The 55,140-nt window shown below is 70.8% G+C and carries 50 protein-coding genes, 1 pseudogene and 1 riboswitch (1 of these 52 only partly in view); of the genes and pseudogenes, 31 read left to right on the top strand and 20 right to left on the bottom strand.

Annotated features, from left to right (window positions below; genetic code table 11):
- From NFT33_RS03190 to NFT33_RS03165, 6 genes are all read right to left on the bottom strand, one after another.
- Window positions 1-579, bottom strand: the beginning of a protein-coding gene (locus tag NFT33_RS03190; protein WP_149503225.1) for a 2-isopropylmalate synthase. The gene continues 963 nt to the left of window position 1, outside the view; only the first 579 of its 1,542 coding nucleotides appear in the window; its start codon is at window positions 577-579; the stop codon falls past the left edge of the window.
- Between the two features lie 225 nt (window positions 580-804).
- Complete coding sequence (gene pssA / locus NFT33_RS03185) at window positions 805-1,647, bottom strand: CDP-diacylglycerol--serine O-phosphatidyltransferase (protein ID WP_149503224.1); 843 nt, start codon at window positions 1,645-1,647, stop codon at window positions 805-807.
- Between the two features lie 48 nt (window positions 1,648-1,695).
- The gene (locus tag NFT33_RS03180) at window positions 1,696-2,475 is read right to left on the bottom strand and encodes a class I SAM-dependent methyltransferase (RefSeq protein ID WP_251673122.1); all 780 of its coding nucleotides are present in this window, start codon (window positions 2,473-2,475) and stop codon (window positions 1,696-1,698) included.
- Between the two features lie 221 nt (window positions 2,476-2,696).
- A complete protein-coding gene (ilvC, locus tag NFT33_RS03175; RefSeq protein WP_149503222.1) occupies window positions 2,697-3,713 on the bottom strand; it encodes a ketol-acid reductoisomerase in 1,017 nt (338 codons plus the stop codon).
- 42 nt (window positions 3,714-3,755) lie between these two features.
- Window positions 3,756-4,247, bottom strand: coding sequence for an acetolactate synthase small subunit (gene ilvN / locus NFT33_RS03170; RefSeq protein WP_149503221.1), 492 nt, complete (start codon window positions 4,245-4,247; stop codon window positions 3,756-3,758).
- 173 nt (window positions 4,248-4,420) lie between these two features.
- The gene (locus NFT33_RS03165) at window positions 4,421-6,214 is read right to left on the bottom strand and encodes an acetolactate synthase 3 catalytic subunit (RefSeq protein ID WP_251673120.1); all 1,794 of its coding nucleotides are present in this window, start codon (window positions 6,212-6,214) and stop codon (window positions 4,421-4,423) included.
- A gap of 300 nt (window positions 6,215-6,514) precedes the next feature.
- Between NFT33_RS03165 and NFT33_RS03160 the strand changes: the two genes are divergently transcribed.
- From NFT33_RS03160 to NFT33_RS03140, 5 genes are all read left to right on the top strand, one after another.
- Window positions 6,515-7,087, top strand: coding sequence for an RNA polymerase sigma factor (locus tag NFT33_RS03160; RefSeq protein WP_251673118.1), 573 nt, complete (start codon window positions 6,515-6,517; stop codon window positions 7,085-7,087).
- Window positions 7,084-7,671, top strand: a complete 588-nt coding sequence (locus NFT33_RS03155; protein WP_251673116.1) for a DUF3619 family protein — start codon at window positions 7,084-7,086, stop codon at window positions 7,669-7,671. Before NFT33_RS03160 ends, NFT33_RS03155 begins: the two co-directional genes overlap by 4 nt.
- Window positions 7,668-8,561, top strand: a complete 894-nt coding sequence (locus NFT33_RS03150; RefSeq protein ID WP_251673114.1) for a DUF3106 domain-containing protein — start codon at window positions 7,668-7,670, stop codon at window positions 8,559-8,561. The genes NFT33_RS03155 and NFT33_RS03150 overlap by 4 nt, the downstream gene beginning before the upstream one ends.
- A gap of 88 nt (window positions 8,562-8,649) precedes the next feature.
- Window positions 8,650-9,204, top strand: coding sequence for an RDD family protein (locus NFT33_RS03145; RefSeq protein ID WP_251673112.1), 555 nt, complete (start codon window positions 8,650-8,652; stop codon window positions 9,202-9,204).
- A gap of 36 nt (window positions 9,205-9,240) precedes the next feature.
- Window positions 9,241-9,624 carry a diacylglycerol kinase gene (locus tag NFT33_RS03140; RefSeq protein ID WP_251673110.1) on the top strand — a complete coding sequence of 128 codons (384 nt, stop codon included), beginning with the start codon at window positions 9,241-9,243 and terminating at the stop codon, window positions 9,622-9,624.
- Window positions 9,625-9,627: 3 nt separating this feature from the next.
- On the opposite strand, the gene NFT33_RS03135 is transcribed toward NFT33_RS03140, so the two are convergent.
- Both NFT33_RS03135 and ettA read right to left on the bottom strand, forming a co-directional pair.
- On the bottom strand, window positions 9,628-9,966 hold the full coding sequence (locus NFT33_RS03135) for a P-II family nitrogen regulator (RefSeq protein ID WP_149505191.1): 339 nt from the start codon (window positions 9,964-9,966) through the stop codon (window positions 9,628-9,630).
- A gap of 96 nt (window positions 9,967-10,062) precedes the next feature.
- Window positions 10,063-11,727 (bottom strand): energy-dependent translational throttle protein EttA, encoded by a 1,665-nt coding sequence (ettA, locus tag NFT33_RS03130; RefSeq protein ID WP_149503214.1) that lies wholly within the window; start codon window positions 11,725-11,727, stop codon window positions 10,063-10,065.
- A 223-nt stretch (window positions 11,728-11,950) separates the two neighbouring features.
- Here ettA and NFT33_RS03120 point away from each other — a divergent pair, with 223 nt between their 5' ends.
- Genes NFT33_RS03120 through NFT33_RS03090 form a run of 7 tightly spaced genes read left to right on the top strand, consistent with a single transcriptional unit; the run spans window position 11,951 to window position 19,701 of the window.
- Window positions 11,951-12,433 carry a type IV pilin protein gene (locus tag NFT33_RS03120; RefSeq protein ID WP_309296105.1) on the top strand — a complete coding sequence of 161 codons (483 nt, stop codon included), beginning with the start codon at window positions 11,951-11,953 and terminating at the stop codon, window positions 12,431-12,433.
- Window positions 12,427-13,104 carry a GspH/FimT family pseudopilin gene (locus tag NFT33_RS03115; RefSeq protein ID WP_251673108.1) on the top strand — a complete coding sequence of 226 codons (678 nt, stop codon included), beginning with the start codon at window positions 12,427-12,429 and terminating at the stop codon, window positions 13,102-13,104. Before NFT33_RS03120 ends, NFT33_RS03115 begins: the two co-directional genes overlap by 7 nt.
- A 20-nt stretch (window positions 13,105-13,124) precedes the next feature.
- Window positions 13,125-13,613, top strand: a complete 489-nt coding sequence (gene pilV, locus NFT33_RS03110) for a type IV pilus modification protein PilV (RefSeq protein ID WP_251673106.1) — start codon at window positions 13,125-13,127, stop codon at window positions 13,611-13,613.
- 11 nt (window positions 13,614-13,624) lie between these two features.
- The gene (locus NFT33_RS03105) at window positions 13,625-14,836 is read left to right on the top strand and encodes a PilW family protein (RefSeq protein ID WP_251673105.1); all 1,212 of its coding nucleotides are present in this window, start codon (window positions 13,625-13,627) and stop codon (window positions 14,834-14,836) included.
- A gap of 31 nt (window positions 14,837-14,867) precedes the next feature.
- A complete protein-coding gene (locus tag NFT33_RS03100; RefSeq protein WP_251673103.1) occupies window positions 14,868-15,545 on the top strand; it encodes a pilus assembly PilX family protein in 678 nt (225 codons plus the stop codon).
- Between the two features lie 26 nt (window positions 15,546-15,571).
- Window positions 15,572-19,012 (top strand): pilus assembly protein, encoded by a 3,441-nt coding sequence (locus NFT33_RS03095; RefSeq protein ID WP_251673100.1) that lies wholly within the window; start codon window positions 15,572-15,574, stop codon window positions 19,010-19,012.
- Window positions 18,994-19,701 (top strand): energy transducer TonB, encoded by a 708-nt coding sequence (locus NFT33_RS03090; RefSeq protein ID WP_251673098.1) that lies wholly within the window; start codon window positions 18,994-18,996, stop codon window positions 19,699-19,701. The genes NFT33_RS03095 and NFT33_RS03090 overlap by 19 nt, the downstream gene beginning before the upstream one ends.
- A gap of 16 nt (window positions 19,702-19,717) precedes the next feature.
- Here the strand turns inward: NFT33_RS03090 and NFT33_RS03085 are convergent, their stop codons facing one another.
- Window positions 19,718-20,656, bottom strand: coding sequence for a histone deacetylase family protein (locus NFT33_RS03085; protein ID WP_149503206.1), 939 nt, complete (start codon window positions 20,654-20,656; stop codon window positions 19,718-19,720).
- 90 nt (window positions 20,657-20,746) lie between these two features.
- Between NFT33_RS03085 and NFT33_RS03080 the strand changes: the two genes are divergently transcribed.
- Genes NFT33_RS03080 through NFT33_RS03060 form a run of 5 tightly spaced genes read left to right on the top strand, consistent with a single transcriptional unit; the run spans window position 20,747 to window position 29,578 of the window.
- Window positions 20,747-21,685 (top strand): AAA family ATPase, encoded by a 939-nt coding sequence (locus tag NFT33_RS03080; RefSeq protein ID WP_246607011.1) that lies wholly within the window; start codon window positions 20,747-20,749, stop codon window positions 21,683-21,685.
- 1 nt (window position 21,686) lies between these two features.
- Window positions 21,687-22,733, top strand: coding sequence for a DUF58 domain-containing protein (locus tag NFT33_RS03075; RefSeq protein WP_251673096.1), 1,047 nt, complete (start codon window positions 21,687-21,689; stop codon window positions 22,731-22,733).
- On the top strand, window positions 22,730-24,808 hold the full coding sequence (locus tag NFT33_RS03070; RefSeq protein ID WP_251673094.1) for a transglutaminase TgpA family protein: 2,079 nt from the start codon (window positions 22,730-22,732) through the stop codon (window positions 24,806-24,808). Before NFT33_RS03075 ends, NFT33_RS03070 begins: the two co-directional genes overlap by 4 nt.
- 16 nt (window positions 24,809-24,824) lie before the next feature.
- Window positions 24,825-25,223: a lactoylglutathione lyase gene (gene gloA / locus NFT33_RS03065; protein ID WP_149503202.1), complete on the top strand. Its 399-nt coding sequence runs from the start codon at window positions 24,825-24,827 to the stop codon at window positions 25,221-25,223.
- Window positions 25,224-25,270: 47 nt separating this feature from the next.
- Window positions 25,271-29,578, top strand: a complete 4,308-nt coding sequence (locus tag NFT33_RS03060) for a DEAD/DEAH box helicase (protein ID WP_251673092.1) — start codon at window positions 25,271-25,273, stop codon at window positions 29,576-29,578.
- Window positions 29,579-29,584: 6 nt separating this feature from the next.
- Here the strand turns inward: NFT33_RS03060 and NFT33_RS03055 are convergent, their stop codons facing one another.
- From NFT33_RS03055 to NFT33_RS03045, 3 genes are all read right to left on the bottom strand, one after another.
- Window positions 29,585-31,108, bottom strand: coding sequence for a chemotaxis protein CheW (locus tag NFT33_RS03055; protein ID WP_251673090.1), 1,524 nt, complete (start codon window positions 31,106-31,108; stop codon window positions 29,585-29,587).
- Complete coding sequence (locus tag NFT33_RS03050) at window positions 31,105-33,468, bottom strand: methyl-accepting chemotaxis protein (RefSeq protein ID WP_251673088.1); 2,364 nt, start codon at window positions 33,466-33,468, stop codon at window positions 31,105-31,107. The genes NFT33_RS03055 and NFT33_RS03050 overlap by 4 nt, the downstream gene beginning before the upstream one ends.
- Before the next feature lie 160 nt (window positions 33,469-33,628).
- Entirely contained in the window at window positions 33,629-34,948 is a 1,320-nt protein-coding gene (locus tag NFT33_RS03045; protein WP_149503197.1) for an acetyl-CoA hydrolase/transferase family protein, read from the bottom strand.
- A gap of 141 nt (window positions 34,949-35,089) precedes the next feature.
- Between NFT33_RS03045 and NFT33_RS03040 the strand changes: the two genes are divergently transcribed.
- A complete protein-coding gene (locus NFT33_RS03040) occupies window positions 35,090-35,947 on the top strand; it encodes a 23S rRNA (adenine(2030)-N(6))-methyltransferase RlmJ (RefSeq protein ID WP_220785245.1) in 858 nt (285 codons plus the stop codon).
- Between the two features lie 36 nt (window positions 35,948-35,983).
- Here NFT33_RS03040 and NFT33_RS03035 read toward each other — a convergent pair whose 3' ends face one another.
- Together NFT33_RS03035 and NFT33_RS03030 are read right to left on the bottom strand one after the other, a co-directional pair.
- Complete coding sequence (locus tag NFT33_RS03035; protein WP_246607001.1) at window positions 35,984-36,535, bottom strand: cytochrome b/b6 domain-containing protein; 552 nt, start codon at window positions 36,533-36,535, stop codon at window positions 35,984-35,986.
- A 7-nt stretch (window positions 36,536-36,542) separates the two neighbouring features.
- On the bottom strand, window positions 36,543-36,812 hold the full coding sequence (locus NFT33_RS03030) for a PepSY domain-containing protein (RefSeq protein ID WP_375139024.1): 270 nt from the start codon (window positions 36,810-36,812) through the stop codon (window positions 36,543-36,545).
- 280 nt (window positions 36,813-37,092) lie between these two features.
- Here NFT33_RS03030 and NFT33_RS03025 point away from each other — a divergent pair, with 280 nt between their 5' ends.
- Complete coding sequence (locus NFT33_RS03025; RefSeq protein WP_251673086.1) at window positions 37,093-37,392, top strand: hypothetical protein; 300 nt, start codon at window positions 37,093-37,095, stop codon at window positions 37,390-37,392.
- A 13-nt stretch (window positions 37,393-37,405) separates the two neighbouring features.
- Here the strand turns inward: NFT33_RS03025 and NFT33_RS03020 are convergent, their stop codons facing one another.
- The 4 genes from NFT33_RS03020 to NFT33_RS03005 all read right to left on the bottom strand — a co-directional run bounded on the left by NFT33_RS03020 (window position 37,406) and on the right by NFT33_RS03005 (window position 41,676).
- On the bottom strand, window positions 37,406-38,362 hold the full coding sequence (locus NFT33_RS03020; RefSeq protein WP_251673083.1) for a cation diffusion facilitator family transporter: 957 nt from the start codon (window positions 38,360-38,362) through the stop codon (window positions 37,406-37,408).
- 117 nt (window positions 38,363-38,479) lie between these two features.
- Window positions 38,480-39,103 carry a bifunctional 4-hydroxy-2-oxoglutarate aldolase/2-dehydro-3-deoxy-phosphogluconate aldolase gene (locus NFT33_RS03015; RefSeq protein WP_251673081.1) on the bottom strand — a complete coding sequence of 208 codons (624 nt, stop codon included), beginning with the start codon at window positions 39,101-39,103 and terminating at the stop codon, window positions 38,480-38,482.
- A 36-nt stretch (window positions 39,104-39,139) separates the two neighbouring features.
- Window positions 39,140-40,960, bottom strand: a complete 1,821-nt coding sequence (gene edd / locus NFT33_RS03010) for a phosphogluconate dehydratase (protein WP_251673079.1) — start codon at window positions 40,958-40,960, stop codon at window positions 39,140-39,142.
- Window positions 40,961-41,145: 185 nt separating this feature from the next.
- Window positions 41,146-41,676: an OmpA family protein gene (locus NFT33_RS03005; protein WP_251673077.1), complete on the bottom strand. Its 531-nt coding sequence runs from the start codon at window positions 41,674-41,676 to the stop codon at window positions 41,146-41,148.
- Window positions 41,677-41,690: 14 nt separating this feature from the next.
- Between NFT33_RS03005 and NFT33_RS03000 the strand changes: the two are divergent.
- A pseudogene (locus NFT33_RS03000) lies at window positions 41,691-42,290 on the top strand (gamma-glutamylcyclotransferase); the annotation flags it as partial.
- Between the two features lie 45 nt (window positions 42,291-42,335).
- Here the strand turns inward: NFT33_RS03000 and NFT33_RS02995 are convergent.
- Window positions 42,336-42,998, bottom strand: coding sequence for a nucleotidyltransferase family protein (locus NFT33_RS02995; RefSeq protein ID WP_251673075.1), 663 nt, complete (start codon window positions 42,996-42,998; stop codon window positions 42,336-42,338).
- A 161-nt stretch (window positions 42,999-43,159) separates the two neighbouring features.
- On the opposite strand from NFT33_RS02995, the gene pdxH reads away from it, so the two are divergent.
- A complete protein-coding gene (gene pdxH, locus NFT33_RS02990) occupies window positions 43,160-43,798 on the top strand; it encodes a pyridoxamine 5'-phosphate oxidase (RefSeq protein ID WP_251673074.1) in 639 nt (212 codons plus the stop codon).
- 163 nt (window positions 43,799-43,961) lie between these two features.
- Window positions 43,962-44,756 carry a YdcF family protein gene (locus tag NFT33_RS02985; protein ID WP_251673072.1) on the top strand — a complete coding sequence of 265 codons (795 nt, stop codon included), beginning with the start codon at window positions 43,962-43,964 and terminating at the stop codon, window positions 44,754-44,756.
- Here NFT33_RS02985 and NFT33_RS02980 read toward each other — a convergent pair.
- Window positions 44,753-46,348, bottom strand: coding sequence for a UbiD family decarboxylase domain-containing protein (locus NFT33_RS02980; protein WP_251673070.1), 1,596 nt, complete (start codon window positions 46,346-46,348; stop codon window positions 44,753-44,755). The two genes, NFT33_RS02985 and NFT33_RS02980, sit on opposite strands and share 4 nt — an antisense overlap.
- A 280-nt stretch (window positions 46,349-46,628) precedes the next feature.
- Between NFT33_RS02980 and NFT33_RS02975 the strand changes: the two genes are divergently transcribed.
- The 9 genes from NFT33_RS02975 to ribD all read left to right on the top strand — a co-directional run bounded on the left by NFT33_RS02975 (window position 46,629) and on the right by ribD (window position 55,061).
- Window positions 46,629-47,567: a lytic transglycosylase domain-containing protein gene (locus NFT33_RS02975; RefSeq protein WP_251673068.1), complete on the top strand. Its 939-nt coding sequence runs from the start codon at window positions 46,629-46,631 to the stop codon at window positions 47,565-47,567.
- Between the two features lie 49 nt (window positions 47,568-47,616).
- A riboswitch (ZMP/ZTP riboswitch) is annotated at window positions 47,617-47,739 on the top strand.
- Window positions 47,740-47,797: 58 nt separating this feature from the next.
- Window positions 47,798-49,051, top strand: coding sequence for a serine hydroxymethyltransferase (glyA, locus tag NFT33_RS02970; RefSeq protein ID WP_149503185.1), 1,254 nt, complete (start codon window positions 47,798-47,800; stop codon window positions 49,049-49,051).
- 23 nt (window positions 49,052-49,074) lie between these two features.
- Window positions 49,075-49,518, top strand: coding sequence for a transcriptional regulator NrdR (gene nrdR, locus NFT33_RS02965; RefSeq protein WP_037481268.1), 444 nt, complete (start codon window positions 49,075-49,077; stop codon window positions 49,516-49,518).
- Window positions 49,519-49,632: 114 nt separating this feature from the next.
- Window positions 49,633-50,178: a prepilin-type N-terminal cleavage/methylation domain-containing protein gene (locus tag NFT33_RS02960; protein WP_220785233.1), complete on the top strand. Its 546-nt coding sequence runs from the start codon at window positions 49,633-49,635 to the stop codon at window positions 50,176-50,178.
- Entirely contained in the window at window positions 50,172-50,645 is a 474-nt protein-coding gene (locus NFT33_RS02955) for a type IV pilin protein (protein WP_251673066.1), read from the top strand. Before NFT33_RS02960 ends, NFT33_RS02955 begins: the two co-directional genes overlap by 7 nt.
- Window positions 50,646-50,648: 3 nt before the next feature.
- Complete coding sequence (locus NFT33_RS02950) at window positions 50,649-51,356, top strand: hypothetical protein (protein WP_251673064.1); 708 nt, start codon at window positions 50,649-50,651, stop codon at window positions 51,354-51,356.
- Window positions 51,340-52,605, top strand: a complete 1,266-nt coding sequence (locus NFT33_RS02945; RefSeq protein ID WP_251673063.1) for a hypothetical protein — start codon at window positions 51,340-51,342, stop codon at window positions 52,603-52,605. The genes NFT33_RS02950 and NFT33_RS02945 overlap by 17 nt, the downstream gene beginning before the upstream one ends.
- Entirely contained in the window at window positions 52,602-53,822 is a 1,221-nt protein-coding gene (locus NFT33_RS02940; RefSeq protein WP_251673061.1) for a hypothetical protein, read from the top strand. The genes NFT33_RS02945 and NFT33_RS02940 overlap by 4 nt, the downstream gene beginning before the upstream one ends.
- A gap of 57 nt (window positions 53,823-53,879) precedes the next feature.
- A complete protein-coding gene (gene ribD, locus NFT33_RS02935) occupies window positions 53,880-55,061 on the top strand; it encodes a bifunctional diaminohydroxyphosphoribosylaminopyrimidine deaminase/5-amino-6-(5-phosphoribosylamino)uracil reductase RibD (protein ID WP_376744117.1) in 1,182 nt (393 codons plus the stop codon).
- Window positions 55,062-55,140: the final 79 nt, after the last annotated feature.

The following is a 55,140-nucleotide window of genomic DNA, read 5'->3' as shown; positions in this document are numbered from 1 at the left end:
GTTGGGAATCCGCTCGCGCAGCGTGCGGATGAAGTTGCCGTACAGCTCGGGGATCGCGTAGCCGACGGTGTCGGGAATGTTCAGCGTCGTGGCGCCCTCGTCGATTACCGCCTCGAGCACGCGGCACAGGAAGTCGACATCCGAGCGGTAGCCGTCCTCGGGCGAGAACTCGATGTCGGCGCACAGATTGCGCGCGAAGCGCACCGACTGCCGCGCCTGCTCGAGCACCTGCTCGGGCGTCATGCGCAGCTTCTTCTCCATGTGCAGCGCGCTGGTGGCGATGAAGGTGTGGATGCGGGCGCGGCTGGCACCGCGCAGCGCCTCGGCCGCACGCGAGATGTCGCGGTCGTTGGCGCGGGCCAGCGAGCAGACGGTGGAATCCTTGATCGCGTCGGCGATCGACTTGACCGCTTCGAAGTCGCCGTTCGACGACGCGGCGAAGCCGGCCTCGATGACATCGACCTTCAGGCGCTCGAGCTGGCGCGCGATGCGCAGCTTCTCGTCACGCGTCATCGAGGCGCCGGGCGACTGCTCGCCGTCGCGCAAGGTGGTGTCGAAAATGATCAGCTTGTCACTCATGGTCGTCTCCAAGGAAGGTGGGTGCACCGACGCTGCTCTGGGATCCCGGCGGAACAACCGGGCGACAAAAGAGAACGGCCCGCAGCGTGATGCCATGCGGGCCGTCGATCCAGAAAGGGGGTACAGGAATGTACAGGTGTGACTGGTCAGCGCGCCCGGGGCACTTCGATTAGAAGCAGCAGTAGGGTGTGAACGCCGAAAGTCATGCGCCGACTATAGCACGCCTCAGCGGTGCAGGCCCCGCTCGTCGGGCTCGTCGGTCGAGGTGGCGATCACGCTGACCGGGCGGCCGCGCGACTTGCGCACCCCGTACACCACATAGCCCGACAGGCCGTAGACGACGAAGACGCCGAACAGCACCAGCGGCGGGTGATAGGTGATCACCGCGATGCCCAGCGCGATCGCCACGATCACGATGAAGGGCACGGTGCGCTTGAAGTTGACATCCTTGAAGCTGTAGAAGGGCACGTTGGTGACCATCGTCAGCCCGGCGTAGAGCGTGGTGGCGAAGGCCAGCCAGGTCAGCCACTCGATGTCGCGCACCCCCTTGAAGCCCAGGTCGTCCATCACCCAGATCAGGCCAGTGACCAGCGCGGCCGCAGCCGGGCTCGGCAGACCCTGGAAATAGCGCTTGTCGACCACGCCGATGTTGGTGTTGAAGCGCGCCAGGCGCAGCGCAGCGCCCGAGCAGTAGACGAAGGCGGCAATCCAGCCGAGCTTGCCCATGCCCTTGAGCGCCCACTCGTACATGATCAGCGCCGGCGCCGCGCCGAAGGAGACCATGTCGGACAGGCTGTCCATCTGCTCACCGAAGGCGCTCTGGGTGTTGGTCATGCGGGCCACGCGACCATCCAGGCTGTCGAGCACCATGGCGCAGAGCACGCCGATCGCAGCCTGCTCGAAGCGGCCGTTCATCGCCATCACGATCGCATAGAAGCCGCCGAACAGCGCTGCCAGCGTGAACAGGTTCGGCAGGATGTAGATGCCCTTGCGGCGCGGGCGCTGCAGCACCGGCTCATCCGGCTCGTCGTCGGTTTCAGCCCGCTCGGGGGAGAGTTTTTGGTTCATGCCGCGATTATCGCCAAGCGCGACACCCCGCCTGTCCGGGCGTGGCGATCACTCCTCGCAGAGGAAGTAGATCCAAGGGTCGCCAGCCGCATCCAGCTCGGCGCCCGGCGCGATCACGCGGCCGTCGATGCCATGTGCGCGCACCTTCGACCAGCCCGCAGCCTGGCACTGGCGCAGCATTTCGGCCGGGCGCAGGTAGGTGGTCAGGCCGCCGCCGTAAGGGTCGACCAGCTCGACCTCCTGCAGGCGCATCGGCCAGCGCCGACGGTTGAGCCAGCGCATGCGGCTCCAGAACAGCTGCGTCTCCAGATAGTCGCGCCAGCCTTCCCAGCGCACATGGCGACGGCTGTCGAGCCAGTTCAGATTGTGGGAGGAGAAGATGAAGCGCCCGCCAGCGCGCAGCACGCGCCGGCACTCCCGCAGCGACTGGCGCCGCTGCTCGCCACCGCCGACCAGATCGAGCCCGTTGAAGCTGAACAGCACCAGATCGAAGCTGGCCTGCGCGAAGGGCAGCGCGCGTGCATCGGCCACCTCGAAGCTCACGTCGCCGCGCTGCATCAGGTCGGCGAAGCGCTGGCGGCAGGCCTCGACCATCGGCTCGGCGAAATCCGCACCGACATAGCCGGCGCAGCGCGAGGCCAGCGCCGGCGTGGTGCGCCCGCCGCCGACACCCAGATCCAGCACCCGGCTGCGCGCCAGGACCGCATCGCCCAGCTGCGCCAGGATGGCCTGCTCGGGCGGCTGCAGCACATGCCCGCGGCTGTAGCTGCGCACCACCTCGTCGGAGCAATAGAAAGAAGCCCAGTCGGGCGATCCCGATGTCGACATTCCGGCAGTTCCCTGTATCTGGAGGATGGAGACCGCCCGATTGTCTGACACAAATCATTACATTCAGCCGCCATCCGGCGCCTGCCGTCCACGCTTCAGGATGGACCAAGAAACGACAAGGGGGCTGCACCTGCGCACAGCCCCCTTGCGATCAACTTGGATCGGCCAGCCGTCTGCGCCACCGGTTCAGCGAACCGATCGCGCAGCAGCCATCCGATGCATCAGTTGCGGCTCTTGTCGACCAGCTTGTTGGCCTTGATCCAGGGCATCATCTCGCGCAGCTTGGCGCCGACGACCTCGATCTGGTGCTCTTCGGTCAGGCGACGGCGGCTGATCAGCGTCGGGGCGCCGGCCTTGTTCTCCAGGATGAAGGACTTGGCGTATTCGCCGGTCTGGATGTCCTTCAGGCACTGCTTCATGGCCTTCTTGGTCTCTTCGGTGACGACGCGCGGGCCGGTCACGTACTCGCCGTACTCGGCGTTGTTCGAGATCGAGTAGTTCATGTTCGCGATGCCGCCTTCGTAGATCAGGTCCACGATCAGCTTCAGCTCGTGCAGGCACTCGAAGTAGGCCATTTCCGGCGCGTAGCCGGCTTCCACCAGCGTCTCGAAGCCGGCCTTGATCAGCTCGACGGCACCGCCGCACAGCACGGCCTGCTCGCCGAACAGGTCGGTCTCGGTCTCTTCGCGGAAGTTGGTCTCGATGATGCCGGCCTTGCCGCCACCGTTGGCCGAGGCGTAGGACAGGGCCAGATCACGGGCACGGCCGGTCTTGTCCTGGTAGACGGCGATCAGGTGCGGCACGCCGCCGCCCTGCACGTAGGTGCCGCGCACGGTGTGGCCCGGGGCCTTCGGCGCGACCATCCACACGTCGACGTCGGCGCGCGGCACGACCTGGCCGTAGTGCACGTTGAAGCCGTGCGCGAACACCAGCGAAGCGCCTTCCTTCATGTTCGGAGCGACTTCGGCGTTGTAGACCGCAGCGATCTGCTCGTCCGGCAGCAGGATCATGACGACGTCGGCCTCACGCACCGCATCGGCGATCTCGGCGACCTTCAGGCCGGCCTTCTCGGCCTTGGCCCACGACGCACCGCCCTTGCGCAGGCCGACGGTGACCTTCACGCCCGAGTCGTTCAGGTTCTGGGCATGCGCGTGGCCTTGCGAGCCATAGCCGATGATGGTGACGTTCTTGCCCTTGATGAGGGACAGGTCGGCATCCTTGTCGTAGTAAACCTTCATGGAAATTTCCGTATTCCGTAGTTGAGTCTGTAGCGGGGAGGATCAAACACGCAGGATGCGCTCGCCGCGCCCGATCCCGCTGGTACCGGTGCGCACGGTCTCGAGGATGGCGGTGCGGTCCACCGCCTCGATGAAGGCATCGAGCTTGGACGAGTCGCCGGTCAGCTCGATGGTGTAGGTCTTGTCGGTCACGTCGATGATGCGGCCGCGGAAGATGTCGGCCATGCGCATCATCTCGTCGCGCTCCTTGCCGACCGCGCGCACCTTCACCAGCATCAGCTCGCGGGCGGTGAAGCTGCCCTCGGTCAGGTCGACGACCTTGACGACCTCGATCAGGCGGTTCAGGTGCTTGGTGATCTGCTCGATCACCTCGTCGGAGCCGGTGGTGACGATGGTCATGCGCGACAGCGACGGATCTTCCGTCGGCGCGACCGTCAGGCTCTCGATGTTGTAGCCGCGGGCCGAGAACAGGCCGACGACGCGCGACAGCGCGCCGGCCTCGTTCTCGAGCAGCAGGGCGATGATGTGCTTCATGTGAGGGTCTCCCGGCCTGCGGGCCACGGCGCGACGGCGTGTGGCCGTCGCCCGTCCCGCGGGCCTGTCAACGAAGGAATGGGGGAGTCAGCAGGGCGCGGACTGCACCGGTGCTTCCCGGCACCCTGCCCCGCCGGCGGTCACCCGCGGGGCCTGGCCGGGTCGCGGACCGGTCACAGGTCTTCCGAACCCAGCAGCATCTCGGTGATGCCCTTGCCCGCCTGGACCATCGGCCAGACGTTCTCGGTCGGATCGGTGCGCACGTCGAGGAAGACGGTGCGGTCCTTCAGGCGGATGATCTCCTTCAGGGCCGGCTCGACCTCGGACGGGCGCTCGATCTTGATGCCGACATGGCCATAGGACTCGGCCAGCTTGACGAAGTCGGGCAGCGCATCCATGTAGCTGTGCGCGTAGCGGCCTTCGTAGATCAGCTCCTGCCACTGCCGCACCATACCGAGGTAGCGGTTGTTCAGCGCGATGACCTTGACCGGCGTGCGGTACTGCTGGCAGGTCGAGAGCTCCTGGATATTCATCTGGATCGAGCCCTCGCCGGTGATGCAGAACACGTCCGCGTCCGGCTTGGCCAGCTTGATGCCCATCGCATACGGCAGGCCCACGCCCATCGTGCCCAGGCCGCCGGAGTTGATCCAGCGCCGCGGCTCGTCGAAGCGGTAGAACTGCGCCGCCCACATCTGGTGCTGGCCGACGTCGGAGGTCACATAGCTGTCGGTGCCGCGCGTCAGGTTCCACAGCGTCTCGACGACATGCTGCGGCTTGATCAGCTCGTCCGACAGCTTGTAGCTCAGGCAGTCGCGCTTGCGCCATTCGGCGATCTGCGACCACCAGGCGCCGAGCGCGTTGGCATCCGGTCGCTGCTGGGCCTCGCGGATCTGCGCGATCAGCTCCTGCAGCACGTCCTTGACATCGCCCACGATCGGGATGTCGACCTTGACGCGCTTGGAGATCGACGACGGATCGATGTCGACATGGATGATCTTGCGCTCGACCGAGGCGAAATGCTTCGGGTTGCCGATCACGCGGTCGTCGAAGCGCGCGCCCACCGCCAGCAGGACGTCGCAGTTCTGCATCGTCATGTTGGCTTCATAGGTGCCGTGCATCCCCAGCATGCCCAGGAAGCGCGGATCGGTGGCCGGCATCGCGCCCAGGCCCATCAGCGTGTTCGTGACCGGGTAGCCCAGCAGGTCGACCAGCTCGCGCAGCTCGGCCGAGGCATTGCCCAGCACCACGCCGCCGCCGGTGTAGATGTAGGGCCGCTTGGCCTGCAGCAGCAGCGACACCGCCTTGCGGATCTGGCCGCCGTGGCCCTTGCGCACCGGGTTGTACGAGCGCATCGAGATCGTCTCGGGATACTCGAAGGGCGCGGTGTTCAGCGACACGTCCTTCGGGATGTCGACGACGACCGGGCCCGGTCGGCCGGTGCGGGCGATGTGGAAGGCCTTCTTCAGCGTGACGGCCAGGTCGCGCACGTCCTTGACCAGGAAGTTGTGCTTGACGATCGGGCGGGTGATGCCGACGGTGTCGCATTCCTGGAAGGCATCGAGGCCGATCGCGGCGGTCGGCACCTGGCCGGTGATCACCACCATCGGGATCGAGTCCATGTAGGCGGTGGCGATGCCGGTGACCGCATTGGTCACGCCGGGGCCGGAGGTGACCAGGGCCACGCCGACATTGCCGGTGGCACGCGCATAGCCGTCGGCCGCATGGACCGCCGCCTGTTCGTGGCGGACCAGGACGTGCTGGATCGACTCCTGCTTGTACAGCGCGTCGTAGATGTACAGGACCGAGCCGCCGGGATAGCCCCAGATGAACTCGACGCCTTCGGCCTGAAGGCTGCGCACGAGGATTTCCGAGCCGTTGAGCACAGGCAGGGAAGCAGAGGAAGAAGAGGAATCGCGGGAGGCTTGTGCCGATGCGGCACGCTTCTGTTCCGCGGCAGACATGTCCATGTTGATGAACCTTTCGGGTTTTCTCTGACGAAAATCGATCGGTGCGCCTCCTCTCGCCCTCGTGAGGCGGAATTGGCGCCTGCGCGGTCATCGACGCAGGCGCCCGGGGTCGGGCGACCGGTTCAGACCAGGCACGCGTGGTGCGAATCCGGGATTATCGCACCAAGCTGGCGACATGTCGAAGAATTGCGCACCGCACCATGGTGCACACCCGGATCGAGGGCAGGCCGGCAGCGATGACATAATCCGCGCCGCCCCACTTTCCGGACCGACGCAGCCCCGACGGGCCCGGCCCCCTCCTTGGCCACCGAACAAGAGCTCTCCGACTTCCTGCAAGGCATCGAGAAGCGCGCCTTCAAGCGCACCGTCTACGCGGTGCGCGACGAGGACGCGGCGCTCGACATCGTGCAGGACGCGATGATCCGGCTCGCGCAGCGCTACGGTGACCGGCCCGCCGCCGAGCTGCCGCTGTTGTTCCAGCGCATCCTGGGCAACGCGACGATGGACTGGTTCCGTCACCAGAAGGTCAGGAACGCGGTGCTGCGCAACTTCTCGGAATTCGAGTCCGCCGGCGGCGGCGATGACGATTTCGACCTGCTCGAGCACCTGAGCAGCCAGAGTCCCAACGGCGACGCCGCCGAAGGCGCCGATGCCGGCGCCGCACGCGCACAGACCTTGCTTCTGATCGAGGAAGAGGTCGCCCGTCTGCCGGCGCGTCAACGTGAAGCCTTCCTTATGCGTTACTGGGAGGAAATGGATGTCGCCGAGACGGCAGCCGCCATGGGCTGCTCCGAAGGCAGCGTCAAGACTCACTGCTCGCGTGCCGTGCATGCACTGGCCAAGGCACTCCAAGCCAAGGGAATTTCACTGTGAAGACCGCCCCCACCTCCTCGCGCCCAGGGCGGCCGGCCAATGCCGAAGCCCTGGAAGCGCGCTTCGCACTGCGACTGACCGCCCGTCTGGAAGCCGGCGCGCAGCAGACGCCGCATGACATCGGCGAGCGGCTGCGCGTGGCGCGCCAGCAGGCGATCGCCCAGGCCCGCCGCCCGGCCGTGGCACGCCGCACCGAGCAGGCCGAGGCCAGCGCGGTGCTGCCGGTCAGCATCGGCGCCGGCGGCACCGCTGCGCTGCTGCAGTCAGGCCCGCCCGACGAGGACAGCTCGCTGTGGAGCCGCCTGGGCTGGCTGCTGCCGGCGCTGGTGCTGCTGCTGGGCCTGATCGGCATCGGCGAGTGGCGCGACCTGGAATCGATGGCCTCGATGGCCGAGCTCGATGCCGAGCTGCTGGGCGACGATCTGCCGCCCTCGGCCTACGCCGACGCCGGCTTCAGCGAATTCCTCAAGCGCCCGATCGAGATCGCCCTGCCCGCGACCGAGGCGGAGATCCAGGAGCCGTTGCCGCCGACGCAGGCGACGGAAGATCTGCCGGCCGCTCAGGACACCGCCCGCCAGCCATGAACCTGCCCCGCCGCGCACTGCCCCTTTCCGGTGCCGCCTGCGTGCTGGCACTGGCACTGGCGAGCGCCCTGCCTCCGCTGGCCCGTCCAGCGGTCGCACAGGCGACGCTCGGCTCTGCGCTCGGGGGAAGCGCGGGCTGGCAGCAGCTCACGCCGTCAGAACAGAAAATCCTGATGCCGCTGCGCGACCAGTGGGTCGACATCGAGCCGCTGCGTCGACAGAAGTGGCGCGACATCGCCGCGATCTATCCGAAACTGCCCGCCGAGCAGCAGGAGCGGCTGCGCTCGCGCATGGCCGAATGGGCAAAGATGACGCCGGCGCAGCGCAATGCCGCGCGGCTGCATTTCGGCGAGGTGCGCCAGGTGCCGGCCACCGAGCGCCAGGCCCGCTGGGAGGCCTGGCAGCAGCTGCCCGAGGAGCAGCGGCGCAGCATCGGCACCCAGGCGGCCAGCACGCCCGCGCCCGCCGGCACGGTGCCTGCTGCAGTGCGCAAGGCGCCTGCGGCCGCCCAGGCACCGCAGGTCAAGAGCAACATCGTCGCGACGCCGGTGCGCAGCACGCCACAGCCGGTCGCGCCCGGCACAGTCCAGGCCGGGCCGGGCGCCAGCACGCGGCCGATCAGCAAGGCTGCACCGACGCCGCCCCGCCACCAGCCGGTCGGTCTGCCCAAGATCGCCGCCACGCCCGGCTTCGTCGACCGCACCACGCTGCTGCCCTCGCGCGGTCCGCAGGGCGCAGCGGCGGCGGGGGCGGCCACGCCGGTCATCAGCCTGCCCGCGCCCGCACCGGCACCAGCCACCACGGCGCAGCCGACAGCAGCGACGGCTTCCGCGCCGATGGCAGTCATCGCCGCCTCCAGCCCGGCGGCAGCGAGCGAGAACAGCCCCTGAAGCCTGTCGCCTCGGCACGGCAGCCGCACAGGCGGCCGATGCCAGGCGGTTAACATGGCGGCCCCGAGAAGACCGCCACCCCTGACCGATGGCCGCCAAGCCCGCCCTGCCCTATACCCCGGACGATGCCGACCCGGCCGTCCAGCCGACCCCGCCGCTGCGACGCCGTCTCGCGGCAATGCTCTACGAGGGCGTGCTGCTGTTCGGCGTGCTGATGATCGGCAGCCTGCTGTTCGCGATCGTCACCGACCAGCGCCATGCGCTGAACGGCCGCATCGGCTTCCAGGTCTTCCTGTTCCTGCTGCTGGGCCTGTATTTCTGCTGGTGCTGGACCCGTGGCGGCCAGACGCTGGCGCTGAAGACCTGGCATGTGCGGCTTATCCGGCTGGATGGACGCTCGCCGGGCTGGCCGCAGGCGATCGCGCGCTATCTGCTGAGCTGGCTGTGGTTCGTGCCTGCGCTGCTGGCCGTGCAGCAGCTGGGGCTGCAGAGCAACAAGAGCCTGCTCGGGGCGGCACTGCTGATCGGCATGCTCGGCTATGCGCTGCTGGCGCTGCTGCTGCCGGACCGGCAGTTCCTGCATGACCGGCTGTGCCGGACCCGGCTGATCACCTGGCGCCTGGCACCGCGTCGGCGCGCCTGAAGCCCCCAGAGCACCCGAACGCAGGACAGACTCCCGATGGACAATCCGCACAAGGGCCGCACCGGCCTGGACCGCATCCGCCATGCCGCCGGCTACTCGCTGCAGGGCCTGATCGGCGCCTACCGGCACGAGAGCGCCTTCCGCCAGGAGTTCTGGCTGGCCGCACTGATGCTGCCGCTGGCCTTCTGGCTGGGCCGAACCTGGGTGGAGGTGGCGCTGCTGGCCGGCAGCGTGGTGATGGTGATGGTCGTCGAGCTGCTGAACTCGGCCGTCGAGGCGACCGTCGATCGCATCTCCTTCGATCTTCACGAACTGGCCAAGCGCGCCAAGGACTACGGCAGCGCCGCGGTCTTCCTGGCGCTGGCACTGTGCGGCGGCATCTGGGCCGCCGCGCTGTGGAGCCGCCTGACGGGCGGCTGAAGATCAGACCGCGTTCTCGTCGGTCTCGCCGGTGCGGATGCGGATGACCTGCTCGACCGGCGTCACGAAGATCTTGCCGTCGCCGATCTTGCCGGTGTGCGCGGCCTTGACGATGGCCTCGAGGCAGCGATCGACATCGGCGCCCTTCACGACGATCTCGACCTTGACCTTGGGCAGGAAGTCGACGACGTACTCGGCGCCGCGGTAGAGCTCGGTGTGGCCCTTCTGGCGGCCGAAGCCCTTGACCTCGGTGACGGTCAGGCCGGTGACGCCGACCTCGGCGAGGGCCTCGCGGACCTCCTCGAGCTTGAACGGCTTGATGATGGCGGTGATCTGTTTCATGGTCATGGGCGGTCTCCGGGATCGGTTCGCGATCGGTTCGAATTCAATGTAACACCGAGGCCGGAAGCCTGAAGCTCCCGGTCCCGGCTCACGTCATCACTTCAGGGCCTTGTAGCGGAAGCGCTTCGGGCGGGCGCCCTCTTCGCCCAGACGGCGCTTCTTGTCGGCCTCGTACTCCTGGTAGTTGCCGTCGAAGAAGAACCACTGCGAGTCGCCCTCCGCCGCCAGGATGTGGGTGCAGATGCGGTCGAGGAACCAGCGGTCGTGCGAGATGATCATCGCGCTGCCGGCGAACTCCAGCAGGGCTTCCTCCAGCGCACGCAGGGTCTCGACGTCGAGGTCGTTCGACGGTTCGTCCAGCATCAGCACGTTGCCGCCCTGGGCCAGGGTCTTGGCCAGATGCAGGCGGCCGCGCTCACCGCCCGAGAGGCTGCCCACCAGCTTCTGCTGGTCGTTGCCCTTGAAGTTGAAGCGGCCGATGTAGGCGCGGCTGGGCATGACGAACTTGCCCACCACGATGTTGTCCAGACCGCCCGAGACGTCTTCCCAGACGGTCTTGCTGTCGTCCAGGCTCTGGCGGCTCTGGTCGACGAAGGCCAGGCGGGCGGTCTTGCCGATGGCGACCTCGCCCGCGTCCGGCGCCTCGACGCCCTGGATCAGGCGGAACAGCGTCGACTTGCCGGCACCGTTCGGGCCGATGATGCCGACGATGGCGCCGGCCGGCACCTTGAACGACAGGTTCTCGATCAGGACGCGGTCCCCGAAGCTCTTGGAGACGTTCTTGAACTCGATGACCTCGTTGCCCAGGCGCTCGGCCACCGGGATGAAGATCTCGTTGGTCTCGTTGCGCTTCTGGTAGTCGACGTCGCTCAGCTCCTCGAAGCGGGCCAGACGCGCCTTGCTCTTGGCCTGGCGGCCCTTGGCGTTCTTGCGCACCCACTCCAGTTCCTGCTTCATGGCCTTGGCGCGGGCGTCCTCGGTCTTCTGCTCCTGCTCCAGGCGCTTTTCCTTGCCTTCCAGCCAGTCGGAGTAGTTGCCCTTGTACGGATAGCCCTGGCCGCGGTCGAGTTCCAGGATCCACTCGGCGGCGTTGTCGAGGAAGTAGCGATCGTGGGTGATGGCAACCACGGTGCCGGAGAAGCGCTGCAGGAAATGCTCCAGCCACTCGACCGATTCGGCGTCCAGGTGGTTGGTCGGCTCGTCCAGCAGCAGCATGTCGGGCTTGGACAGCAGCAGGCGGCACAGCGCGACGCGGCGCTTCTCGCCGCCCGACAGCGGGCCGATCAGCGCATCCCACGCTGGCAGGCGCAGCGCGTCGGCGGCGATCTCCAGCTGCAGGTCGGTGTTCTCGCTGCCGGCCGCCGCGATGATGGCCTCCAGCTCGGCCTGCTCGGCGGCGAGCTTGTCGAAGTCGGCGTTCTCGTCGGCGTACTCGGCGTAGACCTGCTCCAGGCGGGCCTTGGCCGCCATCACGCCGCCGATGCCCTGCTCGACCGCCTCGCGCACCGTCTGGCCCGGATCGAGCTGCGGCTCCTGCGGCAGGTATCCGATCTTCAGGCCCGGCATCGGCACGGCTTCGCCCTCGATGTCCTTGTCGAGGCCGGCCATGATCTTCAGCAGCGTCGACTTGCCCGAACCGTTCAGGCCCAGCACGCCGATCTTCGCGCCGGGGAAGAAGGACAGCGAGACGCCCTTGAGGATCTGCCGCTTCGGCGGAACGATCTTGCCGACGCGGTTCATCGTGAATACGTACTGGGCCATGGGTGTGCGGTTGCCTGTCTGTGGGGTTGCGAAGAATTCCGTATTGTCGCCGCAGTTGCCGAGTGCAGTCTCGCGGCCCCGAGCCTCGGGCCGGCAGCCGACGGACGGCCGATCGGGGCCGACCAGCGGCGTGCCGCACCGGTGACGGGGGCGCGGCCACGGCCTAGCATCGCGCATCCTTTCATTTTTGCGCGATCGCCGATCGAAGGCCTCGCGACCCGACATGCTCCGCCCGACCCCCGTTTCCATCCGCAGCCTCCGTCCGAGCCGGGGCTTCACGCTGATCGAGGTGATGGTGGTGGTGGCCATCATCGGCATCCTGGCCTCGGTGGCGCTGCCCTCCTACAACGACTACATGCGCCGCAGCACGCTGCCGGAGGCCTTCACCTTCCTGTCGAACGACCGGGTGGCGATGGAGCAGTACTACCAGGACAACCGCAACTACGGCAGCGGCGCCTGCGCGAGCAAGACCGGCGCGGTGCCCTCGGCCGGCAACCTGCCCGACAAGGGCGCGAGCCTGAAGTTCAGCTTCAGCTGCACGCTGGGCGACAACGGCCAGAGCTATGTGCTGCGCGCCACCGGCAGCGCCGGCCATGCCGTCGGCCATGTCTACGAGACCGACCAGGCCGGCAGCCAGCGCACCACGCTGTTCAAGGGCGGCAGCGTCACCAAGGCCTGCTGGCTCAAGCGGGGCAGCGAATGCTGAAGCCGACACCGCTGGCACTGGCGCGGTCGCCACGCACACGCCGCGACCGCGGCTTCACGCTGATCGAGCTGATGGTCGCGCTGGCGGTGGCCGGCCTGCTGCTGATGGGCGCCCTGCCGCTGGTGCGCGAATGGATGATGAACATGCAGGTCCGCAATGCCGCGATGTCGATCGCCGGCGGGCTGGAAAAGGCCCGCGCCGAGGCGGTGCGGCGCAACCGCGACGTGACCTTCTCGCTGGTGTGGAGCGGAAGCAGCAGCCCGGCCAGCCTGTCGAACGACTGCACGCTCTCGTCGCTCTCGGCCTCGTGGATCATCAGCCTGGAAGATCCCACCAGAGGCTGCGGTGGCACCCTGCTGACCGGCGACACCAGCGCGGCCGACAAGCCGAGGCTGCTGGCACGCCACGCCCAGGGCGACGGCTCGCCCGACGTGATCGTCGGCGTCTACGATGCCAGCTGCGCCAGCGCCACCGGCGAGACGCAGGTGGTCTTCAACAGCTTCGGCCGCGCCGCGACCAGCCCGGCGCCGATGCGCTGCATCGTGGTCCGCCATCCCGGCAGCGACACCACCCACACGCTGCGGGTGATGCTGGGCACCGGCGGCAGCGTGCGCACCTGCGACCCGGCCGTCACCGAGCGCGACGATCCGCGCACCTGCATCCCGACCTGACACGATCCGAGACTGTCGCCATGGCCCTGCCCGCCGCCCGCCTCCACCGGCCACGCCCGCGCCCGGGCCGCTGCGCCCGCGGCTTCGCGCTGATCGAGGCGCTGATCGCGCTGCTGATCTTCTCGCTGGCGGTGCTCGGCCTGGTCGGCCTGCAGGCGGCCATGACCCGCGCCAGCACCGGCGCCAAGTACCGCGCCGAGGCCACCTACCTCGCCACCGACCTGATCGGCCGGATGTGGAGCAACCGCGCGATGCTGAAGGACTTCAGCGACTGCCAGGCCAGCAGCGCCTGCAAGGCCTGGCTGAGCCGGGTCGAAGAAACCCTGCCGGCCGGCACCGCCACCGTGTCGGTGGTCGACCGCATCGACACCGCGCTCGACGACGCGCCCCGGGTGGCGCCCTACTCGGTCAGCGAGGTCACCGTGCGGGTGCGCTGGCAGCCGCCGGGCGAGAGCGCGGCGCACGAGTTCTCGACCACCACCGTCATCAGCGCCAACCCGACCTCGTGAACCCGGACGCCATGACACCCACCCTTCCTGTTCCGATCGCCCGCCTGCAGGCGCGGCAGCGCGGCATGACGCTGATCGAGCTGATGGTCGGCATGGTCATCGGCCTGCTCGCGGTGCTGGTGATCAGCCAGGTCGCGATCCTGTACGAGGGCCGCAAGCGCACCATCACCTCCGGCTCGGATGCGCAGGTCAGCGGCGCGCTGTCGCTGATGGCCATCCAGCGCGACCTGCAGGACAGCGGCTACGGCCTGGCCGAGGGCGGCGCGGTCGGCTGCCCGGTGCGCGCCCGCCACAGCAGCATGGCCGCCGGCCAGCTGCTGCGCTTCGTGCTGGCGCCGGCCGTCATCACCGACGGCAGCGACGGCGCGCCCGACCGCATCGCGGTGCTGCTGAGCCGGCCGGCCGACTTCGCGGTGCCGGTGCGGGTGGTCAGCGACCATCCGCGCGACGGCCAGGCCTTCGGCATCGGCACCGGCAGCGGCCTGGGGCTGCGCCAGGGCCACCTGATGCTGGCGGTGCCGACGACGGTGCCCGATCCCAGGCCGCTGGCCAGCGACGAGACCAGCTGGTGCAGCATCTTCAATCTGACCGCCACTCCGGATGCGGAGAGCACCTCGCTGGCCCATGCCGCCGACAGCAGCGGCCCGTGGAACCCGGATGCCGGCAGCACCCCGGTCTTCCCGGGCACCACCGGCGTCAGCGTGGCCTATCCCACCGGCAGCCTGCTGCTGAACCTGGGCACGCTGACCCGGCGCACCTACTGCATCAGCGGCCTGGGCGACGACTGCGACAGCGCCGGCCGCCCGCAGGTGCCGCTGAACCTGCGCCAGATCTCCTTCAGCAGCAGCACCGCCCGGGACAGCGTCGAGGACCTGCATCCCCAGGTGGTGCAGCTGCAGGCGGTCTACGGCATCGACAGCAGCGGCAACGACCGCATCGTCGACCAGTGGAGCGCCACCGCGCCGACCACCGCCGCCGGCTGGCGCCAGATCATCGCGCTGCGGGTCGCGGTGGTCACCCGCAGCGTGCAGGACGAGCGCCGGCCCGACCGCAGCGGCGACAAGGTGGTCACGCCCGACCTGCCGGTCTGGCATCCGGACGGCAGCACCGCCGAGGACCTGCGCGTCGACCGGGTCGTCGGCGACCCGTGGCGCAACTACCGCTACAAGGTCTACGAGACGGTGGTGCCGCTGCGCAACATGCTGTGGCAGGCCGCCTCGTGAGCGCCGCGCAGCGCAAGGACATGCGATGACGATGAAACGCCCTGCCTCCGGCCGACCCCGCCGCCGTGCCGCCCGCGGCGCCTCGCTGGTGTTCGCGATGATCACCGTGGTGGCGCTGTCGCTGGCGGCCGTCGCGCTGGTGCGCTCGGTCGACACCGGACTGAACATCCTGGGCAATCTCGGCTTCAAGCAGGACACCCTGCTGGCGGCCGACCGCGCCACCCAGACCGCCATCCGCTGGATGCAGCAGCAGATCAAGACCGACACCACCGGGCTGGATGCCAGCCTGGTCGACGCGGGCTATGTCGCCGCCTCGATCGCCGATCTCGACCCGGCCTCGACCCGCACCGATGCCGAGCGGGTGGCCGTCGACTGGAAGTTCGACAACTGCAGCTCCCAGCCCGGACGGACGCCCAAGGCCTGCGTCAAGCCACTGAAGGAAGCCATCACCGACGAGACCGCCGGGCTGAGCTCGCGCTACCTGATCGTGCGGCTGTGCTCGGCCGCCGGCAGCAGCACCGACGGCAAGGTGCGCTGCCCGCGCCCGCCCAATGCCAGCAGCACCGTCTCGGGCGAGCGCAACCAGCTCACCAGCTCCAGCAGCACCCGCCTGGGCAGCAGCACCGTGACCGAGTACTACCGCATCATCGTGCGCACCGAGGGCGTGCGCGACACCGTCAGCTTCACCGAGACGCTGGTGCATTTCTGACCCGACGCCGCCACGGAGCCGCCGCCATGACCCGCCCCCTCGCCTCTTCGCCCGCCGCCCTGACCGCCACCGCGCTGGCCGCGGCCCTGGCACTGGCCGCACCGCTGGCCCCGGCCCAGGTGATCGACGTCGCCCAGGGGCCGCTGAACGCCGCCGGCACCCAGGTCAAGCCGAACATCATGTTCATTCTCGACGACTCCGGCTCGATGGGTTTCGAGTTCATGCCGGACGACGTGGACGACAGAGGTTCGCCACAGGATGAATTCAAAGTGGGCTATTGGTCAGCGCAGTGCAATGGCGTGGCCTTCGATCCCTCGCTCGAGTACGCTCCGCCAGTCAACGCCGCAGGCGCACAGTACCCCAACGCAAGCTTCACCGTAGCGCCGGCCGATGGCTTTCGCACTGGCTCAGCGACGACCGATCTGAACAACAGATTCTATTACGTTTACGTGCCCTACACCGGCTCGCCAGCGGCGATGTCATGGACGTACAAGAGCTGGGGGGAAGTTGCTGCAGACACGACCTTTTACAGGGAGTGCATGCAGACAAGGGCAGCAGCAGAAGCTTCCGGGCGCTTCCGGAAAGTCACGCTGAACACCGCCGACACCAGCGCCGCCGCGGTGGCGCTGCGCCAGAAGTACGCCAACTGGTACACCTACTACCGCAGCCGCAAGCTGACGATGCGCAGCGCGGTGGGCCGCTCCTTCCGCAGCATCGGCGAGAACTACCGTGTCGGCATCACGCTGCTGAGCGATGACACCGTCACCAGCAGCAGCTTCCTGAATGTCGCCGACTTCGTCGACCGCAGCGGCGTGGGCAGCGGCCTGCAGCGCAGCGACTTCTACCGACTGCTCTACAGCGCCGAGACGGTCGACGGCTACACCCCGCTGCGCGGGGCGCTGTCCAAGGTCGGCCGCTACTTCGGCAAGACCTATCCGGGCCAGAACACCGACCCGGTGCAGCACTCCTGCCAGCGCAACTACGCGCTGCTGTCGACCGACGGCTACTGGAACGAAGGAAAAGTCGGTGAGCCCGGCTACGAGACCGGCAACTACCGCCCGTTCAAGTTCGACAACAGCGGCCTGGTCGGCCAGCAGGACGGCACGCTTGCGCGCCCCTACCGCGACAGCACCGGCAGCGATGGCGGCGGCGACAGCAATTCGCTGGCCGATGTCGCCTACCACTTCTGGAGCCAGGACCTGCGCCCGGACCTGAAGAACGACGTGCCGGCCACCGAGCGCGACAGCGCCACCCACCAGCACCTGACCACCTTCACCGTCGGCCTGGGCGTGCGCGGCACGCTGACCTACGACCGCAACTACCTGACGCAGACCAGCGGCGACTATGCCGACATCGTCGCCGGGCGCAAGCAGTGGCCGGTGCCCACCGGCACCAAGGACAGCAGCGCCTACGGCGACGCCACCCACATCGACGACCTGTGGCATGCGGCGGTCAACGGCCGCGGCCAGTACTTCTCGGCCAGCAATCCCGACTCGCTGGCCGACGCGATCAGCACCATGATCAGCGAGATCAGCAAGGACAGCGGCTCGGGCGCGGGCGCAGGCACCAGCACGCTGACCCCGGTGACCGGCGACGACTGGATCTTCCTGCCCAGCTTCAGCAGCTCGCCGAGCTGGTATGGCGACATCCGCGCCTTCCGCTTCGCCAGCGACCCGCTGACCGGCGCGCTGATCGCGCCCGACACCGCCGAGGGCAAGGAGATCTGGAGCGCACGCAGGAAGCTCGATGCACGCGCCGAGCCGCGCCGCATCCTGTTCGGCAAGCCCGACGGCACGCTGGCGGACTTCACCTACGCCAATCTGCAGGCCGCCAACCTGCAAGGCTCCTTCGACATCGCCTGCACCGCGACCAAGAGCAGCCTGTCGCAGTGCGCGATGCTCAGCGATGCGGCCAAGGCCAAGGTCAACGGCCCCAACCTGGTCAGCTACCTGCGCGGAGACACCTCGCTCTACATGAGCCAGAAGATCACCGAGAACCAGGTCTTCCGCACCCGCAGCTCGCTGCTGGGCGACTTCGTCAACAGCTCGCCGGTCTATCTGGCCAAGGCGCCGTTCAAGTACGCGGACGCCGGCTACAGCGCCTTCGCCACCGCGCAGGCCAGCCGGCTGAAGATGATCTATGCCGCGGCCAACGACGGCATGCTGCATGCCTTCCGCGTCGGCGAGAGCACCACCGACAGCACCGGCGGCGAGGAGGCCTGGGCCTTCGTGCCGCGCGGCGTGATCAACGGCGCGTCGATGTGGCGCCTGGCCGACACCACCTACGAGGCCAACCACCGCAACCTGCTCGACGCCACCCCGGTGATCGGCGATGTGTACGACAGCACCACGAAGCAGTGGCGCACGATCCTGGTCGGCGGCATGGGCGCGGGCGGGCGCTACTACTACGCGCTGGACATCACCTCGCCGCTGCAGCCGCAGCTGCTGTGGGAGTTCACCGACGGCAATCTCGGCCTGACCTTCGGCAATCCGGTCATCACCAAGAACGCGGCCGGACGCTGGGTGGTGGCCTTCACCTCCGGTCTCAACAATGTCGGCGACGGCATCGGGCGCCTCTTCGTGCTCGATGCGGTCGACGGCCGGCTGCTGCAGACGGTGGCCACCCCGGCCGGCAACGCCACCGCGCCGAACAATCTCGGCCGCCTGAATGCCTGGGTCGCCAGCGAGACCGACAACACCGCGCTGCGCTACTACGCCGGCGACATGCAGGGCAGCCTGTGGCGCTTCGATGCGGACGACCGGGTCGCACCCTCGGGCACCGAGGCGGTGCGGCTGGGCCGCGCGCTCGACGCCAATGGCACGCCCCAGCCGATCGTCGGCATGCCGCTGCTGACCGAGATCACCACCAACGGCGTGGCCACCGCGATCATCAGCTTCGGCACCGGCCGCCTGACCAACATCGGCGATCTCGCCAGCACCGGCGTGCAGAGCATCTACGCCATCAAGGACATGCTGCAGGACACCGGCATCGGCGGCAGCGGCGACACCCAGGTCGCGCTGCGCCACAGGGACGCGAACCTGGTGCAGCAGACGCTGGTCACCAGCGCCAGCACCCGCCGGGTCGATCCGGTCAATCCGGTCGACTGGTCGCTGCAGAACGGCTGGTACGTCGACCTGAGCCTGAGCAGCGGCGAGCGGGTGGTGCTCGACGGCGTGCCGCTGGGCTCGGGCGTGCTGGCCTATGCCTCGTCGATCCCGAACAGCGACCCGTGCAGCAGCGGCGGCAGCGCCTGGCTCTACCAGTTCGACATCGGCAAGGGCTCGGTGCTGGCGGCAACCAGCTATTCCTCGCTGCTGGTGGGCATCGGGCGAACCGTCGACAGCAAGGGCAACATCAGCGTGGTGGCCACTGCGCGCGACCAGAGCCTGTCGCTGGCCGCCTCCAGCGCCGGTGTCACCACCAAGTCCAACCGGGTGCGCCGCACCGCATGGCGGGAGCTGAACTGAGCCGGGCCGGCACCTGGCTGCCGGTCTCGCTGCTGCTGCATGCGGCGCTGCTGGCGGCCGCGCTCGCGCGTGGCGGCGAGCCGGCGACGTCAGGCGCTGCTGCGACGGCCCGGACGGCTGGCGGGCTGAGCGTGCGTCTCTCGGCCGCACCGACCGCCCCGACACCGGCACCCGCCACGACGCCGGCCCGATCCGAGCGCACTGCACGCGACAGGCCGCCTTCGATGCCGGAGCCAGCACCTGATGCGGCTCCTGAGGCGGCTCCTGATCCGCTTCCTGATCCGGTACCGCAGCCGCTGCCCCCGCCCGGGGCCGGCCAGCCTCAGGCGGCGGTCGAGCCCATGCCGTCGCCCGGCGCGACCGAACCGGACGACGACAGCACCTACCTCGCGCCCGATCAGCTCGACCGGCGCGCACAGGCGGTCGCAGCGATCGATCTGCCCTACCCGGATCTCGCCCCGCCGGGACATTTCCGCGCCGCGCTGACGCTGTTCATCGAGCACGACGGCCGGGTCAGCCGGGTGCGGCTGGAACCGGATCCGCACGCGCCAGGCGGCGGCGCGCTGCCGCCGGTGCTGGAGGACAGCGCCCGCCAGGCCTTCCTGGCCAGCCTGTTCGAGCCGGGCAAGCTTGGCGGCCGTGCGGTGCGCAGCCGGCTGCGGATCGAGGTGGAGTTCCGGGACGACTGAAGCCGGCCCGGGCCGCTCAGACTCCGGCCAGCACCCGCAGATGCGCCGCGACGCTGCGCGCCAGCGAACTCAGCACATAGCCGCCTTCCAGGCAGGAGACGATGCGCCCCTTGGCATGGCGTTCGGCCAGGTCGACCAGGCGCTGGGTGATCCAGGCGTAGTCGGCCTCGACCAGGCCGAGCTGGCCCAGATCGTCCTCGCGATGGGCGTCGAAGCCGGCGGAGATGAAGATCATCTGCGGCCGGAAGGCCTCCAGCCGCGGCATCCAGTGCAGGTCGATCAGCTCGCGCACCTCCATGCCGCGGGTGTAGGCCGGCACCGGCACGTTGACCATGTTGTCGCCCATCGGCACGCCGCCGCTGTAGGGGTAGATCTGGTCCTGGAAGAAGCTCGCCATCAGGATGCGATCGTCGCCGGCGACGATGTCCTCGGTGCCGTTGCCGTGGTGCACATCGAAGTCGATGATCGCCACCCGCTCCAGACCGCGCATGTCCAGCGCATGGCGCGCCGCGATCGCGATGTTGTTGTAGAAGCAGAAGCCCATCGCCTCCGAGCGGGTCGCATGGTGGCCGGGCGGGCGGATCGCGCAGAAGGCGTTGGCATAGGTGCCGTCGATGACCGCGTCGGTGGCGGCGATCGCCGCACCCACCGAACGCAGCATCGCCTGGCGGGTGGCCGGGCAGACGCTGGTGTCGGGATCGAGCGCGCGGTGCTCGCCGGTCTCGGCCGCCTGGCGCAGGAACTCGTCGAGCTCGACCAGATAGCGCTCGCTGTGCGCCAGCATCAGGTCTTCGTGGCGCGCCAGCGGCACCTCGTCGGGGCGGTGCAGCGCGATGTCCAGGCCGGTGGCCAGCAGATGGTCCTCGATCGCGTCGAGGCGCTGCGGGCATTCGGGGTGTCCCGGGCCCATGTCATGGCCGCGGCAGTCGGTATGCGTGTAGAAGGCGGTGCTCATGGTCTGTGTTCGCGTCAGTGCGACGGCTGTCCGCACTGCGTTGTCCCTCTTGCTTCAGGTATGGTGTTGATGATGACAAGCCCACATCACATGCAGCTGACACAGCCGGCCGTCCTGTCCCGGCTGCTCGAGCGCCTGCTCGGACAGATCGGATCGGTGGTGGTCGGCAAGCCGGTCCAGATCCTCGACAGTGTCGCCTGTCTTCTCGCCGGGGGCCACCTGCTGATCGAGGACGTGCCCGGTGTCGGCAAGACCACGCTGGCGCACGCCCTGGCCGCCGCGCTCGGACTGCGCTTCGCCCGGGTGCAGTTCACCGCCGACCTCACGCCCAGCGACCTGATCGGTGTCAGTGTCTACGAGCGAAACCGCGAGAGCTTTGTCTTCCATCAAGGCCCGGTCTTCACCCAGGTGCTGCTGGCCGACGAGATCAACCGGGCCGGGCCGCGCACCCAGAGCGCGCTGCTGGAGGCGATGGAGGAGCATCAGGTCAGCGTCGACGGCGAGACGCTGCGCCTGCCCGCGCCCTTCTTCGTCATCGCCACCCAGAATCCGGCCGAGCAGATCGGCACCCATGCGCTGCCGGAGAGCCAGCTCGACCGCTTCCTGATGTGCCTGACGCTGGGCTATCCCGATCCGGCCTCGGAGCGTGCGCTGCTCGAGGGCCACGACCGCCGCGCCGCGGTGCGCGAGCTCGCGGCGGTGATGGGTGCGGCCGAGCTGCAGGCCGCGCAGGCGGCGGTGCAGCAGGTGCATGCGGCACCGGCCTTGCTCGACTACCTGCAGGCGCTGATCGCCGCGACCCGCGACGGGCGCTGGTTCGTGCAGGGCCTGTCGCCGCGCGCGGCGCTGGGGCTGCTGCGCGCGGCGCGTGCACGCGCGCTGCTGGCCGGGCGCGACCATGTGATCCCGGAAGACCTGCAGGCGCTGGCGGTGCCGGTGCTGGCGCACCGGCTGCAGCCCCGGCCCGGCGCCGGGCGCAGCCGTGCCGCGCAGGTGCAGGCGATGATCGAGGCGGTCGGGCTGGTCTGACATGCGCCCTGGCCGCATCGGCGCGACGCTCCAGCGACGGGTGCACGACTGGCGCGAGGCCCGCCAGCCACGCACCGACCGGCTGGCGCTCACCCAGCGCAATCTCTACATCCTGCCGACCGCCTCGGGCTGGCTGTTCGCGCTGCTGCTGCTGGCGCTGCTGCTGGCCTCGATCAACTACCAGCTCAATCTCGGCCATCTGCTGACCTTCTCGCTGGCCAGCGCCGGGCTGGTCGCGCTGCATGCCACCCATGCGGCGCTGCGCGGGCTGGAGCTGGAGCTGGTGAGCGCCGAGCCGGTCTTCGCCGGCGAGCGCCTGGAGCTGCAGATCCGCCTGGACGACCGCCATCCCGCCCGCCGGCCATGGCGCTTCGGCCGCCACGGCATCCTGCTGCGCTGGCGCGAGCCGGCCGGCACCGAAACCGGCACCGACGCAGCAGCCCCGCGCAGCACCGGTGTGCCCGAGGGTGGCTCGGTCACCGTGCGGCTCGAACGCCCGACCCCGCGGCGCGGCGCGCAGACACTGCCGCCGCTGGAGATCGAAAGCCGCTTTCCGCTGGGCCTGTTCCGCGCCTGGGCGGTGTGGCGCATCGCGCGCGAGCCGCTGGTCTGGCCAGCGCCCGAGCCGGACGCGCCGCCGCTGCCCGAGCCGCTCGATCACGGCGATCCCGGTCCGCGCCGTCTGGCCCGGCCCGGCGCGGAGGACGGCGAGAGCGGCATGCGCGCCTGGCGACGCGGCGACCGGCCCTCGCAGGTGCTGTGGAAGCAGTCGGCGCGCAGCCTGGCCGGCGGCGGCACGCTGCTGGTGCGCGACCCGCCGCCGCGGCCCGAGCCGGGCCGCGAGCTGCGGCTGGAGGCGGCGCAGCTGGCCGGCCTCGACGACGAAGCCCGGCTGCGCCGGCTCTGCGCCTGGGTGCTGGAGGCCGAGCTGCAGCAGCGCCGCTGGGAGCTGGTGCTCGGCGCGCTGCACATCGGCGCGGGCAGCGGCGCGGCACAGCGGCGCGCCGCGCTCGACGCGCTGGCGCTCTGGCCGGGAACGGGGCGATGAACCTGCTGCCGCCCGCCCTGGCCGTCGCGATCGACAGCCGCCCGCGCGAGACCCGCGACACCCTGTTCCTGCTCGCGGTGCTGGCCTGGACCCTGCTGCCGCAGATCACCCAGGTGCCGGCCTGGTGCTCGGCCCTGGCCTATGCGGCGCTGGCCTGGCGGGCGCGGCTGGCCTGGCGTGGCGCGGCGCTGCCCTCGCGCTGGCTGCTGCTGCTGGCGCTGGTGGGTGCCTCGCTGGGCACGATGCTGAGCCATCAGACGCTGCTGGGCAAGTCGGCCGGACTGACGCTGCTGGTGGTGCTGGCGGCGCTGAAGACGCTGGAGCTGCGCGCCCGGCGCGATGCCACCGTCGTGTTCTTTCTCGGCTTCTTCCTGGTGCTGGCGAGCTTCCTGCACTCGCAGTCGCTGCTGACCGCGCTGGCGATGGGCATCTCGGTCTGGACCCTGCTGGCCGCCCTGGTGCTGGCGCACATGCCCGAGGACCGCCCGCCGCTGACGCTCGCGCTCGGCCTGGCCGCGCGGCTGCTGCTGACCGGGCTGCCGCTGATCGTGCTGCTCTTCCTGCTCTTCCCGCGGGTCGCGCCGCTGTGGAGCCTGCCTGCGGACGGCACCGGCCGCACCGGCCTGTCCGACCGGCTGCAGCTCGGCCAGGTGGCCGAGCTGGCGCAGGACGACAGCCCGGCGCTGCGGGTGCAGTTCGACGGCGAGCCGCCGCCGCCGGAGCTGCGCTATTTTCGCGGCCCGGTGCTGGCCGACCCCGACGGCAGCGGCTGGCGCATGCGGCCGGGCCTGACCGGCGAGCCGGCGCCGGCCCCGGCGCCAGGTGCACCGCTGCTGCGCTACCGCATGACGGTGGAGCCGCTGAACATCAGCACCCTGCCGCTGCTGGAGCGGGCGCGCTTCGCGCCTTTGCCTGCCGAAGGCCATCCCCGCTGGCTGCGCCACCGCGACGGCGCCTGGATGGCCGACCGACCGCTGGCCGGGCGGCTGCAGGTCCAGGCGCAGGCGGTGCTCGACATGCCGCTGCACCGCACACCGGCCGGTGCGGGCACAGGTACAGGCGCCGGCACGCCCGGGCCCGCCGAACCGCCCCCCGCGCTGCGCCAGGATCTGGCGCTGCCGGACGGCCGCCATCCGCGCACCCGGGCCTGGGCACAGGCGCAGCTCGATGCGGACGGCCGGGCCCGCCACGAGCCGGCCCGCGCCGCGCAGCAGCTGCTCGACCACATCCGCCGCCAGCCCTATGTCTACACGCTCGCCCCGGGCGAAAGCGGCCCCGAGCCAGTCGACGAGTTCTGGCTCGACCGGCGCAGCGGCTTCTGCGAGCACTACGCCAGCGCCTTCGTCATCGCGATGCGGGCTGTCGGCGTGCCGGCACGGCTGATCACCGGCTACCAGGGCGGCCGGATCAATCCGGTCAACGGCATGCTGGAGGTGCGCCAGAGCGATGCGCATGCCTGGGCCGAATACCACGACCCGCGCCGCGGCTGGGTGCGCATCGATCCGACCGCGGCGGTGGCGCCCGAGCGCATCCTGCAGCCGGCACGCGCCGGCGGCGGTGGCGGCGCGATCGCCGACACCTTCGCCGCGCTCGATCCGCTGCTGCTCGAGCGCATGCGCGCGCTGTGGAGCGCGGCCGACCACCGCTGGAACCAGTGGGTGCTGGGCTACGGCAGCCAGGGCCAGCGCGATCTGGCGCGCTCGCTGGGCTGGCAGATGCCCGACGCCACCACGCTGGCGCGGCTGCTGGCCGGACTGATCGGCGGCTTCGCGCTGGTCGGCGCGCTGATGCTGATCGGCCCGCTGCGCCGGCGCGATCCGGACCGGCTGTGGCGCCAGGGCCAGGCGCAGCTGCGCGAGGGCCTGCGCCGGCGCGGCCTGCCGGTGGCCGAGCATCACGGCCCCGACACCCTGGCGCAGCAGGTGCGCCAGCGCTGGGGCGCCGCCGGCGAGCCCTTGGCCACACGGCTGCAGGACCTGGGGCAATGGCGCTACGCTCGGCACGGCCAGCGTGGCGCCCTGCGTCCGCTGCTGCGACAGGCCCGCCAGGCCCTGCGCCGGCTGCCTCCCTCATGAACCCGGGTCTTTCACGATGAGAATCCTCCACACCATGCTGCGCGTCGGCGACCTGCAGCGCTCGATCGACTTCTACACCCAGGTGATGGGCATGACGCTGCTGCGCACCACGCACCGGCCGGAGCAGAAATACGACCTGGCCTTTCTCGGCTACGGCAGCAACCCCGAGCATGCCGAGCTGGAGCTGACCTACAACCACGGCGTCGACCGCTACGAGCTGGGCAGCGCCTACGGCCACATCGCCGTCGGCGTGGAAGATGCCGCCGCCACCTGCGCGGCGGTGCGCGAGCGCGCGCAGGCGCTGGGCGGTGCGGTCACCCGCGAGGCCGGTCCGGTCCAGGGCGGCAGCACCGTGATCGCCTTCATCACCGATCCGGACGGCTACAAGATCGAGCTGATCCAGCGCGGCACCTGAAGCCCCCGGCGCGACCGTCGCCACCACAGCGGCACAATCGGGCCCCGATGAATGCCGTGCCCCCCACCCCCGTTGCGCTTCCCGAGGATCTGACGCCGCTGCAGCGCGATGTGCTGCAGGCGCTGGCCGTGCTGACCGGCCACCGGCAGCGCGCCGTCATCCACAAGTTCCTGCAGGCCGCCAGCTGGCTCACCGACAAGGGCCGCCCCCCCACCGGCGACGCGGTGCGCCGCGCGGTCGACGAGCTGGCCGCACAGGGCCGGCTGGCCGCTCACCCGAGCCGCAGCGGCTACTGGGCGGTGCCGCCCGAGCTGCACACCGCCGCCTGGCTGAGCGGGCTGGCGCGCGACACGCCCGAGCGGCTGGCCCAGGCACTGGCCGAGGTCGACGGCCTGGGCGAGGTGTCCCTGCCCTTCGGTGGCCGGGTGCGCATCGTGCCCTTCGTCAACATGGATGCGGCCTGCGCCGCAGTGCGGCTGACGCTGTTCTGCGGCGCCCCGCCTGAGCAGCTCGAGCCGCTGCGGCTGCGCTGCGGCTGGGGGCTGGAATGGCAGGCCGTGCTCGAGCGTGCGCTGTTCGACCGCCTGGACACCACGCTGCTGATGCGGCTGCATCCGCTGATGCGCATGGAGGCGCTGCAGTCCTGCCTGGAGCTGCGCCTGCGCCGCTGGAGCTGTCCGGACGGGCTGCCGATGCGCGAGCTGGTCGACACGCTGCTGAGCGAGGCCGGCCGCGATCCGGCCCTGATGGCGCTGCTGTCGGGCCACTCGCTGCCGATGGCCATCGAGGAATGGCGGCTGCTGGCGCAGCTGCCCGACGACCCGCCGCTGCCCCCGGTCGAGCCGGTCGATCCAGCCACGGACCTGATGCCGGCGCTGCTCGAGGCCCATGCCGGCCTGCGGTCGATGGCGGCCGGCCGCTGGGCCGAGGCGACCCGGCACTACAGCACCGCGCTGGAGGGCCTGCGCCGCGTCACCGGCCTGCGCAAGGAGCTGCTGCCGGCCTGGCTCGCGCTCGGCCATGTGCTGGCGCTGATGGCGCAGGGCACACCCGCATCGCTGACGCAGGCGCAGAAGTTCTGCCTGACCGAGAGCGGCCGCCGCCAGGCCGGCACCGACAGCCTCTGGGGCCTGCTGGCGCTGGCGATCCGCATGCGCCAGGGCGAGGAGCGCCGCGATCCGCGTGCGCTGCCGATCCGCAGCCGGCCGCCGCACCTGCACACGGACGATCTGGCCAGCTGGATCGGCCGGGCCTGGCTGCATGATCCGGCCAGCGATCCCGCCCTCGCCCCGGCCGAGCGCACGATCGCGCTGGAGACGATCACCCGCCTGCACCAGTGCGGCCTGACGCTGCTGGCCGGGCTGATGGAGTCGGCGCTGGCGGTGCTGGAGGGACGCACGCCCGAGCGGCCCTTCATCACCGGCGCGTCGCTGCACCAGCCCGCCTGGCAGCGCGCGCTCGACGAGCTGGCCCGGCTCGGCCAGGACAGCGCGGCGCGCCCGGAAAGCGCCGGCCACGCCACGCGCCTGGTGTGGGTGCTGTCGGTCAACCCGCACGGCGCGCTGGAGGCCATCCAGCCGATGGAGCAGCGCCAGGGCCCGCGCGGCTGGGGCAAGCCGCGCGAGCTGCCGCTGTCCCGGCTGCTGCGCGACGACAGCCTGCCGCCGCAGGACCTGCGGCTGGTGCGCTGCATCCGCGCCAGCGTGCATGAGCGCGGCGGCCAGCGCCTCGATCTGGCCCAGGCCATCGTCGCGCTGGTCGGCCATCCGCTGATCGAGTTCGACGACACGCCCGGCGTGAACGTGAGCCTGACCGAGACACCGGCCGAGATCGACGTGACCGACCTGGGCGCGCGGCTGCGGGTCACGCTGCTGCCGCCGCCGCGCTGGTGCGACCCGCAGGCCGACCGCAGCGAGCCGCAGCTGCCGATCATCAACGCCGCCGACCAGCGCGAGGCCGAGCAGCTGCTGCTGACCACCGTGCTGCGCGACGGGCCGGACCGGGCGCGGGTGGTGCGCTTCAGCGCGGCGCAGAAGCGCGCCGCGCAGCTCATCGGCACCGGCCTGGAGGTGCCGCACGAGGCGATGGCGCAGCTCGACGAGGTGCTGCGTGGCCTGGGCGCGCATTTCCGCATCCAGAGCGACAGCGCCGGCGCGACCGGCCCGGACGGCGCGGCGCCCGCGCAGGCGCAGGAAGTCGAGGCCGAGACGCGGCTGCGTGCCGAGCTCACGCCCGAGGGCGACGGGCTGGCGCTGCGGCTCGCGGTGGCCCCGCTGGGCGCCGAGGGACCGCGGCTGGAACCCGGCCAGGGCCGGGTGCGGCTGATCGCCGCCTCCAGCGGCGGCACGCCGCGCGCGACGCGGCGCGATCTGGCGCGCGAGCGCGATCACCTGGAGCGGGTGCTGGAGGCCTGCCCGATGCTCGAGCCGCTGCCCGACGGGGCGCCGGCGCGCTGGTCGGTGGCCGAGCCCGAGCTGGCGCTGGCGCTGCTCGAGCGGCTGCACACGCTGCAGGCGGTCGAGGCGCTGGACTGGCCGCGCGGCCGCCCGATCCAGGTCGACGGCGCCGGACTGCAGCAGCTCAAGGTGCGGGTGCGCAGCGGTCAGGACTGGCTGGCGCTCGACGGCGGCGTCGAGATCGACGAGCAGCTGGTCTTCAGCCTCGGGCGGCTGCTCGACTGGAGCCGCACGCGGCGCAGCCGCTTCGTGCCGATGGGCGACGGCCGCTATCTGGCGCTGACCGAGGAGCTGCGCGGCCGGCTCGAGGAGATGGCCGGCGTGGCCGAGATCCGCCAGGACGCCGCACGGCTGACGCCGCTGGCCGCGCCGTGGCTGGAACAGACGCTCGAGGGCAGCCGGCTCGAGACCGATGCGCGCTTTCGCGAGCGCGTCGAGCGGCTGGCGCGGCTCGAGCGCCAGGTGCCGCGCCTGCCCGGCACGCTGCAGGCCGAGCTGCGGCCCTATCAGCAGGAAGGCTTCGAGTGGGCGATGCGCCGCGCCGGCGCCGGTCTGGGCGCGATCCTGGCCGACGACATGGGCCTGGGCAAGACGCTGCAGGCGCTGGCGGTGCTGCTGGCGCGCGGGCGCGGCGGCGCGGCGCTGGTGGTGGCGCCGACCTCGCTGATCGGCAACTGGCTGGCCGAGGCGCACCGCTTCGCGCCGGCGCTGCGCCTGAGCGACTTCGGCGCGACGCCGCCGGCCGAGCGCGAGGCGCTGCGCATGGCCGCCGGCCCGAACGAGGTGCTGCTGGTGTCGTACACGCTGCTGCAGCTCGACGCCGAGGGCTTTGCCGGCCGCGACTGGCACACGCTGGTGCTCGACGAGGCGCAGGCGGTCAAGAACGCCGCGGCACGGCGCAGCCAGGCGGTGCATGCGCTGCGCGCGGACTTCCGGCTGGCGCTGTCGGGCACGCCGATCGAGAACCGGCTGGCCGAGCTGTGGTCGATCATGCAGATCTGCAATCCGGGCCTGCTGGGCACGCAGGCGCAGTTCTCGGAGCGCTTCGCGGTGCCGATCGAGCGCGACCGCCACCGCGGCCGCCAGCGCACGCTGCGCCGGCTGGTCGGGCCCTTCATCCTGCGCCGCACCAAGTCGCAGGTGCTGGAAGACCTGCCGCCGCGCACCGAGCTGATCCTGCCGGTCGAGGCCGAGCCGGCCGAGCAGGCGCACTACGAGGCCCTGCGCCGCCAGGCGCTGAAGGAGGCCGAGGAGGCGCTGCAGGGCGATGCCGGCAGCGGCAGCGCCCAGCTCCACCTGCTGGCGCAGCTGACCCGGCTGCGCCGCGCCGCCTGCGATCCGCGCCTGGTCACGCCGGAGCTGTCGCTGGCCGGCGCCAAGGTGCGTGCCTTCGGCGACCTGGCGCGCGAGCTGGCCGCCAACGGCCACCGCACGCTGGTCTTCAGCCAGTTCGTCGACTTCCTGCAGCTGCTGCGCGCCACGCTCGACGAGGCCGGCCTGAGCCACCAGTACCTGGATGGCGCCACGCCTGCGGCCGAGCGAAGCCGCCGTGTCGCCGCCTTCCAGGACGGCGAGGGCGACTTCTTCCTGATCAGCCTGAAGGCCGGCGGCTTCGGCCTGAACCTGACCGCGGCCGACTATGTGGTGATCGCCGACCCGTGGTGGAACCCGGCCGCCGAGGACCAGGCCTCGGGCCGCGCGCACCGCATCGGCCAGCAGCGCCCGGTCACCGTCTACCGGCTGGTGCGCCAGGGCACGCTGGAGGAGCGCATCGTCGCGCTGCACCACGACAAGCGCGAGCTGGCCGCGCAGGTGCTCGACGGCGGCGACGGACCGGCCCAGGCCCCGCTGGCGCCGCAGGAGCTGCTGGCGCTGATGCGCGGCGACGATCCGCAGTGAGGCGGTTCAGGCCACGCGCTGCTGCAGCGCCCGGGCAATGCGCTGCAGATCGACCACCTGCAGCATGCGGCGTGAATCGCCTTGCCCGACCTGCACCAGCTGGCGCGAGTGGATCGCCTGCGTCAGCGGGTCGCGGCTGTCGCCCAGCGCCGGCAGCGCGGGCTCCCAGTCGGCGGGCTCGATGCTGCGCAGCATCGGCACCGCGAAGCCCAGCTGCTCGCCCGCATCGGCCTCGACCACCAGCACGCTGACCGCCGGACCGACCTCCGGTGGCGGCAGGCCATGCAGCCGGCTCAGGCACATCACCGGAATCGATCGGCCGCGGTGCGCGACCAGCCCGAGCATCGCGCCGCCCACCTCGAGCACCGCGATCTCGCAGCCGAAAGGCAGGATCTCGCGGATCTGGCCGATCGGGGTGGCCACCTCGCGGCCGAGCTGGTAGGTCACCATCGCGCGCTGGCCGGCGGCCTGCAGGGCGGCGGTGGCCGCGCCATCCATCGCCAGCGATGTATCGACCCCGCGCAGCGCCGCCACCGGCCGGCCGCTGGCGGCCAGCGCCTGCAGACCAGCATGGCCCTGCAGCCCCTGCGGGCTCAGCACCAGGAACTGCTGCACCGAAGATGGCAGCAGCGCGCGCACCTCGTCGGTCAGCGCCTGGATGACCAGCCCCCCCTCGAACAGCTCGCGCCGCGGCAGCGCGAACGCCGGCACCGGCAGCACCGCGTCGTCATCGACACGCACCACATCGAGCACCCGATCGATCAGGAAAGCCACCAGCCCCGCCTCGAGCCGCATCAGGAAGGCCTGCTGCAGCGCACCTGCCGGGCGCTCCAGCCGGCCGAGCCCGCACAGCGCCGGCAGATCGACCACCGGCACCTCCTCGCCCGCATGCTCGAGCACGCCGACGCAGGCACCGGATCCGGCCAGCACCGAGGCACACACCTGCGGCGAGGGCAGCGTCGCATGCACCGCCATCGCCGGCAGCGCCAGCGGCACGCGGCCGCACAGCAGCAGCAGCATCGGCAGGCCGGAGGCCAGCGGCTCGTCGCCGATGCTGCCGTCATGCACCCGCTGGCGCTGCGGCTCCGGATCCTCGACGCGCGGCAGCCCCGGCAGCGCCAGCAGCGCCGCCGGCGACAGCACGCTGAGCAGGCTGCCGTCATCGGCGCGGCGCAGGCTGCCGGCCATCAGCCCGTCCTGCGCCGCACGGTTCAGGCGCTGGCCCTCGCTGCGGAACACGCCCGTCACGCCCTCGCACAGCAGGCCCAGGATCAGGCCGTCATGGATCACCAGCACGACGCAGGGCCAGTCGAGCGGATCGGCGGCCAGCCCGATCAGCGGCCGCAGATCCAGCACCGGCACCAGCACGCCACGCAGGTCGATCGCGCCGAGCAGCCCCTCGGCCCGTGCCGGCAGACGCTCGAGCCGGCCGCAGGGCACGACCTCGCGCAGCGCGCTCATCGGCAGCGCCAGCTGCAGCCCGCCGATCCGCAGGCCGCCGAAGTCGCCGGCCGGATCGATGCCGCTCACGACTTGACCGATCCGGTCAGCGAGACGATCAGCCCGGAGACCTCGCCGGCCAGACGCCGCTGGCCCTCGGTGGCCTGCGCGATCTCGGACACGCTGGTGCGGGTGCGCCCGACGCTGCTCATGATGCCCTCGAAGCTGCGTGCAGCCTCCTTGCTGACCTCCGCGCCCAGGCCGACCTGCATCACCGACTCCTCGATCAGCTTGGCGATCTCGCGCGCGGCCACCGAGCTGCGCTCGGCGAGCTTGCGCACCTCGCCGGCCACCACCGAGAAGCCCACGCCGTGCTGGCCGGCGCGCGCCGCCTCGATCGCGGCATTGAAGGCCAGCAGATTGGTCTGGCTGGCGATCTCGCCGATGACACGCACGATCTCGGAGACCCGCACCGAGCTGGCCTGGATGCTGCCGATGGTCTCGATCGACTTCTGCAGCGCCGTGAAGCCGCCCTGGGCGGCACAGGCGGCATCGCCGGCCATCTCGGCGGCAACGCCGGAGTTGCGCGCGATCTCGGTGATGCTGGCGGCCAGGCTGGCCACGCTCTCGCTCATCTCGGCCGACTTGGCGGCGATGCGCTTTTCCAGCTGCACCTCCTTGGTCACGTCGAAGGCGTACTTGACGATCTTCACCACCCGGCCGTTGAGGTCGAGAATCGGGTTATAGGTCGCCTGGATCCAGACATCGCGGTTGTACTTGCCCACCCGGTGGAAGCGGCCGCTGAGGAACTGGCCCTCGCCCAGTTTCAGCCAGAAGTCGCGGTATTCCTCGCCCTGGGTGTATTCGGGCGTGCAGAACATGCTGTGGTGCATGCCCTGGATCTCGCGCAGCGTGTAGCCCATCGCGGCGAGGAAATTGCGGTTGGCGCTCAGCACCCGGCCGTCGAGATCGAACTCGATCACCGCCTGGCCCAGGTCGATGGCCTGGACCTTGGCGACGAACTCGGCATTGCGCAGCTTGGCCTCGGTCACGTCGCTGGCGAACTTGACCACCTTCACCGGATGGCCGCGCCGGTCGAGGATCGGGTTGTAGGTGGCCTGGATCCAGATCTCGCGCCCGTCCCGGCCGATGCGCTTGTACTCGTCGGCGAAATACTCGCCGCGCGACAGCCGCTCCCAGAAGATCTGGTACTCGCTCGAGCTGACCTCGGCCGGGGCCACGAACATGCGGTGATGGCGCCCGATGATGTCCTCGGCCTTGTAGCCGAACAGGCGCAGGAAGTTGTCGTTGGCCTGCAGCACATGGCCCTGCAGGTCGAACTCGATCACCGCCTGGGCACGATCGATCGCACCGAGCTTGCCCGCGGCATCGAGCCGCGAGAGCTGATCCTGGGTGATGTCCTGGGCCACGACCAGCACTTTCTGCAAGGTGCCGTCGATGCCGGTGACCGGGCTGCGCGTCGAGGAAAACCAGACCTCGCGCCCGCCCGCTGCGCGCCGGCGGAATGCGCCCTGCGCCATGCGTCCGGCCCGCAGGCCCTGCCACATCGCCTCGTAGTCGACGCTGCGGGCATCCTCCTCGAACAGGATGCAGCTTTCATGTCGTCCGACCAGATCCTCTGACGGGGTGGACAGGGCCCGGCTCATGCCCTCGTTGACCGACAGGATGATGCCCTCCCGGTCCAGCACCAGCACGCAGCTGGTGGCGGAAACCGCCGACATCATCACCTGGGTCTCGACCGCCTTGAGCTTGCTCTCGGTGATGTCGCTGCAGTACTTGATGACCTTGGCCGGCTGACCGTCCGGCGAGAGAATCGGGTTGTAGCTGGCCTGGATCCAGAGGCGACGGCCATTGCGCCCAAACCTCAGGTACTCGCCCGAAGCGGTCTCGCCCCGCCCCAGCCGCTGCCAGAACTGCCGGTACTCGGGCGAGCGCTGCTCCTCGCTGTCGACGAAGAGGCGGTGGTGCTGGCCCCGGATCTCGTCGAGCCGGTAGCCGGTCAGCTTCAGGAAGGTCTCGTTGGCATCCAGGATGTTGCCCGACAGATCGAACTCGATGATGCCGTGGGAGCGCGAGATCGCCTCGAGCTTGCACTGGTTCTCGACCGACTGGGTCTTGGCCTCGGTCACGTCGCGCGCCAGGATCAGCGCGTGGCTGGCGTGGCCGAGTGTGTCCTTCACCGGCAGCATCGACAGCGCCATCCAGGTGGTGCGGGCCTGGGGTCCGACATGCTCGAAGGTGCGCATCACCGGCTCGCCGGCGGCCAGCCGGGCCAGCACGCCGTCCACCCCGACCTCGTCGGCCCGGATGCTCGAGCAGAAATGCCGATAGGGCTGGCCCAGCACCTCCTCGCGGCGGCTCTCGAAATGCGCGAGAAAGCAGTCGTTGACGCTGCGGATCGTGCCGTCGAAGTCGATCTCGACCAGCATCAGGCTGGCATCGATCGCGGCAAAGCTGGCTTCAGTGAGGTGGGGGTGTTCATCGGCGGGGCGGACGGAGTCGTTCGAGGGCTCGAGGATTCTTCGCAGCCCTCGCCCCCCTCGATCGCTGGATCAGCCCCCGGTTTTTGCCGCTGTCAGGTCAGGGATGTCAAAACAGCGCCATGCGCCGCGCCGCCTCGCGCAGTTCGCTGCGGAAGTCCGGATGCGCGATGGCGATCAGCGCGGCGGCACGCTCGCGCAGCGAGCGCCCGCGCAGCTGCGCCACCCCATGCTCGGTGACGACATGGTTCACATCGTTCTTGCCGGTGGAGACGAAGCTGCCCGGCGAGAGCACCGGCACGATGCGCGAGACGGTGCCCGAGCGGGCGGTCGACGGCAGCACGATGATGCCGCGCCCGCCCTCCGAGCGATTGGCCGCGCGCATGAAGTCGCCCTGCCCGCCGGTGCCGGAAAACGGCGTCGGCCCGAAGCTCTCCGAGCAGCACTGCCCGGCCAGATCGATCTGCAGCGAAGCGTTGATCGCGACCAGGTTGTCGTTGCGCCCGGCGATCGCCGGATCGTTGGTGAAGTCGACCGGGTGCATTTCCAGCATCGGATTGCGGTGCATCGCGCGGTAGAGCCGCGCGGTGCCCATGCCGAAGGTGGCGACGATGCGCCCGGGCATGAAGTTCTTGCGCCGGCAGGTGACCGCGCCGCTCTCGACCAGCGACCACAGGCCGTCGCCCATCATCTCGGTGTGGATGCCCAGGTCGCGCTTGTCGTGCAGCTGGGTCACCACCGCGTCCGGGATGCTGCCGTAGCCCAGCTGCAGCGTGTCGCCGTCGCGCACCAGGCCGGCCACATGCGCGCCGATGGTGCGCTGCACCTCGTCGATCTGCGGCAGGCCGACCTCGCGCAGCGGCGCGCTGCTCTCGACGAGCGCGCTCACCTGCGAGATGTGCACATGGCAGGCCCCGAAGGCGAAGGGCACGTTCGGGTTGACCTCCAGCACCACCTCGCGGGCACGCTCGATCGCCGCCATCGTGAAGTCCGGGCTCAGGCTGATCGAGAAGAAGCCGTGCTCGTCCATCGGCGAGGCCAGCGTCATCACCACATCGCAGCGCTGCTCGCCACGGCGGATCAGTCGCGGAATCTCCGAGAAATGGCAGGGCACCTGATCGACCCAGCCGGCGGGAAAGCCGGCGCGGATCGCCGCGCTCAGGAACAGCGAGCGCGCCCGCAGCCGCGACGGATCGGGCTCCTGCATGTAGCCCTGCGGCGCCAGCGGCAGCAGCTGGCTGATCGTCACGTCGGAGAGCCGGTCACGCCGCGCCGACAGCGCGCGCAGCAGCTCGGGCGGCTCGCCGACGGCGGACGCCGCCAGCACGGTGTCGCCGTCGCGCACCCGCGCGGCGATCACCTCGTCGGCCCGGCCCAGCCGGTCCCGGTAGAGCGACTGGGGCGATGCAGGGGTGGGGACTCGGTTCATTCGCTGTTTCTCCTGGGCTCCGAGGCTGGGCCGTCCGGCCCATTCTAGGAAGCACCTGCCTGCAGCAGGGGGCCGGACAGTCACCCTTGCGTCACCGGTTACATCGGTGTTTCATGCGGCGATCCCGGCGACAATCGCGCCATGCTCGCCTATCGCCACGCCTTTCATGCCGGCAACCATGCCGACGTCCTCAAGCACCTCGTCCTGACCCAGGTGCTGCGCTACATGACGCAGAAGGACAAGCCCCTGACCCTGATCGACACCCACGCCGGCGCCGGCGGCTACGGCCTCGACAGCAACCATGCCCGCAAGCATGCCGAATACGACGACGGCATCGGCCGCCTCTGGGGCCGCAACGACCTGCCTGCCGGCCTGGCCGACTATGTGAGCCTGGTGAAGTCCTTCAACCCGGACCCGGCCCGGCTGATGCGCTATCCCGGCTCGCCGACGCTGGCGAAGATGCTGCTGCGCGCCGATGACCGCATGCGCCTGTACGAGCTGCACTCGACCGACTTCCCGCTGCTGCAGGAGACGATGGCCGAGCGGCGCGAGACCGCGGTGATGAACCGCGACGGCTTCGGCGCGCTCAAGGCCGACCTGCCGCCGCCCTCGCGCCGCGCGGTGGTGCTGATCGACCCGTCCTACGAGATCAAGACCGACTACGCCAAGGTGGTCACCGCGGTGCGCGAGGGCCTGGAGCGCTTCGCGGATGCGGTGATCCTGGTCTGGTACCCGCAGCTGCAACGGCTGGAGCCCCGGGAAATGGTCAGCCGGCTCAAGGCCGCGGCCAACCAGGGCGCTCGCCGCGGCTGGCTGCATGCCAGCCTGACGGTGGCCGCGCCGACCAGCGACGGCTTCGGCATGCTGGGCTCGGGCATGTTCGTGATCAACCCGCCCTTCGTGCTGCAGCAGACGCTGGCCGAGTCGCTGCCGCTGCTCAAGCGCGAGCTGGCCCAGCATGACGGCGCGAGCTTCGCGCTGGAGCACGGCGCGCGCTGAACGCGGCGTGGCACGGGCCGCCCGGGGGGCGGCCGCTCAGTGCGGTCGGCGCCGCTTGATGCCGCTGACCATCGCGGCGACCAGGTTGGTGCGCTCGACCATGCTCATCAGCAGCGCCGCGGCCACATGCACGCCGGCCAGGCCCAGCAGGGCCTCGGCCAGCTCCTCATGCAGCTCCTGCAGCCACTCCTCGCCCCAGAAGGCGTCGGTGGTCTGCAGCCAGCCGCTGGCGCCCAGCGCCAGCACCACCGCCAGCAGCGCCAGCATCATCAGCGCGCCCAGCGGGTTGTGCCCGACCTGCGCGCCGTGGCGGCCGGCCAGCAGATCGGCCAGATGGGCTCGCAGCCGCGCCGGCGTCGGCCAGAAGTCGGCGAAGCGCGCATGCCGCGTGCCGACGAAGCCCCAGACGATGCGCGCCAGCACCAGCGCGCTGGCCGCGTAGCCGATCCACTGATGGACCTGCTCGCCATCGTCGATGACGAACTCGTTGAGCGCGATGCAGGCCACCAGGCCCCAGTGGAAGATCCGCACGAACGGATCCCACACCCGGACCTCGTCGGGCTCCAGTTCGGACGGCAGCGTGCTCACCTTGACCTCACTTGGACTCGAGCACCGCGGCCGTGGCCGGGTCGAAGTAGATCTCGACCTTCTTGCCGGCCTTGTCGAAGCCGTAGATCTCGTAGCACTCGCCCTTGGTGACCTTGAAGTTCTTGATCTTGTAGCCCTCGGCCTCGAGCTTGGCGCGGAAGTCGGCCTCCTTCATCCAGGTCTCCTTGGGCACCTTGCAGGTCGGGCCGGCCACGGCAGCGGTGGAGGCAAAGGCGGCCAGCACGGCCAGCAGGGACAGGGAACGCAGCATCGTCATGGAATCGTCCTCGGAAGGAATGAGAGGGTTTCTGGAGCCCTCATTGCATTCGCCCGGGGTGAAGCGGAACTGAAGCTGTCGGAAGAAATGCGAAGCCCTGCCGACACCCCCACACAAGCACGCCGACGGCGCGACGACCCCCATGAACAGAGGGGCTCCCTTTGCTCTTTTTGACAGCCCTGACGCTGGATTCGGCAAATTTACACATTTATCATCAAAGCAACCATGAAATGCGGTTCGGTACCTTACCCGTCCGATCCACACCCCAGAGGAGCCTGTGATGAACCTCGTGCTTGGACCGATCGCCCTGCCCGCCGTGCGCCAGGCCATCTGGCTGCTCGTGCTGCTGCAGGGGGTGGCGATGATGCTGCTGACGCTGCTGATGATCCATCTGCCCGGCCTGAGCCCGGGCGTCGAGAAGTCGCTGTTCGGCGCGTGGGTGATGCTGGTGGGCGTGCCGATCGCCTTCACCCCGCTGCTGCACCCGCATCGGCAGGCCTCTCACCTGCTCGCCTTCGGCCTGGGGCTGCCGCTGCTGCAGGTGCTGGCCTCCTGGCTGGCGCAGATGATGCTGATCTGAGCCGCCGCGGACCTCAACGCCCGGACAGGGGGCCGGTGTCGTGATCGCGGTCGGGGCGCCGCCACGGATCGACATGGATCATCAGGCTCAGCACCGGATGGGCCTGCATGACACGGCGGCGCGCCTCGACGGCGATGTCGTGGCCCGCCTCGACGCTGAGGGTGGCCTCGACCTCCAGATGCACATCGGCCGCGATCAGGTCGCCCATGCGGCGGGTGCGCAGTTCATGCACCCCGATGACGCCGGGCGTGGCGGCCAGCGTGGCGTGAATGGCCTCGATCTGGTCGGCCTCGACCGCGCGGTCCATCAGATCGTTGATCGCATTCCAGCCGAAGGTCCAGCCCATGCGGGCCACCAGGAAGCCGACGATCAGCGCCGCGACCGGATCGAGCAGGGGATAGCCGGCCAGGTTGCCCGCGATGCCCAGTCCCACCACCAGCGAGGACGCCGCATCCGAGCGTGAGTGCCAGGCATTGGCCGCCAGCATGCTCGAGCGCACCCGGCGCGCCACCGCCATCAGGTAGCGGAACAGCGCCTCCTTGGCCACCAGCGTGGCCACCGCGATCCACAGCGCCAGCGGCGCCACCGGCTCGATCGCGGCGGGCTGCTGCAGCCGGGCCGCCGCCGAGCCGACCATGCCCAGCCCGACGCCCAGCAGCAGCAGACCCAGCGCCAGCGAGGCAGCGGTCTCGAAGCGCTGGTGGCCGTAGGGATGGTCGGCGTCGGCGGCCTTGCGGCTCTGCCGTCCGGCCAGCAGCACGATGAAGTCCGACAGCAGGTCCGACAGCGAGTGGATCGCGTCGGCCACCAGCGCCTGGGACTTGGCCTGCACACCGACCACCAGCTGCAGCACCGTCAGCGCCAGGTTGACCGCGACGCTGATCCAGGTGCTGCGCGAGGCCGCCAGGGCACGGGCCTCGCGCAGCGTGGCCTCGTCTTCATGATCGTCGGGCGGGGGAGAGATGAGCATCAGGCGCCTGACCGGGAGGGCCCCGGCCTTGAAAACAGGAAGGCCCTGATTCTCGCGCCCGCACTGAAGCGCGGGTGAAGAAGCGCTGCGGATCCGGTGTCCACAGCGCGCGACGGATCAGCCGCGCAGCGCCTGGGCCTCGGCCGCCAGCCGGGTGATGCGCGCCCAGTCGCCGGTCTTGACCGCGTCGGCCGGCGTCAGCCACGAGCCGCCACAGACCTTCACGTTGGGCAGCGACAGGAACTGCGGCGCGGTCTCCAGCGTGATGCCGCCGGTCGGGCAGAACACCACATCGTGGAAGGGGCTGGCGAAGGCCTTGAGCAGGTTCACGCCGCCGACCGCGGTGGCCGGGAACAGCTTCAGGAAGCGGTAGCCGTCGGCATTGGCCATCATGACCTCGCTGGCGGTGGACACGCCCGGCAGCAGCGGCAGGCCGATGTCCAGGCAGGCACGGCCGATCTCGGGGGTGTAGCCCGGGCTGACCGCGAACTGGCAGCCGGCGTCCTTGGCCGCCTGCGCGTCGGCGATCGAGCGCACCGTGCCGGCGCCGACGATGGCCTCGGGCACCTCGGCGATCATCGCCTTGATGCAGTCCAGCGCTGCCGGCGTGCGCAGCGTCACCTCCAGCACCTTGACACCGCCGGCGACCAGCGCGCGGGCCAGCGGCACCGCGTCCTCGACGCGGTCGATGACGATGACGGGAATGACGGGGCCGTGGCCGGCCAGATCGAGGGTGTTCATGGGGAGACTCGCGGTTCGTGAGGGTTCAAGGCCCGGTCAGAGCCAGGTGACGGCGCCTTCCTCGGCGCTCAGCACGTTGCGGCGCATGCCGCCGAAGAGTTCACGGCCCAGGCCGTGCGCGGCGTCGTCGGCCAGGTCGGCCGGGCGATCCTCGATGGCGCGCGCAGCCCATTCGTCGGCGCCCACCAGCGCGTCGAGCGTGCCGGCCACCGCGTCGACGCGCACGATGTCGCCGCTGCGCACCTTGCCCAGCGGACCGCCGCCCAGCACCTCGGGGCTGACATGGATCGCCGCCGGCACCTTGCCCGACGCGCCGCTCATGCGCCCGTCGGTCACCAGCGCGACGCGGAAGCCCTTGTCCTGCAGCACCGCCAGCGGCGGCGTGAGCTTGTGCAGCTCCGGCATGCCGTTGGCGCGCGGGCCCTGGAAGCGCACGACCGCGACGAAATCGCGCTCGAGCTCGCCGCGCTTGAAGGCCTGCTGCAGCGCCTCCTGGCTGTCGAAGACGATGGCCGGCGCCTCGACCACATGGCGGTCCTCGGGCACGGCGCTGACCTTCATGACGCCGCGGCCGAGGTTGCCGGCCAGCAGCTTCAGGCCGCCGCTCTCGCTGAAAGGCGCGTCGGCGGTGCGCACGATCTGGTCGTCGATCGGGGTGGCCGGCAGGTCGCGCCAGGCCAGCGTGCCGTCGGCCTGCGACTGCGGTACGCGGCCGTAGGTGGCCATGCCGCCCTCGGCCACCGTCAGCACATCGCCGTGCAAGCAGCCCGAATCGAGCAGCTCGCGCAGCACGAAGCCGGGGCCGCCCGCAGCCTGGAACTGGTTCACGTCGGCCTTGCCGTTCGGATAGACCCGCGCCAGCAGCGGCGTGGCGGCCGACAGTTCGGAGAAGTCGGTCCAGTCGATGACGATGCCGGCCGAGCGCGCCACCGCCACCCAGTGGATCAGGTGGTTGGTCGAGCCGCCGGTGGCCAGCAGCGCCACCATCGCGTTGACGATGCAGCGCTCGTCGACCAGCTCGCCGATCGGGGTGTAGCGTGCGCCGCCCTTGCGGATGGCCAGCACGTTGCGCACCGCCTCGCGGGTGAGCTGCTCGCGCAGGCCCTCGTGCGGGTGGATAAAGGCGGCGCCCGGCACGTGCAGGCCCATCGCCTCCAGCAGCATCTGGTTGGAGTTGGCGGTGCCGTAGAAGGTGCAGGTGCCGGCGCCGTGGTAGGCGGCGGACTCGGCCTCGAGCAGCTTGTCGCGCCCGACCAGGCCTTGCGCGAACTGCTCGCGCACCTTGGACTTCTCGCTGTTGGACAGGCCGGTCGACATCGGCCCGGCCGGCACGAACACGCAGGGCAGATGGCCGAAGTGCAGCGCGCCGATCAAGAGGCCCGGCACGATCTTGTCGCACACGCCCAGCAGCAGCGCCGCGTCGAACACATCGTGCGTCAGGCCCACCGCGGTGGCCATCGCGATGTTGTCGCGCGAGAACAGGCTCAGCTCCATGCCCGGCAGGCCCTGGGTGACGCCGTCGCACATCGCAGGCACGCCGCCGGCGACCTGCACCGTGGCGCCGAGGCGGCGCGCCTCGTCGCGGATCAGCGCCGGGAAGCCCTCATAGGGCTGGTGCGCCGACAGCATGTCGTTGTAGGCGGTGATGACGCCGATGTTGGGCGCCTTCTCGGCCACGACGCGGAACTTGTCCGAGCCCGGCAGCGCCGCGAAGGCGTGGGCGACGTTGGCGCAGCCCATCCGGTCGGCCCCGCGCGGACGCGCAGCGATGGCACGCGTGCGCGCCAGATAGGCCTGGCGCAGCGGCTGGCTGCGTTCGCGGATGCGGGCGGTGATGTCGGCGATCTGGGATTTCATGGCGTTGGGCTGGCCTGGAACGGCCGTGAAACTTTCGGACGATTACAGCGTAACCGGGTTACATCGTCAAATCATTCGCCACCTGACCACGCAAGAAAAAGGCCCGGTGCCGCATGCATTTGCGGCGCCGGGCCTGTGCAGGCCGTCAGCGCATCAGGTTCGGCGCGTCGGACCCGCGCGCCGACTCAGGGCGCGTCGACGATGCGGATCTCCACCCGACGGGCCTCGCGGTCGGTGCCGCTGCCGGTGGTGCTCTCGGGCTTGCGCATCAGCACCTGCTGCAGCGGCACGCCCGCGACCACCAGCGCGGCGCGCACGGCCTTGGCGCGCTGCTTGGCCAGTTCGGCGTTCATCGCCGGATCGCCGGTCGAGTCGTGATAGCCCGACAGCAGCACGCGGCGGGCGCCATCACCGGCCAGGGCCTTGACGACTTCGGCCAGCGCGGCCGCGTCCTCGGCGCCCACCGAAGCGGAGCCGGTCTCGAAATACAGCACCGCCAGCGCCGGGCCGGTCGGGGTCAGGTCGACCAGCACATCGGCGGCCTCGGCGCTCGCGCCGGAAGCCGCGGCCACGGCCGTCGGAGCGGCCGGCGCCGACGGGCTCTTCAGGCTGCGGGTCACCGCGAAGCCCAGCACGCCCAGCAGCAGCACCGCCACGCTGGTGAACACCATCCACAGGCCGACCTTGCGGCTGTCGTCACGATCGTCGTCACTCATTCGGAACCTCCTCGATGTTGATGAACGCGGCAGTTTACGGTGACAAACATCACGCTTTCTTGACTTTGGGAGGGGTCGTCTCGGCCTTGTGGCAACAGCACCACTGCCCCGACACTGTCCGCATGGACCTCGCTCGCCTTCACGACGATCTGGATGATCTGCTGACCCGCGGCCTCGGTTTCCGGGTCTTCGCCTACGGCTCGCTGCTGTGGCGGCCCGCCTTCGCGCCGGTCGAATGCCTGACGGCCCGGGTGCAGGGCTGGCACCGGGCGCTGCGGATGCGCTCGCGGGTCAACCGCGGCACGCCGGACTGCCCCGGCCTGGTCTTCGCGTTGCTGCCTGGGGGTTCCTGCCGGGGCGAGCTGCACCTGGAAGAGGCCGGGCGAGCCCATGCGACGCTCGATGCGCTGTGGGAGCGCGAGATGCCCGGCGGCGGCGTCTACCAGCCGCGCTGGCTGCAGGCCCTGACCCCGCAGGGCCGGCTGCCGGCGCTGGCCTTCACGCTGCCCCCGCGCCATCCCAGCCATGTCGGCCGGCTCGACGACGCCGCGCTGCTGCGCATCCTGGCGCAGGCGCGCGGCCGCTACGGCAGCACGCTCGACTATCTGCTGCGCACCGCCGAGCGGCTCGACCAGCTCGGCATTCGCGATGCCGAGGTGTCACGCCTGGTCGGTCTGGCGGAGCGGCACGGGCTGACGGACCGAGAACGCCGGCTCGGCCGCGATCAGCCGCTCGAGATCCTCGCGGGTGTCGATGTCGATCAGCACGCCGGGGTCGCCCGTCTCGACCGGGAATGAGGGATAGCGGGCCAGCAGCCGGCGCAGCCCCTGGTCGCCGCTCAGGCGCGACAGCTCGTTGTACATCTCGGCGGCCAGACCGATGGGATGGCCGGCACGGCCCAGGTGCTGCGCGCAGGCGATCGGCGCCGCGCCCTGCCCGACCGCACGGGCCATCAGCTGCAGCGTCTGGGGGCGCACGCGCGGCATGTCGCCGGGCAGCACCAGCCAGCCGCAGGCCTGGGCCCGGGCGGTCACGCCGGCGGCGATCGAATAGCCCGCGCCCAGCGGCTCGCGGCTGGCCGAGCCGACCGGCGGCAGCAGCACGATGTCGCGCGAGGCCACCACCTCGCGCACCAGCCCGACCAGCGGCGCCACCGTCACCACCACCAGTGGCAGCCCCGAGCCCAGCACCGCTTCCAGCGTGTGCGCCAGCACGCTGGCACGGCCCAGCGGACTGGCCAGCTTCGGCGTCGTGCCGGCAAAGCGCCGGCCGGCCCCGGCCGCCAGCACCACCACCGTGGGCAGCGTGCGTGCCGGACTCATGGCCGGCCCCCACGGCCGCGTCGAAAATGCTGCACTGCGATCATGACCGCTATCGGACCCGACAAGCGCTGCCACAGGAAGTGGTGCCTTCACTTAAGGAGGATCACTAGCCGCCCGGGCCGCGACCGCGGCGACGCTCCAGGTTGGCGCATACTGGCGCCATGAAGGACATCGCCCATCTGCGCAAGAGTTACGAAAGCGGCGAACTCGACGAGGCCCAGGCCGGATCGGAGCCGCTGCAGCAGTTCGAACAGTGGTTTCAGGCGGCGCTCGACGCCGGCGTGCCCGAACCCAACGCGATGACGCTGGCCACCGTCGGACCGGAGGGACGGCCGTCGACCCGCATCGTGCTGATCAAGGACTACGACGCCCGCGGTCTGGTCTGGTACACCAACTACGACAGCCGCAAGGGCCGCGAACTCGCCGGCCACCCCTGGGCGGCGCTGCAGTTCCACTGGGTCGAGATGGAGCGGGTGGTGCGCATCGAGGGCCGGGTCGAGCGGGTCGCCGAGGCCGAGTCGGACGCCTACTACGCCTCGCGGCCGCTCGATTCGCGCCTGGGCGCCTGGGCCTCGCCGCAGAGTCAGCCGATCACCTCGCGCGCGGTGCTGGTGAGCAATGCGGCCAAGGCCGCGGCGCAGCATGGCCTGAACCCGCCGCGGCCGCCTCACTGGGGCGGCTTCCGGCTGGATCCCGACCGCTGGGAGTTCTGGCAGGGCCGCAAGTCGCGCCTGCACGACCGGCTGGTCTACCAGCGCGAGCCCGACGGCCGCTGGCAGCGCCAGCGTCTGGCGCCCTGAAACCACCTGGTCCGCGGTGCGCCTTGCCACCGACAGCGCAGCGGATCGCAGTGAATAGTTGGCGTCGAGCTTGTTGTGAATTGTTGATTGCCGGATCCTGAAGCGGGGCTGAGCTTGGAGAATCGCAGCGTTACCAGACCTGCATCACTCCCACGTCACCTCCGTGCTCGATCCCTCCTGGAAACCGACCCTCTCCGCGCTGCTGCAACCCCCGGCCAGCCTGCTGCTGATGATTCCGGCCGGCCTGTGGCTGCAGCGCCGCCCGGACTGGCGGCGCTGGGCCGGGCGGCTGATGATCGGCACGGCCCTGCTCGGGCTGTGGCTGATGTGCTCCAGCGGCACCGCCCTCTGGCTGCAGGATCAGGTGCTGCGCCCACCGCCGGCACTCAGCCCGCCCGAAGTGCGTGCCCTGATGCGCAGCCCGAAGACCCCTCCGAGCGCCATCGTGGTGCTGGGCGCCGGCCGCCATCGGCTCTCGCCGGAATACGGCAGCTCGATGCTGACGCAGCAGGCGATGGTGCGGCTGCACTATGGCGTGTGGCTGGCGCGGCGCACCGGCCAGCCGCTGGCCTACAGCGGCGGCGTCGGCTGGGGCCAGTCCGGCGAGGTCACCGAGGCCGAGACCGCCGCGCGCATCCTGATGGACGACTACGGCAGCCGGCTGCGCTGGACCGAGTCACGCTCGCGCGACACCCGCCAGAACGCCCGGCAGCTGGTGCCGATGCTCGAGGCCGACGGCGTGCGACGCATCATCCTGGTGACCCATGCCGTGCACATGCCCCGGGCGCTGCGCGCCTTTCGCGATGCCGCCGGCACCCGCCTGGTGATCGTGCCGGCCCCGGTGGCCTTCATCACCCCGGACGAATCCGGCCTGCTCGAATGGATGCCCAGCGCGCACGGCTACCGGCTCACCCATGACGCGCTGCACGAGCTGCTCGGGCTGATCACCCGGAACTAGCCCCGCGGGCCCGCCGACTGGCCGATCGTCGGCGCGACCAGCCGGCCCCAGAGCGCATCCATGCGTGCGGTCACCGCGCGATCCATCTCGATCGTGCGGCCCCACTCGCGGTCGGTCTCGCCGGGCCACTTGTTGGTCGCGTCCAGCCCCATCTTGCCGCCCAGGCCCGACACCGGCGAGGCGAAATCCAGATAGTCGATCGGGGTGTGCTCGACCAGCGTGGTGTCGCGCACCGGGTCCATGCGGGTGGTGATCGCCCAGATCACCTCCTGCCAGCTGCGGATGTCCACGTCGTCGTCCACCACCACGATGAACTTGGTGTACATGAACTGGCGCAGGAAGCTCCACAGGCCGAACATCAGCCGCTTGGCGTGGCCCGGATAGGCCTTCCTCATGCTGATGACCGCCATGCGGTAGCTGCAGCCCTCCGGCGGCAGGTAGAAGTCGACGATCTCCGGGAACTGCTTCTTCAGGATCGGCACGAAGACCTCGTTGAGCGCCACCCCCAGCACCGCCGGCTCGTCGGGCGGCTTGCCGGTGTAGGTCGAGTGGTAGATCGGGTCACGCCGCATCGTCATGCGCGTGATCTCGAACACCGGAAACCAGTCCTGCTCGTTGTAGTAGCCGGTGTGGTCGCCGTACGGCCCCTCCAGCGCGTGCAGGTAGCCGTCCTTCTCCTTCAGCGGCACGCCGTGCTCGCTGACGCCCTCGAAGCCGGGCTCGGCCGGCGGGATGTGGCCCTCCAGCACGATCTCGGCGCTGGCCGGCACCTGCAGCATCAGGCCGCCCTCGCCCACCTGGCTGTCGGCCAGTTCGGTGCGCCCGCCACGCAGCAGGCCGGCGAACTGGTATTCCGAGAGACTGTCAGGTACCGGGGTCACCGCGCCGAGGATCGTGGCCGGATCCGCCCCCAAAGCCACCACGATCGGAAAGGGCTTTCCACGATTTGCGTGAACGAATTCGCGGAAATCCAACGCTCCGCCGCGGTGAGCGAGCCAGCGCATGATGACCTGACGCCGCCCGATCACCTGCTGGCGGTAGATGCCCAGGTTCTGGCGCCGGCGCGGCCGGGGCACCGACTGCGGACCGCGGGTCACCACGAGGCCCCAGGTGATCAGCGGTGCCACGTCGCCGGGCCAGCAGTGCTGCACCGGCAGCCGGCCCAGATCGACCTCCGGCCCCTCGATCACCTGCTCCTGGCAGGCGGGCCGGCGCACCACCGCCGGCTTCATGTCCCACAGGGTTCGTGCCATCTGCCACAGCTGGCCGGCATCCTGGAGCCCCTTCGGGGGCTCGGGCTCCTTCAGACGCGCCAGCAACTCGCCGATGTCGCGCAGCGCAGCCACGCTGTCGGCCCCCATGCCGAAGGCGACACGCTCCGGCGTGCCGAACAGATTGGTAACTGCAGGTGTCGTGAATTTTTGTGCACCACGCACCGGATTGGTGAACAGCAGCGCCGGACCGCCAGCGCGCAAGGTGCGATCCGAGAGCCAGGTCATTTCCAGATCGGTCGAGACGGGCTCTTTCACTTCCAGCAGCTGTCCCCGGGCTTTCAGGGCGGCGAGGAAGTCTCTCAGGTCACGGTATTTCATGATCTACGGTTATGAAGAATGAGTCTTTTATTGTTGACCGGTTATTTTGGCGACTTCTAGAATCCAGCCGTTCATTGACGAAGGGGCTTGTGGCCTGCCGCGCAACGCGCAGCTGCCCCGGACAATCGCACCGTCAGGTCAGGGGAGAAGGTCGCCGCAAGAGCGACTGGCGACAGGAAGGCACCGCGCGACTGCGGGCCCTGGAACGCGGGACCGTCGACGGATTATCAAGGCGCCAGCCCATGGCCACACGGCGCCTGCAGAAATGGGAAGGAGTTGCATGAGTGCATCCCGCTCTTGGGCACGCGTTCGCGCGGGCGCCCTGAATTCGGCACGGGTGTTCGTCAGCGATCTGGGCAACGGACTGATGGTCGTCAGCCACAGCAGCCTGGCCGTCATCGGTCTGGCGGTGCTGGCCGCGGCCTTCGTGATCGGCGGCCGGGCCGATGTGCGCGGCCTGCTCGAGGAACGTGCGCTGGACTGGCTGGTCTCGCGCCAGGAAGCCCGCTCCGCGGATCCGTCCGAGACGCTCGACACCGCCAGCCTGCTCGGCCCGGGCGACATCTCGGCGGTCGACCGTGCCACCGCGATCGATCCGAGCGAACTCAACCGCCAGCAGGCGGTGGTCGCGCAGTGGCTGTCGCGCCGCTACAGGGTCGCGCCGGAGCCGGTCGGCCGGCTGGTCCAGGAAGCCTGGTCGCTGGGCCAGCGGGTCGGCCTGGAGCCGACGCTGATCCTGGCCATCGTGGCGATCGAATCCTCGTTCAATCCTTTTGCGCAGAGCTCGGTCGGTGCCCAGGGTCTGATGCAGGTGATGACCCGGGTGCATGACGACAAGTACGTCGCCTTCGGCGGCAACCATGCCGCCTTCGATCCGCTGACCAATCTGCGCGTGGGCGTGCAGGTGCTGAAGGACTGCATCGCCAAGGCCGGCTCGGTCGAGGGCGGCCTGCGCCACTACGTCGGCGCCGCCAACCTGGCCAGCGACGGCGGCTACGCCTTCAAGGTCATGGCCGAGCAGGAATTCATGCAGCAGCTGCTGCGCGGCCGCTCGGTGCCCACCACCGCGCGACTGCCAGTGCCGCCGGTGGCGCCGCCCGAGGCCGCAGGCAGCAACGGTGCGCCGATGACCCCGGTGCAGCCCGGTGTGCAGCCGGGCGGCTCGCCTTCGGCCGCAGCCACCGGCACGACCCCCCGCCTCGCCGCGCTGGGCTACTGAGTGGGCGGCCGCCCCAGGCGCCAGCCTGAGGCCGTCTTCCTGTAAACTCGCCCGACCACGCAACTGGCGTTCAAGGTCCGCATCGGGCCGAGGTGGGCAACCACCGGGGAGCGTGGTCGCCGCAGGCGCATCGGCTTGCGGCGGTTTCTTGCCGTGCGCCTGGGCAGCCCGATCCGACCTCCGAAGCGGGCCGGAACGGGTCCAGAATCTCCCGACAGGACTGCCGCATCATGTTTGACCGCGCCATTCACTCGCTGGCCGCCATCGACCCCGAAATCAACGCCGCGATCGAAGCCGAAGTGCTCCGCCAGGAAGAGCACATCGAGCTGATCGCCAGCGAGAACTACACCTCGCCGGCCGTCATGGCCGCGCAGGGCAGCCAGCTCACCAACAAGTACGCCGAAGGCTATCCGGGCAAGCGCTACTACGGCGGCTGCGAGCATGTCGACGTGGTCGAGCAGCTCGCCATCGACCGCGCCAAGCAGCTCTTCGGCGCTGAATTTGCCAACGTGCAGCCGAACTCCGGCTCGCAGGCCAACCAGGCGGTGTTCTTCGGCCTGCTGCAGCCCGGCGACACCATCATGGGCCTGAGCCTGGCCGAAGGCGGCCACCTGACCCACGGCATGCCGCTGAACATGTCGGGCAAGTGGTTCAAGGTCGTCTCCTACGGCCTGAACGCCCAGGAAGACATCGACTACGACGCGATGGAGCGTCTGGCCCACGAGCACCGCCCCAAGCTCATCATCGCGGGCGCCTCGGCGTTTGCGCTTCGCATCGACTTCGAGCGCTTCGCCCGGGTCGCCAAGGCGGTCGGCGCCTACTTCATGGTCGACATGGCCCACTACGCCGGCCTGATCGCCGCGGGCGTCTACCCGAACCCGGTGCCGCACGCCGACGTGGTCACCACCACCACGCACAAGACCCTGCGCGGCCCGCGCGGCGGCCTGATCCTGATGCGCGGAGAGGAAGTCGCCAAGAAGATCAACTCGGCGATCTTCCCCGGCATCCAGGGCGGCCCGCTGATGCATGTCATCGCCGGCAAGGCGGTGGCCTTCAAGGAAGCGCTGAGCCCCGAGTTCAAGGCCTACCAGGAACAGGTGGTCAAGAACGCCGCTGCGCTGGCCGAGACGCTGACCGCGCGCGGCCTGCGCATCGTCAGCGGCCGCACCGAGAGCCATGTCATGCTGGTCGACCTGCGCCCGAAGGGCCTGACCGGCAAGGAAGCCGAGGCGCTGCTGGGCCGTGCCCACATGACCTGCAACAAGAACGGCATCCCGAACGACCCGCAGAAGCCCTTCGTCACCAGCGGCATCCGTCTGGGCAGCCCGGCCTTCACCAGCCGAGGCTTCAAGGAAGAGCAGTCGCGTCTGGTCGCCAACCTGATCGCCGACGTGCTGGACGCACCGAACGACGAGGCGGTGATCGAGCGCGTCAAGGCGCAGGTCGCGCAGCTGACCCGCGACTTCCCGGTCTACCGCGGCTGAGGCCGGGCGGCGACGCCCTCCCGATGCGCTGCCCCTACTGCGGTCACCAGGAAACCACCGTCGTCGAGACCCGCGCGTCCGACGAGGGTGACGCGATGCGCCGGCGACGGCGCTGCAGCGGCTGCGACAAGCGCTTCACCACCTACGAGCGCGCCGAGCTGGCGATGCCGGCGGTAGTGAAGAAGAACGGGGCACGCAGCGAGTTCGACCGCGCCAAGCTGCGCGCGTCGATGATGCTGGCGCTGCGCAAGCGCAATGTCAGCGTCGACCTGCTCGACGCGGCGATCGCCCGCATCGAGAACACCCTGTTCACCAGCGGCGAGAGCGAGGTCGGCACCTCGCAGATCGGCGAGCTGGTGATGCGCGAACTCAAGCGCCTCGACAAGGTCGCCTATGTGCGCTACGCCTCGGTCTACCGCCAGTTCGAGGATGTCGACGCGTTCAGCCAGCTGATCCGCGAGATCTGATCGCTCCGCGGCGTGCGGCGCCGCTCATCCCGACCGCCGCCATCCCCCCACGGCGGGATCGTCGCATGCGGTCCCTCGCACGCAGACTGGGCCTTCCTTCTCAGGGAGGTCCGCATGACATCTCGCCCCGCCCCGGGCCTGACGCTGCCCGAGCTGCTGCTGGTGCTGGCCCTGCTCGGGCTGCTGGCCGCGCTGGCCCTGCCCTCGCTGGCCGAGCAGCTGCACCGGCGCCGCCTGATGGCCGCCTCGGCCGCGCTGCTGGCTGACCTGCAGCTGCTGCGCGAAGCCACCACCGCACGACACCGGCTGCTGCGCCTGAGCCTGCACGACCTGCCCGAGGGCAGCTGCCGGCTGATCCATGACGGCGATGCCGCCGACTGCCGCTGCGAGGCCGATGCGCGCCATCAGCCCCAGGTCGAATGCCGCGCCGGCACCCAGCTGCTGCGCGCCACGCTGCTGCCGCGCAGCCAGGGCCTGGTGCTGCGCGCCAATGTCGCCAGCCTGCGCGCCGAACCCCGTCACGGCACCATCACCCCGACCGGCACGATCGAGCTGACCGGCAGCCGCGGCGGGCCGGTGCTGCGCCATGTGGTCAACATCCTGGGCCGCACCCGGCTGTGCACGCCCGCCTTGCCGCTGCCCGGCGTGCCGCGATGCTGAGCGCGCAGCCCCGGCCGCCCGCACCCGCCCGCGGACTGACGCTGATCGAGATGGTCGTGGTGCTGACCCTGCTGGCCCTTCTGGCCGCGATCGCGCTGCCGTCCTGGCAGCAGCAGCTGCAGCGCGGCCGCCGTGGCGACGCCATCGCCGCGCTGGCACGCATCGAGCTGGCCCAGCAGGACTGGCGCAGCCGCCATGCGCAGTTCGCGCAGACGCTGGCGGCCGACGGCCTGGCGCTGCCCGCCCTGAGCCCCGCAGGCCACTACCGCGTCGCGATCGCGACCGACGGGCCCGACCCGGCCAGCGGCTACCGCGCGGTCGCGCAGGCGATCGGCGCCCAGCAGGGCGACAGCGCCTGCCTGTGGATGGCGATCGAGCTGTCGCAGGGCGAACTGCGACCGCGCTCCGGCCCGGACCCGCGCCTGGGCAACGCCGCCGCCGAAAACCGCGACTGCTGGAGGCCCTGAGCGATGCGATGCCGGGGTGTCGCGCTGATCGAGCTGATGCTGGCCTGTGCGCTGGCGGTGGCGCTGGGCGCCTCCGCACTGCATCTGGTGGTGGCGCAGATCGACGAGCAGCGCCGGCTGCAGCGCATGATCCGCATCGAGCAGGAACTGCGCGCCGCCGCCGACCTGATCGTGCGCGACCTGCGTCGCGCCGGCTACCGGGGCGATGCCGCCACCGCGGTGCTGCGCGCAGCGGACGGACAGGCGGTGCCGCCCAATCCCTATGCCGGGCTGGAGCGCGGCCTCGAAGCCGGCGCGAGCGCGCTCGGCCATGCCTACAGCCGTGACATCGCCGAGGACGGGCAGGTGGCCAACCATGAGCGCTTCGGCCTGCAATGGCTGCCGGCCGAAGGTCTGCTCGAGTGGCGGCTGTCGGGCAGCGCGCTGCAGCCGGCTGCACGCGATCACTGGCAGGCCCTGGTCGATCCGGCGCTGGTGCAGGTGACCGCACTGGCCATCGATCTCATCGAAGAGCGCCACTCGCTGCTGGCGCTGTGTGGTGCGGCGGCGGGCGGCTGCGGCGGCCAGGCGGGCTGCCCGCCCGAGCGCATCCGTCGCCAGGTGCGACTGCGCATCGAGGCCCGCGACCGGCAGGATGCCAGCCGGCGCCACCAGCTCGAGAGTCGGACCAGTCTGCGCAATGACGAGGTGCGCGGTGTCTGCCCGGCCTGAGCATCATGTCGGCCGGCGCCCGCAGCGCGGCCTGGGGCTGCTGGCGCTGGTGATGGTGCTGCTGCTGTGCGCGCATCTGGCGGTGCTCGGCGGGCAGCGGGCAAGGCTGTCGCAGCAGGCCGCCGCCGAGGCCCACCGCCAGGCGATCCAGGCCCGCGAGGCCGCCGAGGCCGGCCTGGCCTGGGTGCAGGCGGCGCTGAACGAGAGCAGGCCTCTGGACGAACACTGCGAGCCGGCGGCGACCTCCTCCGCCACCCGCCCGCTGCTGCGCGAGCGCTGGCTGACCGAGGTGCTGCGCACCGGCCCGGACAGCCTGCGGCCGGCCTGCCGTCTGAGCGCCGGCCGCTGGCACTGTCACTGCCCCGCGCTGGGCGCAGGTCGCCCGGCCGGGGCGGGAGACGGCCGGCTCGCGCCAGCCTTCGGCGTGCAGCTCGAGGCCGAGAACAGCGCGCGCAGCCTGTGGCGGGCCACGATCGACGGCTGCAGCCATGCCGCGCCCGACTGCGGCGCCCCCGATGCCGCCGAGCCGGCCGCCCGGCACCGCCTGCAGGTGCTGCTGGCCCCGCCGGGCGGTGCCGGATCGCCGCCTGAAGCCGCCGTCAGCGCGGTCGGGCGACTGCGGCTGGCCGGCACGGCGCTGGCCCTCCAGGGCGATCCGGCGCAGGCCGGCCCGGCGCTGCAGGCCGGCGGCGACATCCAGGTCGAGCCGCCAGCCCGCAGCCTCGGTCCGCCCGGAACGCCGGACGAAGCCAGCCGCCGCGCCGGCGATCCGCGCCTGGCCGAGGGCGCGGCTGCGCTGTGGCCGCGCCTGACCGGCCTGCCGGCCGAGGCACTGGCAAGCTCGCCGGGCTGGACGCGCATCGCCTGCGGTGGCGGCAGCGGCTGCAGCACCGCGACCGCCGCCGCGCTGGCCACCGGACAGCGACGGCTGTGGATCGACGGCGATCTGGACCTGGGCGGGCGCGACTGGGGCTCGCCGCAGCAGCCGGTGCTGCTGGCGGTCAGCGGCCGGCTGAGCGCCAGCGGGCCGTTCACCGCGCACGGCCTGCTGATCGGCGGCCGGGTCGATGTGGCGCCGACCGGCGGCGGGCGCAGTCGGCTGCAGGGCGCGCTGATCAGCCTGGGCGAGGCCCGCATCGACGGCGCGGTCGACCTGCGCCATGACCGCGCATTGCTCGAGCGGCTGATGCCGCTGCCCGGCGCGCTGCTGATGGTGCCGGGCAGCTGGTTCGACCCGCCACGCCGATGAGCACGCACATCCCCCGGATCCGCCCGCACGGCCTGGCGCTGATCGAGGTGCTGGTCGCGCTGCTGCTGCTCGGCCTGGGCAGCCTGTCGCTGCTGCGGCTGCAGGGCGGACTGCGACTGGGCGCCGACCTGAGCCGCCAGCAGGCCGAGGCGGTCCGCCTGGCCGCCGACGACCTGGAGACACTGCGGGCCGGATCCGCGGCCGCTGCGCCACCAGCCGTCCTCGACGGCGGCGCCTCGCCGATGCGGCTGCAGCGTCGCATCGAGGCAAGTGCGCTGCAGCGACTGGCATCGGTGAGCAGCCGCATCGACTGGCACGACCGCCACGGCCAGCCGCAGACGCTCGAGCTGGCCAGCCTGCGACTGCAGCCCCAGGCCGACCTGGCTGCGGCCACGCTGCTGGCACGCTCCAGCGGTGGCAGCGGTGGCACTGGCCGCAGCAGCGGCGCCGCGTCTGGCATCGCCAGCCCGGCCCGGCTGCCGCCGGGCAGCCAGGACCTGGGCGATGGCCGCCAAGCCTGGCGCGTGCGGCCGGACTCGACGCGGATCTGGGTCTTCGACAGCCGCAGCGCCACGGTGACGCAGCGCTGCGACCGGCCCGCTCCGCCGCCCGGCACGCCGGAGCGGCTTGATGCCGGCAGCCTGGGCGATTGCCGGGCCGTGTCCGGGCTGCTGCTGTCGGGCCATGTGCGCTTCGCTACCGGCACCGACATGCCGGGAGAAACCCAGGCCGAGCAGCCGGACAGCGCGATCCTGCCACTGGACCTGCGGCTCACGCTGAGCAGCACCGGCCACCCCACGCCCGCCTGGGAGTGCGTTCATGACGGACCGGACGGCATCAGCACGGACGACACGGGCGGCACGGCACGCAGCGCGATCGCCTACCACTGCCTGGTGCAGCCGGTCGCGGCCGCCTCGGGCAGCCTGCCGCGCTGGTCCGGCCGGCTCGATCTGGTGCCCCTGGGCTGGCTGCTGGCCGAGGGCAGCGCCACCGCCGGCCAGTCCGGACGCTTCCGGGTCTGCCGCTACAGCGCCGACCGGGACGGCAACGGCCGCATCGACGCGGCAGAGCATCCGGCCGTCTACAGCGCGGTGACGCTGCCGCTGGCCGGGCAGAACTTTCTCGTCGTCCGCGGCAGCGCACGCTGCCCGGTCGACACCGGCCCCTGGCCCTGGCCGGACCCGCTCGACGACAGCACGGTGGCGCACCAGCCCTGAGCCGAGCGCGCCTGTCGTGCCTGCACGCGCAGCAATGATGCGATGCACAATCCCGTCATGGATGCCCTCGACCCCACTCCGGACGACCTCCTCCCGGCCCCGCTGGCGCAGTTCAGTGCCCGTGACCAGATCGCGATGGCCGAGGCGCTGGACCTGGCCGCCCAGGCCATCGGCCTGACCGAACCCAATCCGCGCGTCGGCTGCGTGCTGACCGCGCCCGACGGGCAGGTCATCGGCCGCGGCCACACCCGCGAGGCCGGCGGCCCGCATGCCGAGGTGGTCGCGCTGCGCGAGGCCCGCGCCGCCGACCACGATCTGCGCGGCGCCACCGCCCATGTCACGCTCGAGCCCTGCAGCCACCACGGCCGCACGCCGCCATGCGCCGACGCGCTGGTCGAGGCCGGCCTGGCACGGGTGGTGATCGCCGCGCTCGACCCCAATCCGCTGGTGGCCGGCCGTGGCGTGCGCCGGCTGCGCTCAGCCGGCATCGAGGTGGTCCACGGCCTGATGGCCGAGGCCTCGCGCGAGCTCAACATCGGCTTCTTCTCGCGCATGCTCCGCGGCCGGCCCTGGGTGCGCATGAAGGTTGCCGGCAGTCTGGATGGCCGCAGCGCCTTGCCCGACGGACGCAGCCAGTGGATCACCGGCGCGGCCGCGCGTGCCGACGGCCATGCCTGGCGGCGGCGCTCAGGCGCGATCCTGACCGGCGTGGGCACGGTGCTCGACGACGACCCCCGCCTGGACACCCGCCTGGCGACCGATCCCTGGGGCCGGCTGCCGCTGCGGGTGGTGCTCGACAGCACGCTGCGCACGCCGCCAACCGCACGCCTGCTCGATGCGCCAGGCCGCGCGCTGCTGCTGTGCCGGCCCGCCGCCCTCGAGGACGAGGCGCGTGTCGCGGCGCTGCGGCGCGAGGGCGTCGAGATCGAGGCGGTCGCACCCGGCGCCGACGGCCGCCCCGACCTCGCTGCGGTGCTGGCGCTGCTGGCACGGCGCGGCATCAACGAGCTGCATGTCGAGGCCGGCGCGCGGCTCAACGGCGCGCTGCTGGCCGCCGGTCTGGTCGACGAGCTGCTGGCCTATGTCGCGCCGGTGCTGCTCGGCGAGGGCCGCGGGCTGGCCGCCTTCGGGCCGCCCGCGACGCTGGACCAGGCCTGGCGACTGGCGCTGCACGACGTCGCACGGGTCAGCGAGGACGTGCGACTGATCGGCCGGCCGTCGGGTGCGTCCGCGCCCTAGGTTCTGTTAACGCAAATTGACAAGACTGCGAATCTGGCGTGAGACTGTCGCAATGCAACTGACTCGCGAGCAATTCGAT

This window comes from Sphaerotilus sp. FB-3 (assembly GCF_023706025.1).
Classification (GTDB): Bacteria; Pseudomonadota; Gammaproteobacteria; order Burkholderiales; family Burkholderiaceae_C; genus Sphaerotilus; species Sphaerotilus sulfidivorans.
Note: the sequence above shows the minus strand (reverse complement) of the source record. Positions and strands in the feature narration are given on the sequence as shown.

What these genes read in the sequence shown, in the direction of transcription:
- NFT33_RS03095 (WP_251673100.1), top strand. Translation starts at nt 15,572, where the DNA reads ATGACCCGCCCCCTCGCCTCTTCGCCCGCCGCCCTGACCGCCACCGCG.
- NFT33_RS03105 (WP_251673105.1), top strand. Translation starts at nt 13,625, where the DNA reads ATGACACCCACCCTTCCTGTTCCGATCGCCCGCCTGCAGGCGCGGCAG.
- NFT33_RS03045 (WP_149503197.1), bottom strand. Translation starts at nt 34,948, where the DNA reads ATGAACCGAGTCCCCACCCCTGCATCGCCCCAGTCGCTCTACCGGGAC.
- NFT33_RS03060 (WP_251673092.1), top strand. Translation starts at nt 25,271, where the DNA reads ATGAATGCCGTGCCCCCCACCCCCGTTGCGCTTCCCGAGGATCTGACG.
- NFT33_RS03145 (WP_251673112.1), top strand. Translation starts at nt 8,650, where the DNA reads ATGGCCGCCAAGCCCGCCCTGCCCTATACCCCGGACGATGCCGACCCG.
- NFT33_RS03180 (WP_251673122.1), bottom strand. Translation starts at nt 2,475, where the DNA reads ATGTCGACATCGGGATCGCCCGACTGGGCTTCTTTCTATTGCTCCGAC.
- NFT33_RS03100 (WP_251673103.1), top strand. Translation starts at nt 14,868, where the DNA reads ATGAAACGCCCTGCCTCCGGCCGACCCCGCCGCCGTGCCGCCCGCGGC.
- pdxH (WP_251673074.1), top strand. Translation starts at nt 43,160, where the DNA reads ATGAAGGACATCGCCCATCTGCGCAAGAGTTACGAAAGCGGCGAACTC.
- NFT33_RS03150 (WP_251673114.1), top strand. Translation starts at nt 7,668, where the DNA reads ATGAACCTGCCCCGCCGCGCACTGCCCCTTTCCGGTGCCGCCTGCGTG.
- NFT33_RS02940 (WP_251673061.1), top strand. Translation starts at nt 52,602, where the DNA reads ATGAGCACGCACATCCCCCGGATCCGCCCGCACGGCCTGGCGCTGATC.
- glyA (WP_149503185.1), top strand. Translation starts at nt 47,798, where the DNA reads ATGTTTGACCGCGCCATTCACTCGCTGGCCGCCATCGACCCCGAAATC.
- ilvN (WP_149503221.1), bottom strand. Translation starts at nt 4,247, where the DNA reads ATGAAGCACATCATCGCCCTGCTGCTCGAGAACGAGGCCGGCGCGCTG.
- ribD (WP_376744117.1), top strand. Translation starts at nt 53,880, where the DNA reads ATGGATGCCCTCGACCCCACTCCGGACGACCTCCTCCCGGCCCCGCTG.
- NFT33_RS03025 (WP_251673086.1), top strand. Translation starts at nt 37,093, where the DNA reads ATGAACCTCGTGCTTGGACCGATCGCCCTGCCCGCCGTGCGCCAGGCC.
- NFT33_RS03050 (WP_251673088.1), bottom strand. Translation starts at nt 33,468, where the DNA reads ATGCTGGTCGAGATCGACTTCGACGGCACGATCCGCAGCGTCAACGAC.
- NFT33_RS03005 (WP_251673077.1), bottom strand. Translation starts at nt 41,676, where the DNA reads ATGAGTGACGACGATCGTGACGACAGCCGCAAGGTCGGCCTGTGGATG.
- NFT33_RS02975 (WP_251673068.1), top strand. Translation starts at nt 46,629, where the DNA reads ATGAGTGCATCCCGCTCTTGGGCACGCGTTCGCGCGGGCGCCCTGAAT.
- NFT33_RS03115 (WP_251673108.1), top strand. Translation starts at nt 12,427, where the DNA reads ATGCTGAAGCCGACACCGCTGGCACTGGCGCGGTCGCCACGCACACGC.
- NFT33_RS03015 (WP_251673081.1), bottom strand. Translation starts at nt 39,103, where the DNA reads ATGAACACCCTCGATCTGGCCGGCCACGGCCCCGTCATTCCCGTCATC.
- NFT33_RS03075 (WP_251673096.1), top strand. Translation starts at nt 21,687, where the DNA reads ATGCGCCCTGGCCGCATCGGCGCGACGCTCCAGCGACGGGTGCACGAC.
- pilV (WP_251673106.1), top strand. Translation starts at nt 13,125, where the DNA reads ATGGCCCTGCCCGCCGCCCGCCTCCACCGGCCACGCCCGCGCCCGGGC.
- gloA (WP_149503202.1), top strand. Translation starts at nt 24,825, where the DNA reads ATGAGAATCCTCCACACCATGCTGCGCGTCGGCGACCTGCAGCGCTCG.
- NFT33_RS02995 (WP_251673075.1), bottom strand. Translation starts at nt 42,998, where the DNA reads ATGAGTCCGGCACGCACGCTGCCCACGGTGGTGGTGCTGGCGGCCGGG.
- NFT33_RS03165 (WP_251673120.1), bottom strand. Translation starts at nt 6,214, where the DNA reads ATGGACATGTCTGCCGCGGAACAGAAGCGTGCCGCATCGGCACAAGCC.
- NFT33_RS03080 (WP_246607011.1), top strand. Translation starts at nt 20,747, where the DNA reads ATGCAGCTGACACAGCCGGCCGTCCTGTCCCGGCTGCTCGAGCGCCTG.
- edd (WP_251673079.1), bottom strand. Translation starts at nt 40,960, where the DNA reads ATGAAATCCCAGATCGCCGACATCACCGCCCGCATCCGCGAACGCAGC.
- NFT33_RS03090 (WP_251673098.1), top strand. Translation starts at nt 18,994, where the DNA reads ATGGCGGGAGCTGAACTGAGCCGGGCCGGCACCTGGCTGCCGGTCTCG.
- nrdR (WP_037481268.1), top strand. Translation starts at nt 49,075, where the DNA reads ATGCGCTGCCCCTACTGCGGTCACCAGGAAACCACCGTCGTCGAGACC.
- NFT33_RS03020 (WP_251673083.1), bottom strand. Translation starts at nt 38,362, where the DNA reads ATGCTCATCTCTCCCCCGCCCGACGATCATGAAGACGAGGCCACGCTG.
- NFT33_RS03120 (WP_309296105.1), top strand. Translation starts at nt 11,951, where the DNA reads ATGCTCCGCCCGACCCCCGTTTCCATCCGCAGCCTCCGTCCGAGCCGG.
- NFT33_RS03140 (WP_251673110.1), top strand. Translation starts at nt 9,241, where the DNA reads ATGGACAATCCGCACAAGGGCCGCACCGGCCTGGACCGCATCCGCCAT.
- ettA (WP_149503214.1), bottom strand. Translation starts at nt 11,727, where the DNA reads ATGGCCCAGTACGTATTCACGATGAACCGCGTCGGCAAGATCGTTCCG.
- ilvC (WP_149503222.1), bottom strand. Translation starts at nt 3,713, where the DNA reads ATGAAGGTTTACTACGACAAGGATGCCGACCTGTCCCTCATCAAGGGC.
- pssA (WP_149503224.1), bottom strand. Translation starts at nt 1,647, where the DNA reads ATGAACCAAAAACTCTCCCCCGAGCGGGCTGAAACCGACGACGAGCCG.
- NFT33_RS02980 (WP_251673070.1), bottom strand. Translation starts at nt 46,348, where the DNA reads ATGAAATACCGTGACCTGAGAGACTTCCTCGCCGCCCTGAAAGCCCGG.
- NFT33_RS03135 (WP_149505191.1), bottom strand. Translation starts at nt 9,966, where the DNA reads ATGAAACAGATCACCGCCATCATCAAGCCGTTCAAGCTCGAGGAGGTC.
- NFT33_RS03070 (WP_251673094.1), top strand. Translation starts at nt 22,730, where the DNA reads ATGAACCTGCTGCCGCCCGCCCTGGCCGTCGCGATCGACAGCCGCCCG.
- NFT33_RS02950 (WP_251673064.1), top strand. Translation starts at nt 50,649, where the DNA reads ATGCGATGCCGGGGTGTCGCGCTGATCGAGCTGATGCTGGCCTGTGCG.
- NFT33_RS02960 (WP_220785233.1), top strand. Translation starts at nt 49,633, where the DNA reads ATGACATCTCGCCCCGCCCCGGGCCTGACGCTGCCCGAGCTGCTGCTG.
- NFT33_RS02955 (WP_251673066.1), top strand. Translation starts at nt 50,172, where the DNA reads ATGCTGAGCGCGCAGCCCCGGCCGCCCGCACCCGCCCGCGGACTGACG.
- NFT33_RS03030 (WP_375139024.1), bottom strand. Translation starts at nt 36,812, where the DNA reads ATGACGATGCTGCGTTCCCTGTCCCTGCTGGCCGTGCTGGCCGCCTTT.
- NFT33_RS03085 (WP_149503206.1), bottom strand. Translation starts at nt 20,656, where the DNA reads ATGAGCACCGCCTTCTACACGCATACCGACTGCCGCGGCCATGACATG.
- NFT33_RS03040 (WP_220785245.1), top strand. Translation starts at nt 35,090, where the DNA reads ATGCTCGCCTATCGCCACGCCTTTCATGCCGGCAACCATGCCGACGTC.